The sequence below is a fragment of the Halomicrobium mukohataei DSM 12286 genome (genome assembly GCF_000023965.1).
Classification (GTDB): domain Archaea; phylum Halobacteriota; class Halobacteria; order Halobacteriales; family Haloarculaceae; genus Halomicrobium; species Halomicrobium mukohataei.
On record NC_013202.1, the window covers coordinates 2,886,539 to 2,942,456 of the forward strand.

Below are 55,918 nucleotides of genomic sequence, written 5' to 3' on the forward strand. Positions count from 1 at the left end.
CTCGCGAAGCTCCTCGCGCTCGCTTTTGAGGTCCGCCAGCTCGGCCTCCAGCTCCGCGACCTCGTCTTCTTTGGCGGCTTTCTGGGAGCGTTTCTCCTCGATCTCGGCTTCGAGTTCGGCGATCCGTTCCTCGGCCTCGGCTTTGCGGTTCTGTGCGGCTTCGATGTCCTCGTGGAGCTCCTCGATGTTGTCTTCGGCGTACTGCTTCTCCAGTTGGAGCTCGTTGAGGTCGGCGTCGAGGTCGCTCTCACGGCTCTCCAGTTCGTCGATCGCCTGTTTGATCCGGTCGGCCTCGTCGGTGAGCGCCGGCAGCTGCGAGTCGGCGACCTCCGCCTCCAGCTCGTCGATGTCCGCCTCGATGATGGCGATGGCCTCGTTCTGGCGGGCGATTTTCCCCTCCAGTACGTCCATCTCGTCGGAGACGTCCTCGCGTTCGGCCTCGATCTCCGCCAGTTCCGCCTCCAGGCGCTCGACGCGGTCGTGGGCGTCCTCGATGGCCGCCCGCTTGCGCTCGATCTCGGATTCGATCTCGCGGACCTGATCGTTCGCGTCGGTCTGTCGGTCGCGGGCGTCGTCGAGGCGCGCTTCCACGTCGCGAAGCTCCTCGCGGCGCTCCTGGCGTTCGTCTTCCAGCTCGTTGATCTTCGCTGCGACGCGTTCGAGCTGGCCCTGGCCGCCCGAGAAGGAGTATCGCGTGCCCGACGAGGACCCACCGGTCATCGCGCCGGAGGTCTCGACGAGATCGCCTTCGAGCGTGACCATCCGGAACTCGCCCATGAACTCGCGGGCGGTGTCCATGTCAGCGACGACGACGGTGTCGCCCAGCACGTAGGAGAAGATGCCCGCGTACTCGGGATCGAAGTCGACGAGGTTGTACGCGAAGTCGACGACGCCGCCGTGCTGGGGGAGGCTGGGCAACGACCGCTGGTGCATCTCCGTGATCGGCAGGAAGGTCGCGCGGCCGGCGTTGCGGGACTTCAGGTACTCGATGCCCCGTTGACCGACCGTGTCGTCGTCGACGACGACGTGTGCGAGCCGGCCACCGGCGGCGGTCTCGCAGGCGGTCGCGTAGTCGGGGTCGACGCCGCCGAGCTGGCCGACGGTGCCGTGGACGCCGTCCATGCCGGCGTTCAGGATCGTCGTCACCGCCCGGCCGTACGAGGAGTCACCGTCCTGCCCGGCCTTCGCTTCGAGGTTCGCGTACTCCTGTTGGAGCCCGCTGATCTCGTCTTCCAGCTCGTCGACGTCGCTCTGGAGTTCCCGTTTCTCCGCTGTGAGGTCCTCGACGACCTCGGTGATCGTCGCCGAGTTCTTCTGTGCTTTCTCCAGTTCCGTTTCGAGGTCCTCGATGTCGGCTTCGATGTCGGGAATTTCGGCCTCCGCGTCCTCGATCGCGTCGCGTTTCTCTCGCTGCTGGTTCGACCGGCGACGTGCGTCGTCGAGCAGGCGGTCCTGCTCGCGCTGGTGGTCGTTCTTCGCCGATTTGGCCGCTTCCAGCGCGGTCCGCTTTGCCTCTAGCTCCGACTTGACCTCCTCGAACTCCTCGCCGACCGCGTCGATCTTCGCCTGTACGTCCGCGAGTTCGGCCTCTCGCTCGTTGATCTCGGCTTTGACGTTCGACTTCTCGACTTTCGTCTGTCGGATCTCGCTCTCCAGATCGTCGATGGTCTCTTGCTTGCGGTCGATCTGGACGAACGCCTGCCGGCGCTCGTTCTCGGCGTCTTCGACCTTCTCCTCGGCGGTCGCGGCGCTGTCTTCGAGCCGCGAGATGTCGCCTTTGATCTCCTCTATCTCGCGTTTGATCGCCAGCTGTTCGTCCTCGCCCTTGCGCTCGATCTCGGTGTTGAGCGACTGGAGTTCGTCTTCGAGGCGGACGACCGCGCCCTGGCGTTCGTCGAGTTCGCGCTGGAGGTCCGCGAGTTCGTCTTCCAGCGCCCCGATCTCCTCGCGGATCTCCGCGCGCTCCTCGCGCTTGTCTTCGAGTTCCGCAGCCTTGCGATACCCCTCGTACTCCGCTTTCTCCTCGCGGAGTTCCTGGTACTGCAGGGCCGTCTCGCGTTCGTCGGCCAGCTGGTCGAGGCGCTCTCGTTTCTCCTCGATGCGGAGCTCGGCCTCGTCGATTCGCTCCTGGACGACCTCCAGTTCCTCGAAGGCGTCGGCTTTCTGCTCGTCGAACTGAGCGACGCCGGCGATCTCGTCGATGATCTCCCGGCGCGAGCCGGCCGTCATGTTGATGATCTCGGTCACGTCGCCCTGCATGACGACGTTGTACCCCTCCGGCGCGACGCCGGCCTGGGCCAGCAGGTCCTGGATGTCGCCGAGGTTGACCGAGCGGCCGTTGATGTAGTAGTACGAGTAGTAGTTGTCCTCGGTCTCCTTGACGCGGCGCTTGATCGAGATTTCGTCGACGTCGCCCACGTCTTCGGTGCCGGCCGCGTTGATCACCTGCGAGCGGTCGAGTGTCCGGTCCTCGTTCGCGAGGATGACCTCGACGCTGGCCTCGCGCTCCCCGCTGCCGTCGGTCTCCTCGTCGGCGTGGCCCGGATTGTAGATCAGATCCGTCAGTTTCTCGGCGCGGATGCCGGAGGTGCGGGCGAGTCCGAGCGCGAACAGAATCGAGTCGATGATGTTGGACTTGCCCGAGCCGTTGGGGCCGGTAACGACGGTAAAGTCCTCGTAGAAGGGGATCCGTGTCTTCCGGCCGAAACTCTTGAAGTTGTCAAGGACGAGCTCTTTGATGTGCATGGGGTCGCTCGTGGCCCAGCCTTACGCGACGATGATGTCGGAGTCAGACTCGGCCTCGCTTTCCTCTCGGTTGTGTTCGTCCTTACCGTCCGCTTGCTTAGTACTGTCGGCTACGGTCGTCTCACTCGTCGCTTCGGTGTCAGGTTCCGGCGCGGCGTCGTCTGGCTGCTCGTCGGCGTCGGTCGCCTTCGGCGCGAGGCCGATGTCCTCGTCGACCGCGCTCTCCAGTTCCCGCAGTCGGACCTTGCACTCGACGAGTTCGTCGGTGAGTCCTTCGACGGAGGCTTCCAGTTCTTTGACGCGCGCTTCGAGTTCCTCGACACGGTTGCCGCACATACCCAGCACCTGCCGGTCTGTCCACTTATACCTACGTCAGACATTGACAACGAGCGTGACAGGTCGCCGAACATACTACGGGCTGTAAATCTGTGAACGATTTCGCCACCCCGGGGTGGCGAAGATCTTCACGAAGTTACAGCCGGCAGTATCACGAAGTTACAGCCGGCAGTATCAGTCTGGCCGCCGCGGGACCTCGACAGAGAGCGTCATGACCCCGGAGAGGTCGATCTCGTCGCCGGGACCGATCCGGGTTCGCTCGCCGGGTCGAAGCCGCTCGCCGTTGCATCGGGTCAGCCCGTCCCCGCCGACGATCAGCGTGAAGCCGTGTTCGTCCCGGACGAAGCGTAGCTGGCCGTCGTCGATCCACTTCGCGTGCTCGGCCTCGTCGGCCCCGCGCAGCATCGCCCGGAGCTTCTCGTCGACGGTGTCTCCGTCGCCGACGACGACGCGCTGATTCCCGTACCCCAGCGCGAGCCGGCCCGGAACGGGACCGTTCCCGCGGGTGGCGGTGGTGGTCGTCGACGCTGTCGCCCCGGACGACTGCTGGGTGCCGCCGCTCGGCGACGACCCGCTCCCGGTCGAGGGAGTGGCGTCGCCGTCTGCGGGCTGGTCGGTGTCGTCGCTCGATCCGGCCCGGTGGTGGGCGGTCGCCTCGTCGTCGCTCGCTGTCGAACCGGAGACGGCGTCGCGGACGCGCCAGTTGGGCTGTGGGACCAGCGCGCTCGCCCGCCCTCGAAGCGCGGCCCCGTCGAGCCACCACGGCACGTCCGAGTCGGCGAGCACGTAGCGACGGACGCCGACGGCGAGCAACAGCAAGAGCGCCTGTGGAACGAAGGTGAAGTACTCCAGCAACGCGGGGGAGTCGTTTCCCTGCTGGACCGCCAGGGCCGGATCGACGCCACCCGCGACGCCGGTCGCCGCGGCCGTCAGCGCGACGACAGACAGCCCGATTCTCGTCCGTGGACGACGTGGATGGCTGGCGGTCGCCGTCGGAGCCAAGCGCCGGCCCCGGCGCTGGCTGTCCGCCCGCGGCCCGTCGTCCCGAGACGTGCTGTCCATGGTTCTCACCGACTACGGCAGTGCTGTTCGTCGGCGATGGACTGGCGTGACCGCCGACGAACGACCACTAATCGTCCGGTCGGGAAGCCTCATAGCGTTTGGGGCCGCCGAGCGAGGTGGCGTCCCGGAGGTCGTTAGCCTTTAGCCGCCCGCCACCGAACCGCGGGTAATGACTGCGCAAGCTGCCGAATCGCGCGAGCTCGCGACCGTCATCGGGCTCGAGGTGCACGTCCAACTCGAGACCGACACGAAGATCTTCTGTGGCTGTTCGACCGACAGCGGCGAGGAGCCAAACACCAACACCTGCCCCGTCTGTCTCGGGCTCCCCGGCGCGCTCCCGGTGCTCAACGAGGCGGCCGTCGAATCTGCCGTCAAGATCGGCAAGGCCATCGACGCTTCGATCCCCGAAGAGACGACGTTCCACCGGAAGAACTACTACTACCCCGACCTGCCGAAGAACTTCCAGATCACCCAGTACGACTCGCCGATCTGTCAGGACGGCGAGCTGGAGTTCTCTCACGAGGGGGACAGTCGCACCGTCGGCATCCGGCGTGCCCACCTCGAAGAGGACCCCGGCTCGATCAAGCACGTCCGCGAGGGCACCGGTCCGCTCGACTCGCGGACGACCGGGATCGACCGCGCGGACTACACGCTCGTCGACTACAACCGCGCTGGGACGCCGCTCATGGAGATCGTCACCCGGCCGGACTTCCGGGACCCCGTCGAGGTGCGGGCCTTCCTCGAAAAGCTGGAGGAGGTCCTCGAATACCTGGGCGTGTTCGACGCCACCCGCGACGGCAGCCTACGCATCGACGCGAACCTCTCGCTGATCGACGCCGAGGACGTGAACGACGACGGGAGCATCGACGAGGCCGTGCTCGAAGCGGCGAACCGCACCGAAGTCAAGAACATCTCCAGTCACAAGGGCGCGGAGACGGCGCTGGCCTTCGAGGCCTCCCGCCAGAAGAAGCTCGTCCAGTCGGGCCGCGAGGTCGCCCAGGAGACCCGGCACTTCAACGAGACCCACGGCAACACCGTCGGGATGCGCTCGAAGGAAGAGGAGAAAGACTACCGCTACTTCCGCGAGGCCGATCTCCCGCCGCTCCGGGTCAGCCACTGGAAAGAAGAGATCGACATTCCGGAGCTGCCCGACGCCCGCCGGGACCGCTTCGTCTCGGAGTACGACCTCAGCGAAGAGGCCGCCTCGAAGCTCACATCGACGAAGCAGGTCGCCGACTTCTTCGAGGCCGTCGCCGAGCGCTTCGACGCCGATCTGGCGGCGACGTGGGTCGCTGACGAGCTGCTGGGCGAACTGAACTACCGCGACATGCTGATCACGGACGTCGAGGACCGCTTCGACGAGATCGAACGCCTCGTCGAACTCGTCGCCGACGACGAGATCACCGCCAAGAACGCAAAGGAGACGGTCCTCCGAGAGATGCTCGACGAGGGCGACGATCCCGACGCGATCGTCGACAGCGAGGGGCTGGGCAAGACCAGCGGCGACGCGGTCCAGCAGGCCGTCGAGGCCGCCATCGAGGAGAACCCCGACGCCGTCGCCGACTACGAGGACGGCGACGACGGCGCGATCAACTTCCTCGTCGGCCAGGTCATGGGCAAGACCGGCGGCAGCGCCGACCCGGGCGACGTGAACCAGCTGTTGCGGGCGGAGTTAGATGGCTAGGCGGCTTCGGAAGCCGTGTCCTCGGCCCGACACCGATGACATCCGAACGACTGTGTCGCCAGAGTAACTAAGCGCCAGCCCCACAGGAACACAACAACCACATGCAACAGTATCTCGATCTCGTCGATTCGACGCTTCGCGGTGGGACCTACAAGCCCAATCGAACGGGCGTCGACACGGTCGCGTCGTTCAGCCAGCACTACGAAGTCGATCTCGCCGAGGGGTTCCCCCTGCTGACGACCAAGGACCTCTCTGGCTTTCGGTGGAACTCGCTGATCCACGAGCTGCTGTGGTACCTCTCGGGCGAGGAGCACATCCGAGAGCTACGAGAGGAGACCGGGATCTGGGACGCCTGGGCCGACGAAGAGGGCCACCTCGACACCGCCTACGGTCGGTTCTGGCGGCGCTACCCGATCCCAGACGACGACGCCCGACTCCCCGGCGAGAGCTGGCCCGACGACGCCCACCGCTGGGTCAACGACGACGGGACGTTCGACCAGCTCGCCTACGTGATAGACCAGCTCGAAGAGAACCCCCGCTCTCGCCGGCTCGTCGTCAACGCCTGGCACCCGGCGAACGCGACGGTCTCGACGCTGCCGCCCTGTCACTACACGTTCGTGTTCAACGTCCAGGGCGGTCGCCTGAACGTCCACCTGACCCAGCGCTCGGGCGACATCGCGCTGGGAGTCCCCTTCAACGTCGCCGCGTACTCGTTGCTGGCCCAGGCCGTCGCTCAGCGCACCGACTTCGAACTGGGCTCTTTCGCCCACACCATCGTCGACGCCCACGTCTACTGCGGGGCGGGCGCTCGGGGCGAGTGGTACGCCGACAACCTCGACGGGCTACAGGAACGACTCCAGCACGTCGACGCGAAGGAGGACTACCGCGCGGTCCGGGAGTGGCTCGAATCGACCGCACCGGCCGAGGACGACGGACACGAGGGGTACGACCACGTGCCAGGCCTGCTCGAACAGTGCGCTCGCGAACCCCGTAAACGCCCGACCATGGAGATCGCCGACACGCCCCTCGACGACCTGACCTACGACGACTTCGAACTGCACGGCTACGATCCCGCGCCGGGGATCTCCTTCTCGGTGGCCGAGTGATGGCGGCCGAGGGAACCGACGCCGAGACCGACATCGAGATCGTGCTCGTGGCCGCCGTCGCCGAGAACGGCGTCATCGGAACGGACGGCGAGCTGCCCTGGCACTACTCAGAGGACCTCGCACACTTCAAGGAGACGACGATGGGCCACCCGGTCGTGATGGGGCGACGGACCTTCGAGGGGATCGTCGCGGACCTCGGCGAGCCGCTGCCCGGCCGAACGAACGTCGTCCTGACGAGCCAGCGGCGTGACTTTCCGGACGGTGCCGTCGGCGCGGGGTCGCTCACGGCGGCGGTCGGCGCGGCCCGCGAGACCGGTAGCGAGACCGCCTACGTCGTCGGCGGCGCGACCGTCTACGAGCAGTTCCTGCCCGACGCCGACCGCCTCGTCCTGACGGAGGTCCACGACCAGTACGAGGGCGACACGTACTTCCCCGAAGTGGCGTGGGACGACTGGCGAGAGGCGTCTCGGGACGACCGTGGGGAACTCTCCTTCGTCGAGTACGTTCGTCGGGAGTAGCGGGCGCTCATACGGATGATTGTAGTTGCGTACCGGTGACCGTCGCCAGGGGGGAGACGATCACCGGTCTATCGCGACAATAATCCGTATCACTCTCGGGTCGCGCGGTCGCCGCCGACCGGCACTTCGCCGTCGTCCGTCGACGCGCTCGCTGCGGGATCGCGCCGGAGGAGCCAGGCGAACAGGCCGGCAGCGAGCAGTTCGACGCTCTTGATGACGCCCTCGATCGGCGTCGTGACGTAGTGATCGTAGATCGTGTAGAGGACGCCGCCGTGGGTGTGGCCGCCGGTCTCGGGTGCCGGCAAGCCGGTGAGGAAGGCACCGTGGCCCGTCTGGTGCCAGGCGACCCAGGCGAGGAAGGAAAGCACCATCAGTCCGGCTCCGGCGAGATAGCCCCGGCGGACGGTGAGGTAGTCCCGCGTCACGAGGTAGGGGCCGGCCAGCAACACGAGCGCGAAGGCGACGAAGAGAAACGGGCGTGGATCGGGGATCAGGCCGCGGCTCGCGAGCGAGCCGAGTCCCTGGAGGTAGACGAGCATTCGCGGGAACCCCCACCAGAGGTGGTAGGCGGCAGTGACGAACACGAGCCCGGCGGCGACGGCGCGGGCGATCCTGACCGATCGGTCCATGGTCGACGTTGCCACTCGTCCGAAATGAGTCCGTCGAAGCGAACTCCGGGCGAGACCGAAGCCTACACCACCCCCGCCGCTAAATCGGAGACCAATGAGTGAGATGACAGTCTACGAGGATCGGCTCGCCCGCCAGATGGACCGCGGGGAGTTCGTCCTCGCGGTCGTCACGGCGACGAAGCCAGACTTCTACAAGCAAGCGCCGGTCGTCGACGCCGCCCGCGAGCGGGGCCTGCCCTGTTTCGTCCTCCACACCGGCCAGCACTACGACGACGTGCTCGGCCACGGGCTGGCGGAGTACGACCTCGAAGACCGGATCGCGGTCGACCTGGGCATCCGCGGCGGGCTCTCGGAGAAGACCGCGCAGGTCCACGAGCGCATCAGCGAGCTGGCCGACCGACTCGAACAGTGGGAGGACACGACCGTGTTGCCGCTGGTCCACGGCGACACCCACGCCGCTGGCATCGTCCCCCAGGCCTGGCAGTTCGCCACCAACCAGGCGGTCGCCCACAACGAGGCCGGACTGCGCGGCATGTCGCCGGACTTCGACTTCGACGCCGACCCCGCTGCGACCGTCGAGGCCCAGTGGGAGGGCGAGTGGTCGCTCAACCGCGCCGAACCCTTCCCCGAGCAGTACGACACCTTCGTCGGTTCGGCGGCCTCACACTATCACTTCGCACCGGTCGATCTGAACCGCGAGCACCTCGAAAGCGAGGGGTACCCCACCGCGGTCGACGGCCGCGAGCGGATCCCCGTCGTCGGCAACTCCGTCGTCGACGCCATCGCCCAGAAGACCGACGCCGACCTCGAAGAGAGCATCTTCGACATCTACCCGGTCCTGGCGGAACGCGACGACTGGATTCGGGTGGACATCCACCGCCGGGCGAACCTCCTGCCCGAGCGGTTCAGCGCCATCGTCGAGGCCGTGATCGGCCTCGTCGAAGCTGGCTACAACGTCAACTTCCTCGAACTCACCGCGACCAGGAAGGCCCTCGAAGAGTACGGCTACCGCGAGCGCCTGCTCGCGCTGGAAGCCGAGCGCGAGAACTTCCTCTTTACCGGGCTCTGGAAGAAGCACGCCCACGTCTACGAGTTCCTCCAGTCCGGTCAGTGCCTCGCGGAACTGACCGACTCGGGGAGTATGCAAGAAGAGCTCAACGTCATCGACGAGACGATCTGTCTCACCGCGCGCTTCAACACGGACCGGCCCGAGACGGTCTTCGACGCGGAGACGAACCTCCTCGTACCGCCGGTTTCGGGCGAGTACATGACCGAGATGGTCGAGTACGTCGTCGAGACCGACGACGTGCGCGAACGGCTCCAGTCCGGCGAGACCATCTACGGCGAGAACCCCGCCGAGCAGATCGTCGCGTTCCTCGACGACCGCCGCGACGACGTGCCCTTCGACTGGGCTCACGATCGCGTGGGCTTCGAGACCGGAGCCGCCGACTTCGAGTATCTGTAGCACCGGCCTGCGAGCGGCGAGGGCGTTCGTCGGATCGGCTTCGTTCGAGGGCAGACTCGCGTCCGGGCGCGCGCTCGACGCACGGGGCCGCCCACGCGTCCGCAACCGCACTCACACACGCGCTATCGCCCAGATTCTGGCGAAAGCCTTTAGAACACAGTCGGCCGTACCCGGAGATATGATCGAACGGTCTGGTGATGGCGCGTGGAACTGATCATCACCGAAAAGGAGAACGCCGCCCGCCGCATCGCGGAGATTCTCAGCGACGGCGCTGCGACCGCCGAGCGCGAGAACGGCGTCAACGTCTACCGCTGGGGGACCAAACGCTGCATGGGGCTGTCGGGACACGTCGTCGGCGTGGACTTCCCGCCGGAGTACTCCGACTGGCGCGACGTCGAGCCGGCGGAGCTGGTCGCGGCAGACGTGGTCAAGTCCGCGACCCAGGAGAACATCGTCGCGACCCTGCGCAAGCTGGCCCGCAGGGCCGACGAGGCGACGATCGCGACGGACTACGACCGCGAGGGGGAGCTGATCGGCAAGGAGGCGTACGAACTGATCCGCGAAGAGACCGACGTGCCCGTCGATCGCGTGCGGTTCTCCTCGATCACCGACCGCGAGGTCCGGGAGGCCTTCGCCAACCCCGACGAGATCGACTTCGACCTCGCCGCCGCCGGTGAGGCCCGACAGGTGATCGACCTCGTGTGGGGCGCGGCGCTGACTCGGTTCCTCTCGCTGTCGGCCCGACAGCTCGGCGACGACTTCATCTCGGTCGGCCGCGTCCAGTCCCCGACGCTGAAGCTGATCGTCGACCGCGAGCGCGAGATCCAGGCGTTCGATCCCGAGGACTACTGGGAGATATTCGGCGACCTCCAGGGCGACGACGCCGCCTTCGAGGCTCAGTACTTCTACGACGACGACGGCAGCGAGGCCGAGCGCGTCTGGGACGAGGCGACCGCCGAATCCGTCTACGAGGACCTGGCCGCGCTCGACGCCGCGACGGTCACGTCCGTCCGCGAGCGGACCCGCACCGACGCGCCACCGGAGCCGTTCAACACCACCGCCTTCATCTCCGCCGCGGGCTCGCTTGGCTACTCGGCCCAGCGGGCGATGAGCCTCGCAGAGGAGCTGTACACCGCCGGCTACATGACCTACCCCCGGACGGACAACACGGTCTATCCCGAGGACCTGGAGCCCGACGAACTGCTGGACGAGTTCGTCGGCAGCTCGACCTTCGGCGAGGACGCCGAGTCGCTGCTCGAACAGGACGAGATCGTCCCCACCGAGGGCGACGAGGAGACGACCGACCACCCGCCGATCCACCCGACCGGGGAACTCCCCCCGCGGGGCGAGCTGGACGACGACGAGTGGGAGATCTACGAGCTCGTCGTCCGGCGCTTCTTCGCGACGGTCGCCGAGCCCGCGAAGTGGGCCCACCTCCGGGTGGTCGCCGAGGCTGCTGGCCACTCGCTGAAGGCCAACGGCAAGCGCCTGCTCGAACCGGGCTACCACGCCGTCTACCCCTACTCCTCGGCCAGCGAGAACGTCGTCCCGGCCGTCTCCGAGGGCGACGCGCTGACGATGAGCGACGTGAGCCTCGACGCCAAACAGACCCAGCCACCGCGTCGCTACGGGCAGTCCCGCCTCATCAAGAAGATGGAAGACTTCGGGCTGGGCACGAAGAGCACGCGACACAACACCATCGAGAAGCTGTACGACCGGGGGTACATCGAGGGCGACCCGCCGCGGCCGACGACCCTGGCCGAGGCCGTCGTCGAGGCCGCAGAGGAGTTCGCCGACCGGATCGTCAGCGAGGAGATGACCGCCCAGATGGAGGCCGACATGTCCGCGATCGCGAGCGGCGAGGCCACGCTGGACGAGGTCACCGCGGAGTCCCGCGAGATGCTCGATCGGGTGTTCGAGGAGCTGGCCGACTCCCGCGAGGAGGTCGGCGACTACCTCCAGGAGTCGCTGAAAGCCGACAAGACGCTCGGTCCCTGTCCGGAGTGTGGCGAGGACCTGCTCGTGCGTCGCTCGCGACAGGGGTCGTACTTCGTCGGCTGTGACGGCTTCCCCGAGTGTCGCTTTACCCTCCCGCTGCCGTCGACCGGCGAGCCGCAGGTCCTCGACGACAGCTGCGAGGACCACGGCCTCAACCACGTGAAGATGCTGGCCGGTCGCGACACCTTCGTCCACGGCTGTCCCCGCTGCGAGGCCGAGAAGGCCGACGAGACCGACGACGAGGTGATCGGAGCCTGTCCCGAGTGTGGGGAGGGCGCTGCTCCGGAGGAGCAACGAGGCGAAGGCGGTGATAGCGAGGCGCAAAGCGCCTCGGACCATTCGAGCGGGCAAAGCCCGCGAGAAGAAACCGCCGAAGCGCACGGCGGGAAGCTGGCGATCAAGCGCCTGCGCTCCGGCTCGCGACTCGTGGGCTGTACTCGCTATCCCGACTGCGAGTACTCGCTGCCGCTGCCGCGAAACGGCGACATCGTGGTCGGCGAGGACCGCTGTGCGGAACACGATCTGCCCGAGATCTCGATCGTCGACGACGAGGACGACGACGATCCCTGGGAGCTTGGCTGTCCGATCTGCAACTACGCCGAGTACCAGGCCCGCAACGCGATCGACGACCTCGAAGATCTGAACGGCATCGGCGGCGCGACCGCCGAGAAGCTCGCCGCCGTCGGCATCGACGAGCCCGCCGACCTCCGGGCGGTCGAACCCGACGAGATCGCCGCCAACGTCCAGGGCGTGTCGGCCAGCCAGATCGAGGACTGGCAGGCCGAACTGGCGGACTGAGGAGCGCACGGCGACGGGGACGCAGTCACGAAGGGTCTCGTTTTCGCACAGCTACCAGATCCGGCGGAGCCGCAATTCGTCACGCGTTCCGCTAGATCCACTCATACGGAAAGTTGTAGGTCTTTACCAGATCGACCGCACGCCGTCGTGCGGTCGACTGGGTAAACGCCTACAACCGTCCGTATCACAGAACGATTCGAAGTCGTTGGCACCGGCACCACCGGCGATATCCCGGAGCGTCCCGATCGGAACCTCATCGTGTAACGGGACCGTCACCTGTCGGCGATCGTCCTCGCAGGGGACGACGATCACCTCGTCGCACTCGCCGTAGCTGTCGCGGACGGTGCAGGTGTAGGACCCGTCGTCGTGGACTGCCTCGACGGTGGTGAGTTCGCGCTCCGAGCATCTACGAGTCGTGTTTGTCGGCGGACGTGAAATGTCTGCGAGACGTATCCGGCGACGGTGACGGGTCATACGGAACGTTGTCGTTGCGTACCGGCGAGCGTCGCCACGGGGGAGACGCCCACCGGAACATTCCGACAACCGTCCGTATCACTCTCCGACGGGGGCGTCAGCCTCCCCGGTCGCCGCCTCGTCGGGCGGGTCCCCGTCGGGCTGTGGCATCGAGCCGAGTCCGTGCGCGGTCGTCACCATTGCGGTGACGCGGTCGCCGTGGGCGAGCTCCGAGAGGCCCACGCGGACGAGATGGATGGCCGCGATCAGCAACAGCGGACCGAAGAAGACGCCGTACCAGCTGAACAGCAGCCCGCCGAAGATGTAGGAAAACATCATCGCCCCTCTGTGGGTACTCTGCCCGGCGAAGACCGGCCGAACGATCATGATGGGGAACAGATCGAGAACGAGCAGCGCCACGACGGCCACGGCGACGGGGAACCAGATCGTCGCCGGGTCCGACTCGATCGCGGCCAGCCCGAGGTACACCGTCACCGGGACGTACACGATCTTCCCCACGACGATGGGGACGAGCGTCGCCGCGCCCGTCAGGAGCGCGAGGACGTTGGGGATGGGGATCTTCAGCCCCGGCGGGGCGATCACGTTGAGGCCGTTGTAGACGCCCAGGGCGAGCAGCGCGACGACGACCACGGTGCGGACGTTCCCGAAGTACACCACCTGGAAGTCGCGATCGACCAGCGTCGCGTAGAGCCACAGGGCCGACTCCTCGCCGACCTCCTCGCGGAGCCACGTCGCAATGTGCTCCCCGTCCCGGAGCAGATAGAACGCGATGGCGATCCCCAGCGCGAGATGCAGGAAGAACGTCGACACCGGCCCCAGAACGTCCCCGCCGGTACTGACGATCTCGTTGATCGACGCCGCGTCGAACGACGACACGTACGTCGCGGGATCGGCGACCGCCCGCTCCAGTTCCGCGGCGGGGATCGGCAGGAACCAGGCGACGACCTCCGCACCTGCTCCGGCGGACCGCTCGAGTTCCTTGATGCCGAGAAACAGGAGGTAGCCGGTCACCGCGAGAAACGGGATCTCGAACGCGAACAGCGCGCCCGCCGCAGCGAATCCGGGACGGTCGACGACGCGTCGCAGTCGACGATAGACAGGCCGGGCCGCGTAGTAGATGAATATCCCGAAGACGAACGTCCCGATATACGAGTACACCACCAGCCCGAGCGTGCCGACGAGAGCGGCAGTGAGGGTCCACCAGAGCACCCGCGATCGGTCGAACTCCGTCTTCTCGATCATCCCGACGGACTCCCGGCGTGTCGGGTGGCCCTCGTCGGCGCACGACCCGCGTCTCCTCCCGGTCCGCTTCCCTCGCCAGCCGACCGGGGGCGGACGAACTGACGGCCCTCGGGGTCCCGGTCCCAGCGCTGACGGGCCACCGTGGTGCTACTCATTCGTCCCCCCGGAGCGATCGATGCGTGATTCTTCCACGGCAGACCGTGTGGTACGCACCCAGATAAGAGATGGGGCCGATTTCTCGGCGGTGTTCAGAGAAGCGACTGCGCTGGCTGAGTTGCAGACACCGAACGCCCTCGCGTCGCTCGGCTGCGGTGAACCGCTCGCTTCGCTTGCGGGCTACTCGCCGACCGCTTCCTCGATGATCTCGATTTCCTCGTCGGTGAGCCCGTACAGTTCGTAGACGATCTCGTCGATCAGATCGTCCGTCTTCTCGATCTTCGCCTCCAGTTCTGCGGCGCGCTCGTCGTAGTTGTCGCGGACGGTGCAGGTGTAGGGCCCGCCGTCGTGGACCCTGTCGACCGTGGTGAGTTTGCGCTCCGAGCATCTCGGGGCTTCGTTCATCGGTGTTGGGCAAGTGTCTATTGCCCACGGATGCCACCGGAGAGCGTCGACTGGCAGCAAGCCAACGCCGCCAGGGCCGACTCAGTCGAGGATTTCTCTGAGGATATATTCGATTTTCTGGTCGACCTCGGAGGCCTGAAGAATCTTGATCGACCGCTGCTCGTCGATGGGTGCCGTCTCGTCGTCTGGTAGGTCCTGAACCACGAGTACGCCGTTCGATCCGTTTCCGAACATACTCTCGTCGTCGTGGACGAGCGTTCCGTTCTGGCGAAGAAAGGCGAGATACTCCAGTGTCTCTGAGATCCCTCGTTGGATCGTCTCAGGGCGTTTCGAGTGTTTGACTTCCGTGATGAGATACTCGTTCGAGTTCTCCGACTGAACTTCCAGTACGATAACGTCTGGACGGCCAGTTGCACTTCGGAACGTTCTGTTTCGGAAGTAGCTGTCGGCGACCGCTCGTGCCTCCCGCTCGATCCGCTCTGTCCGTGAGAGCGCCTTTGATGGCTTCTCTGATACGTCCGATTCGAACGACACACCGCGGTCACGAGCGGAGTTGTCGTGGTACAGGACGATATCATCGCCGTTCGTCGACAGGCGAGCGACCTCTTGTGAACCAGACGTGATTGTCTGTAGCTCGAAATTCTCGTCTGTCATACGCTCCACGGCTGCGATGTAACGGAAGAGAACGAATAGTTCGAACAGCGTCTCGTCGTCGTCAGGCGTGATCGCTGTGTCGGCTAGAAGGTTCGTAATTGCCTCTGGCTCACCAGCGAGTGTCCGCTGGTATTCTTCGATCAGTGCTGCAGCCTCACGGTAGATTTCGCTGCGGGACTGGGCTGCCGTCTGGAGCATTCGATCCGTCGGCTCGTACACTTCTGGCCGGCGGATTCGACGGACGTGTACGTTTCTCTCGACGACTTCACGCATCGTTTCGACCAGATCTGTACTCTCTTTCCATCGTTCTGTTACCCAGTCGTACTCTCGTTCGAAGTACGGTTGGCAGTCCTGTAGCGTCTCGTGGACGAGCGCGAGTAGTCGTTTGAGAACGACGTTCTCGTCGATGTCGTAGTTCTCGGTCCGGTTTTCACAGACGAACAACGAGCGATCACGAGGATTTCGAGCGTATCGCTCTCGCACAGTGCCCGCCCAGTCGATCCGACCTTCCACGGCACCGCGAGTAGTCGTCGAGACGTTTTCGGTCTGTGTTTTGATGCTTCGCAATCGTTTTGGTAGCCGTTCCACGAAGTCGACGACTGCCGGCTTCAACACGAAGTGAAGTCGGACGAGCGTTTCGTAGTCGTCGAACCGGTCTGCGAACCCATCTGGTGCAATCTCTTGGACGAGATGGCGCTCGGGAAACGACCCGTGCATCACGTACGCGAGGATGTCTTCGGACAGTTGCTCAAGCAGGGCGTCCCTATCCATCAGGTCTCACCTGCAACACGTCACTCGCGACAGATCGAAGTCGAGACGAGTCGATTGCATCGATCTCGGCGAGCCGAGCGATGACAGCCTCACGCTTTCTGACACCCTCTAACTGCGGGAAGACGTAGCTGAGAACGGCCTGAGTAACGACACGATCACGCTGAGCGGGTGGTGTCCCTCGTACGTGAGAGAGCATGTCTCGGACGATTGCCGGCCCGATCTTCCGTTCGTCCGCCGCGTTGTTCATGACGAACCAGACATCTCCGATTGCAGCGACGAGATCGTCCGCGACATCGAGGTCCCAAACGTCGGCATACGTTCGAACAAGTTGGCGACGCGCGTCGTCGTCCTCGGGAACGGTCGGGGCGTCGACGTAGACGAACGCGAACCGGCGCATGAACGCGTACGACATCTCGTACAACGACGTTTTGTCGTAGCTGTTCATCGTCGCAAAGATCCGCCAAGACGACGGCATCAGGTACTGGTGCGGAGGAAGATCGCTCTTCTCGGTTTCAGATCCGGGCCGGATATCGATCTGTGAACCTTCCCTCGTGAACGGAAGAGAGATACCCTGTCCCGATAGCAGCGTGAATAGTTGGCCGAACGACTTGTCGATGTCCGAGCGGTTGATCTCGTCGATAACGAGCAGGTCGTTGCGCTGTTGCTCATCACGTTTGAAACAGTGCAACACCTGTCCTGGTTCAAACGAGAGATCGTCACCACCCTCTTCGCTCGGCATGTATCCGCCGACGGTCTCGAACGTCGACCAGTCTGCTGTGGCCGTAGTCGTCTGGTAGCCAGTGTAAAAATCGGTCTCTGCTTCAGCAAGGTATCCAGCGACACGGCGAGCAATTTCTGTTTTACCGGTGCCGGGTGGACCAGTGAGAATAATGTGTTTTCCGGCGTTCAACGCATCTTCCAGTTCTCCGAGAAGTTCGGTAACTCGGTCCTCGTGGTCCTCGCCTGATGGGAAGTGCAGTCCATCGAGAATCGAATCTGGCAGTTCGAATTCCGGCTGGCTATCTACGTCGATCCGAGCGGTGGTTGTATCGGAGCGCGTTTGCTCTACCGCACTATCGTCTTCCGTTCGGTCACCGTAGACGAAGGACTCGATCGATCCGTACTTCCCTCTGAGACCGCCGATTCCCATCTCGTTTAGCGGGGAGAATCCCATCGGGTAGTCGATGTCGTAGCCAGCTAACCCGTGTACTTCCGACGAATCGACGCCGAGTTCGACGGGTTCGTCGAGATAGATAACACAGAGCCAGGGGCTCCCCTCCTCGTAGTTCGGCCAGACATCTTTTGCCAACGGTTCGTTTCGTTCCGTGCCAAGAACTTTGGCAGCGTATTCGTACGTGCCGTCACGGTAGAACAAGAGAAAGTCGCCCGCTTCGATGTTGTTCCAGGTGCCCTCGATAGATTGTTTGGTCCCCCACAGGCGTACTGGATCGTTATCGAGCGTTCGATCGGTGAACCGCTCAATGCGTTCTGCGGCGATACCGTCACGAACAGTCCGCTGGAAGTTCTCCTGTGCAGCGCTGTTTGCAATCGGGGCCCTAAACACACCCGGCCCGTCGTACGTCATGCTGTCTCCCAGTCAGTGAGTGCCAATATAAGTAGGGGGAACCGGCAGGGCGATAGTTCATCAGTCGGGAGGAATCGAACCCGTGGTATGGAACTCCAACGACACTCCACAGCGGACTGTCGCCACTGCGGAGAGCGCATCTGGTACGGGGTGAAAGCAGAAAGTACGTGTTGGAAAGTCTTCTGTCAGTGTCTCACAGGCTGTGGCCGTGAGTGGCGGGCAGATCGAATCAGTCGGTCGACAGTGGACTCCCTCGACGACGTGTATCGACAGGCCGAACGGCAGTGCGAGCGCGTTTTCGCAACAGACTGACGCTATTCGACCCACAACGGCAGTCTCCGAGAGACGATCGGCAACAGTAATCAGGCGTGCCCACTTCCGAAGCGGTTATACGCCCGCGGTTGACTCTGTGCACGTATGAGCACGTGGGCGGACTGGGACCACATCGTCAAGATCGACCCAGACAAGAGCCTGGTCGCGGGCGAGACCTTCGAGGACGTGGCCGCGACCGGAACGGACGCGATCGAGATCGGCGGCACGACCGGCATGACCGAAGAGAAGATGGCCCGCGTCGTCGAGGCGTGTGGCGCACACGACATCCCCGTCTACATCGAGCCGTCGAATCCCGCGTCGGTCGTCCACAGCAACCGTCACGACGGCTACCTCATCCCGGTCGTGATGAACGCCGGTGACGTGACCTGGATCACCGGCGCGCACAAGGAGTGGATCCGCATCGACGACGACATCGACTGGTCGCGGACGTTCACGGAGGCCTACATCGTGATGAACCCCGAGGCCTCCGTCGCCAGCTACACGCAGGCCAACTGCGATCTCGACGCCGACGAGGTCGCGGCCTACGCGGAGGCTGCAGAACACCTCCTGGGACAGGAGATCGTCTACGTCGAGTACTCGGGGATGCTGGGCGATCCCGAGAAGGTGGCCGCCGCGGACGAGATCCTCGACGACGCGACGCTGTTCTACGGCGGCGGCATCCACGACTACGACTCGGCCCGGCAGATGGCGACCCACGCCGACACGATCGTCGTCGGCGATCTGGTCCACGACGAGGGCGTCGACGCCGTCAGAGAGACCGTCGAGGGCGCGCGCGACGCGACGGCTGCCACGCCGCCGAGCGAGTAGCGCCGGGCCAAGACGCCGCCGGGGTGCGGTCGTCGCCGTTCCGTGTCGGGAGCCCGAAACCCAGAACGCTCAAGCCGCCGCGCTCGCGAGGACCGGTATGGAACCGACGGCCGACGAACTCGCGGGGGTCGTCGACCTGTTCGGCGCGCTCACTCGCGACGAACTGGTCGAGGCGCTCTCCGAGCTGGCGTTCAAGCGGGGCGAAGACGTGGACGATCCAGCGGGGGCGATCGACGACGCCGTCGCCGCCTATCACCTCGCGGTCGTCGAACGCGACGGCGAGAAACTGCTCGCGGCCGGTCCGGCGGCGTTTCCGGAACTGCCCGACGGCGCGACGGACCTGCCCCACATCATGGACGTGCCCGAGCGATCGATCGACAGGGAGCGACTCGCGGCGGCCGTCGAAGAGCGGTTCCGCGAGGAGAGCCTCGTCGCCGTCCGCTCGGACAACGAGGCGTTCGTAGAGCGCCTGCTCGACGTGAGCTACGAACTCGAAGTCTGGGGACCGATCGACGTGAGCGCGGCCCGCGAGCGTCTCGCCGACGCGGCCGGCGAGTGAGTCGCCCGCGCGTTTCCACCCAAATTAAGAGCGTCCCGGCCCCACACTGACGCATGGAGTTCGATCGGGTGGCCAGCCACGAGGCGATCGAGGTCGCGGCAGAGCCACGCGAGGCGGCCGTGATCGTCCCCGTCGTCACCGACGCGGGCGACGGCGACGACCACGCCGTGTTGTTCACCAAGCGGGCCGACCACCTCTCGGACCACCCCGGCCAGATGAGTTTCCCCGGCGGCGGCCGCGAGCCGGCGGACGACTCGCTGTTGCGGACCGCCCTCAGAGAGGCACAGGAGGAGGTCGGTCTCGACCCCCGTGCCGCCAACGTGATCGGGCGACTGGACGACATCCGCACCGTCTCGGAGTACTCCGTCCGACCGTTCGTCGCCAGGATTCCCGACCGTGAGTACCAGCCGAGCGATGAGGAAGTGGCCGAGGTCGTCGTCCTCGCCGTCGACGATCTCGTCGATCTGGACAACTACGAGTCCGAGCGCCGGGACCACCCACACTACGGCGACATCCGGCTACACTTCTTCCACGTCGACGGCTACACCGTCTGGGGAGCGACCGCCCGGATGCTCGTCCAGTTGCTCGAACTCGCGACCGACTGGACGATGCCGACCGAGCCGGACCGCGTGGCCGGCCCCGACGACGACTATCCGCCCAGCGTCCGCGATCAGGTGTAGTCGGGCGGTTTCTGCCCGGCCACCGGGATGACTCCCCGTCGATTCGAGACCGGTCCCAAGCGACAGGCATTTGCCAGCGGATCGGGTACGGGTGAGCAATCGAACGGGCACGACGCCCACCCAAATCATGCTCACAGGAGTGACGCTCGACGATGTCGGAATCGACGCGGCAGCGCTCAAGCCCGCCGAGGTCGACGTGACGGCGGCCAGCGACCTCGACGTGTCGACGGTGACGATCGACTACGAGGGGGCGGGCCACCTGCCGGACCGGTCGACGCTGGCCGCGCTGGCCGACCAGAAGCGCGTCAGGCTGACGACGCCGGTCCGGGCCGACGGCTTCGACCCGCTGGGCGACGACAGCGCGCTCGCGACGCTACCCGACGGTGTCGGGCGAGTGCTGGTCGCGGGCCACGATGCCTATCTCACGAACGACGAGGCCGAACGGGCGGTCGTCCCTCGGCTCGAAGCCGCCGCGGCGACGGCCACCGATCCCTGGGTCGGCACCGAGGGCATCGAGCGCGTCGCGCTGGCGATCGGCGGCACCCAGTTCGAGTTGCTCTCTCGATCGACGGGACGGGACCTCCGGGCGCTTCGAACGGCCGGCTTCGAGGGGGAGATCGCCGTCTACGCGCCGACGGTGTTGACCGACGACGAGAGCGAAATCCTCGACGCCGTCGGGGACTACGCCGCCCGGCGCGGCCCGGTCCGTGCGGCCCTGCCCGACGGCGCGGCGACCGACGCGACCGCGAGCGGACGAGCCCGCGACGTGCTCACCCAGGCCGTGGGCGACTACGCGCTCGTGGGCGATCCCGAGACGGTCGCGGAACGCATCGAGCAGCTTCGAGCGGCCGGCGCGGACGCGATCGTCGGCTACCCGGCCAGGGGCATCGAGCCGGTGCGGTGACGATGCGGGTCGCCGTCGTCGGTGCCGGGGCCGTCGGCCTGACCGCCGCACGGACGCTGGCCGACCGCGGCACCGACGTGGTGCTGTACGACCGCGGGGAGATCGCCAGCGGTGCGACCGGCCGCGCGGCGGGGCTGTGCTACGACGCGTTCGCCGAGGACCGGGACGCCGCGGTGGCCGCCGACTCGCTCCGGCGGTTCCGCGAACTGGGCGTGCTCACCGAGTGTCCGTACGTGTGGTACGCCCGCGACGGCGACGAGGCAAACGCCGACGCCATCGCCCAGCAGGTCCCGCGAATGCAGGCCCACGGGCGCGATGTGGCGCTGGTCGAGCCCGAGCGACTGGGCGAGCGGTACCCACAGCTTCGGACCGACGAGATCGCCGTCGCCGCGATCGCGCACCGGGCGGGCTTCGTCGATCCGACCGAGTACGCGAGTGCGCTGACGGAGACCGTGCTGGAACGCGGGGTCGGCGTGCGGACGGAGACGCCCGTCTCGCTGGCCGGGCCGACGACGGTCGCCGAGCCCGACGGGACGGTCGGGTTCGACGCCGTGCTCGTGGCCGCCGGACCCGCGACGAAGCCGATCGTCGCCGACGCTGGCGTCGCGCTCCCGCTACAGGCCTATCGCGCCCAGGCGCTCGTGACGGAGCCGCTACGGGCGACGCTCCCGATGGCCTACGACGCGACCCAGCAGTGCTACTGGCGGCCCTGTGAGGGTGGACTGCTCGTCGGCGACGGTGCCCACGAGGTCGATCCCGACGACTGGGATCCCGACGCCGACGCGAGCTTCGAGCGGAGCGCGCTCGATCGGCTGGCGGCTGCGACGACCGTCGACGCGACGCGAGCGCAGTCCTGGGCGGGGCTCTGTACCGCGACGCCGGATCGGGAGCCGCTGCTGGGTGGCGTCGGGGACGGGCTCTACGTGGCGACGGGGTGGCACGGCCACGGCCTCATGCGCTCGCCGGCCCTGGGCGAGCGGATCGGCGAGCAGATCCTCGGCGGGCCGGGCGTCGACGCCTACGATCCCGACCGCTTTACCGGCGACGAGACGATCGACGTGGTCGACGGCATGACGATCGACGAGGACGAGGAGACACCGAGCTGAGACGAGCGGTCAGTCGGCCGCTTCGTCGGCTTTCGGGACGTAAACGTGCAGCGTGCCGTCGTCTTTCAGGGTCGCCGACGCGGCCTCGGCCTCGACCACGGCGTCGGCGGGCAGGGTGACGCTGCCGTCGAGGGAGAGTCCGCGGCCGGGATAGCGCATCTCGAAGCCCTCGTGGAACGGCCGGAATCGGTCGACGCGGACCTCGACACGGTCGTCGACGTACTGGACCTGCAGGTCAGCGGCCTCGACGCCGGGCGCGTCGAACACCACGAGGTACGCGTCGTCGCTCTCCAGCAGATCGGCCGGCAGCGGCGTCCGTTCCTGGACGCGGCCGGCTGCGCGGCCGACGTTCTCGACGATCGCGTCGCCGAGCGAGCGGGCGAAGTCGAACATCACAGCTCGACCTCCGACAGGCAGTCGACACCCCCGCAGTAGGGACACTGGAAGTCGGTCACGCCCACGCTGTCGGGCATGTCGTAGGTGTAGTGGAGTTCGAACATGTCGAGTTCGCAGCCGTCGTCGGTACAGACGAGTTCGAGCGTCGCTGGCATACGATTCTGTTGGACCGCGCGGGACAAACAGCTTTCGGAGCCCGGAGTACGCACCCCGCCGGACACACGGCGACAACGAGAACTTTCATGTCGGCCCGGCGAGTGGGCTGGGGCATGAGTTCGCGTGTCTTGGGCGTCGACTTCAGCGGTGCGAGCGACGCGGGGCGCTCGCTGTGGCTGACGGAGGCGCGGGAGACGGGGGACGGACTGCGGGTCGAGGACTGCTATCGCGCGGCCGACGAGTGGGGACCGGACCGCGAGGACGCACACGCCGGCCTGCGCTCGCGGCTCACGGCCTTCGACGTCGTCGGGCTCGACTTCCCGTTCAGCCTCCCGCAGGCGCTACTGGACGAGCACTGCGACGGCGAGTGGGCCGGGCTGGTCGAGTGGCTCACGCTCGACGGCCCGACCGATCCCGACGAGTTCGCCTCGACGTGTCGCTCGACCGCTCGCGAGCACACGGGCGACGGCACCGCGTCGCTGCGTCGCGAGACGGACCTGCGTCGCGCCGCGCTGTGTCCCTACGACCGGATGGTCCAGTACCAGACGTTCTACGGGATCCGGAACGTGCTTGCCGGCCTCGCCGACGATCCCGATGTCGCCGTCGCGCCGATGCAGGACGGCGACCCCGCGACCCGCGTCGTCGAGGTGTACCCCGCCGCGACCTTCGGCTGGCTCGGGCTCTACCGCGAGGGGTACAAGAGCGACCGACGAGACCGCCGCGCGACCAACGTCGACGGGATCGAGGCCTGCAGCGTCGACCTCGGGGGGTTCCGCGAGGCGTACGAACGACACCACGACGCGCTCGACAGCCTCGCGGCGGTGGTCTCGGCCGGCCGGGTCGCCGAGAACGGGAGACGGCCGCTCCACGGCCCGCGCGAGGAAGGCCACATCTACGTGTGAGCGCCACGACCGCACAGCAGTACCCGGATCGGCGTTCGACGGGGGTGGTTTCTTTGTCGATGCGGTCGTCGGTGATCGCACGATGTCCTCGCCCGATTCCGCCCCTCCGGACGCCCCCCGTTCACTCGGCCCGGTTCAGATACTCGAACGGTCGCTCACACGCCAGTTACTCGGCCTCGGACTCGCGTTGGTGGGCATCTCGATCGTCAGCTGGGTGATCGAGAGCTCGCCGCCACTGTGGTCCGTGATTGCGCACACAGCTGTCGGTTCGTTTGCCGTCTTCAACGGGCTCTACCTCGGAGGCGTTCGGTTCCGATAGCCCCACAGACCGACCGCGTGCGGGACTTTTTACTCTCCCATCACCTATAGAGGGCAATGAAAACCCAGGAGCGACCGCAGACGAGCGCCGACGCGGCCGCGACCGACGACCCGCCCGACGACGCCGCCCTCGTCGTCGAGGGGCTCTCCAAGCGGTTCGCCAGCGGCGACGCCGCGGTCACCGCCGTCGACGACGTGTCCTTCAGCGTCGGCCGTGGCTCCGTCGTCGGGCTGCTCGGTCCCAACGGCGCGGGCAAGACGACGACGATCAAAGCGATCCTCGGCATGGTGTTGCCCGACGCCGGCTCGGTTCGGATCGACGGGATCGACGTGTACGAACAGCCGAGTGCCGCCTACGCCAACGTCGACGCGATGCTGGAGGGCGCGCGCAACGACTACTGGCGGCTGACCGTCCGGGAGAACCTCCGGTACTTCGCGACGATCGGCGGCGTCGATCCCGACTCCGTAGCGGATCGCCACGAGCGCCTGCTCGACCAGCTCGATCTCGCCGAGAAGGCCGACGAGGCGGTTCGAGACCTCTCGCGGGGGATGAAACAGAAGGTGTCCCTCGCCAGCGTGCTGGCGACCGACGCCGACGTGGTCTTTCTCGACGAGCCGACGCTCGGACTGGACGTGGAGAGTTCGCTGACGCTGCGACGCGAACTGCGCCGGATCGTCGACGAGCGGGCGCTGACCGTCGTGCTCTGTAGCCACGACATGGACGTGATCGAAGCGGTCTGTGACCGCGTCGTGATCATGAACGACGGGCGCGTGATCGCGGACGACACCGTCGAGCGCCTCCTGTCGGGCGACGGCACTCAGCGGTTCGCCGTCGCCAGTTCGGACATCGACGAGGCGCTGCTCGCGCGCATCCGCGACGGCTTCGAGGTGACCGAGGTGACGACCGACGGCGAGCGAACGCGCGTCGAGGTGGCGACCGACAGCGAGGGGTTCTACGACCTGGCGGACCAGCTACGGGCCGCCGACGTGGCGCTGGACAGCGTCAACACGGCCCGGCCCGACCTCGAAGACGTGTTCCTCGGGCTGACCGACGAGGGCGAGGGCCGTCGATGACGGGACAGCCAGCCAGTGAGACGCCGAGCGGCGGGGAGACGCCCCGTCGGGCTTCCTACTACCACCTCGCGAGGGCCGTCCTCGTCCGTGAGTTCCTGCTGTTCGTGCGCTACCCGGCCAACGCCCTCGGCGGGATCGTCGTCTCGCTTTTCTTCTTCGGGCTGCTGTTCTACGGCGGGCGGATGATCGCCGGACAGGCGCTGACCGACTCGCTGGAGGGGATCGTCGTCGGCTACTTCCTGTGGACGCTCGCGGTCGGTGCCTACTCCTCGATCTCGAACGACATCGGCAGCGAGGTCCAGTGGGGGACCCTGGAGCGCCACATCATGACGCCCTTCGGTTTCGCGCCGGTCGCGCTGTTGAAAGGCGTCGCGAAGGTCGTCCGGACCTTCCTCACGTCGGCGGTGATCCTCGCGGTCATGCTCCTGCTCACCGATACCACCCTCCAGTTGCCGGTCGTCACGATCACGGTCGTCGCCGCGCTAGCGGTCGCCTCCGTGCTGGGACTTGGCTTCGCGGCCGGCGGCGTCGCCGTCCTCTACAAGCGCATCGGCAACTGGCTGAACCTCCTTCAGTTCGGATTCATTCTGCTGATCTCGGCCCCGGCGTTCGACCTCGGGTGGACGAAGTTCCTCCCGCTGGCACAGGGCAGCGCGCTCCTCCAGCGGGCGATGATCGACGGGACGCGGCTGTGGGAGTTTCCCGCCGTCGACCTGCTGGTCCTCGTCGGCGTCGCCGTGGGCTACGTCGTGCTCGGCTACGCCGCCTTCGAGGCCGCGACGCGGCGAGCCCGACGGCTCGGGGTGCTTGGCGACTACTGAGACTGTCGGCTGTCCCTTCGCGACGAGACGTGCCACCTCGGGATGGCGAAATCGTTCCCAGACGGACAGCCGACAGTGTGACACGGCGACGACGGTCCTACCAGACGGACAGCCGACAGTGTGACACGGCGACGACGGTCCTACCAGACGGTCGCTGTCGCCGTCGTGCGGTCGACCGGGCAAACGGCGAGGATCCGTCTCAGGTCCGGCAGATGTCGTGGAGGTCCGACAGCGAGTCGATGTCCCACGTCGGCCAGACGTTGAGCTCCCAGTCCGTGCGGTGTGGGCGGCGGATGAACGCCGAGTCGATGCCCGCGTTCTCAGCGGCGCGGATGTCTGACTCGTTGTCGCCGACGAACAGCGCGGAGTCGGCGTCGAGGTCGGCCAGCGCGCGGTCGAGGTAGTGGCTGTTTGGCTTGCGCCGGTCGAGGCTCTGGATCGTCGGCTCGCGGCCGTAGGCGGTGCCGAAGTGATCGCGCACCGAGAAGTGATCCAGGAGGAAGTCGACCGTCGCCTGCTGGTTCGAGCTGACGATACCTTTCGCGGCGTCTAAGCCGTCGAGCGTGTCGATGTCGTCGTACGGGCGCTTGCGCCCGGCGCGGGCCTCTTCCTGCTGGGCCTCGACCATCTTCTCTTCGCGAGCGCGCCAGAACTCCTCTCGTGGGAGGTCGTACTGGCCACAGATCGTCGCTACCTGGTGTGGGGTCGCTCCCACTGTCATGTTTTCGACGTGGTTGGGGTCCGGATCGGTCACACCGAACGCTTCGAACGTCTCCTGGGTCGCGTCCTGAAGAACGTCGAAGGCGGTCCGACCGACGAGGACACCGTCGTTGTCGAACACGACGGTATCGTAGGTCATACGCCAGGTACGTCGGAGGGCGGTATAAGTGTTTCACCACCGCGGCTGGCGGCTACGCTTCGTCCAGTCGGCAGGATCACGAACGCAGAGGTCGAGAAACGAGTGACGGCGACGGATGAATGCGAACGCGAGGCGGCACGTTCGACCGGCGGTTTTTCCCGCCGATCTAGTCGCCCCCAGCGCGGCGTCGAGCCACGCCGCGAGCGACGAGGTTATCGCGGGAGTCTAACCCCCGTTCCGACTTCTAACCACGAATGTGCCGCCTCACGGCGGCTCTGTACAGGGCAGTACAGCCCACAGAGTCCACGGTTTAAAATACCCCTGCTCGCAAATAAAGCTTGAGACGATGGGGATCTACGAGGGGACGATCACCGAGACGACACAGGCGTTCTATCTGGAGCGACTGTTCGACCGGTCCGAGCTACGGCCGGCCGTCCGGAACAGGTCGGAGAGTCTCGTCACCGACGGCGATCACGACGCGAAGACGGTCGCAGTCGACGCCGTCGGCACCTTCGACGGTGGGTGGGCGTTCTGGGATCACCTCCAGTACCCGGAGCGACGCAACAACTTCGAGTTCCGGCCGCTGTTTTGCGTCCCCAGCTACGAGTTCACGCTTCCCGGCTGGACGTTCGGTCGGTACGATCTGGTGAACCTCGACGTGACGGCCCGAGTCCTCTACTACCCGTTCGGTCTGGCCGTCGCCCGGTTTCGAGTGTACTTCGAGAGTTCGCGGCCCCTCGATCTCACTGATTTCATCGCGTTCCAGCGGACCGTTCGCCAGGAGCTCCGCGTCGACGGAGCCCCTCCCTCGTGGGCCGACGACAGTGGCCCGCTCGTCCAGGAGATATTCCGACCGATCGATCGGTGGCTCTTCGGAGCGAACGTGCCCGACACGTACGTCGGCCGGATCGGCGAACGGCCAGTTGCCACGATCTCGTTTCTCTACGACGCCGACGCGCTCAGCGAGCGAGAACGGGGACAGCTGATCCGCCGCGACGACCGGCCGCTGGACGAAGAGACGCTCAACAGCCACGCGAAGCCGTACATCGGCCGCTTCGACACGGACGCGATCTCGGTTGCCCGACCGGGAGCGGTGATCCAGACCGGCGCGTTCGACGAACACCGTCACTGGAGTCGCCGCTGGAAGCGACTACAGCTGCTCAACAACCTCTACCTGGCGTACGATTTCGCGCTGCTGGAAGACCAGCACCTGACGCGGATCCGGGACCGTCTCGGTGCGACCCTTGACGACCTCGACAGCGTTTCCGCCGCTCGGAAACCACTGACCCCACGGGCGCTCCAGATCACGGACGATCTGTTGCGTTTCGGTGGCCAGCTCCGGGGCACCCGCGGGCAGGTCTACGAACAGCTCGAACCCACAGACGTGAAAGAGTCCGCGAATCCGGTCGTCGACGACTACATAGACCGGCTGTTGAGCCACGAGACGGTTTTGCAACAGACCGCCGGTGGGCTCCCGGCCACGCTCCTGAAGTACATCCCGTTCGCGGGCTGAGCGGTCGACTCCGATCCCGACCAGACACCGTTTTAGGCGTCGAGCCGGTAACGACGGACATGACTACAGACCCCGCCGACCTCTCGGTGACGATCGTCGACGGCTACGTCGACGAGCCGGCCCACTTCGGGGTCCCGCCGTACATCTCGACGTATCCGCGCTACACCGCCGGAGCGCTCGTCGACGCCGGTGTCCCTCGGCGACAGATCACGTACCACACGATCGACGCGCTGCGCGAGGACAGCGCCCGCTGGCAGGACGTAGAGCAGGCCGACCTGCTGGTCTACGTCGGCGGGATGACCGTCCCCGGCAAGTACGTCGGCGGGACGCCGGCAGAGCCCGACGAGGTCCGCAAGCTGGCCTGGACTGCAGGAGGCACGTCGATGATGGGCGGGCCCGTCCGCTTCGGCGTCGGCGAGGCCAACGAAGGGGCCAGCGAGACCGCACGCGACGATCTGGACTTCGACTTCCTCGCGATGGCCGACGTGGAAGCGGCGGCCTACGATCTCGTCGACAACGGGCTCGAAGGGTTCGAAGACCGCTACCGCGGCGTCCCCGAAGAGACCCGCTGGGCGCGCCAGGGTGCCTTCGTCGTCGAGCAACACCCCAACCATCCGGACTACCTCATCGCCGAGTTAGAGACCTCGCGTGGGTGTCCCTACCGCTGTTCGTTCTGTACGGAACCGATGTACGGCGACCCCGACTTCCGGCCGCCCGAGAGCGTCGTCGACGAGGTCGACGCGCTCTCCGATCGCGGCGTGGCGAACTTCCGACTGGGTCGTCAGGCGGACATCCTCGCCTACGGCGGCGACGGCAAGTCACCGAACCCCGACGCGCTCCGCGATCTCTACGGCGGCATCAGGTCGGTCGCGCCGGACCTGGAGACGCTGCACCTCGACAACATGAACCCCATCACGGTCGTCGAGTGGCCCGAGAAGGCCCGCGAGGGGATCCGCGTCATCGCCGAGCACAACACGCCCGGCGACACGGCGGCGTTCGGGCTGGAGTCGGCCGATCCGCTCGTCCAGGAGGAGAACAACCTCAACGTCTCCGCCGAAGAGTGTTTCCAGGCCGTCCGGATCGTCAACGAGGTCGCGGGCGTCCGGCCGGGCGAGGAGCCCGGCAGCGGCCCCAGTACGGGCAGTGACGCTCCCAACCGGCTCCCGAAACTCCTGCCGGGGATCAACCTCGTCCACGGACTGAAGGGCGAACGCCGGGAGAGCTTCGAACACAACAAGCGGTTCCTCCAGCGCGTCTACGACGAGGGGTACATGCTGCGCCGGATCAACATTCGGCAGGTCATGGCCTTCGAGGGGACCGACATGGCCGACACCGGCGCGGAGATCGCCAAGGACCACAAGCAGCTGTTCAAGCAGTACAAGCAGGAGGTCCGCGAGACGATCGACAATCCGATGCTCAAGCGGGTCGCGCCGGTCGGGACCGTGCTCCCGAACGTGACCCTGGAGTACCACCAGGACGGGAAGACCTTCGGCCGCCAGCTGGGGACCTATCCGCTGTTGGTTGGGATTCCCGGCGAACGCGAGCTCGGCCGGACCATCGACGTGGCGATCACCGACCACGGCTATCGATCGGTGACCGGCGTCCCCTACCCGCTCGACCCCAACGCCGCCTCGATGGACGAGCTGCGGGCGATTCCGGGTATCGGGCGCTCGACGGCCGGCGACATCGTCGTCGACAGGCCCTACGACTCCGTCGAAGAGATCGACGACGCGCTGACCCAGTTCGTCGCCGCCGAACGTCGACAGGGAGCGGACTGACGGCCGGCGTCGAGGGTGTCGCGACGGATGGAGTGTCGACGGTCGTCCCGAGGTGACGACCGGCTGGGCTCGTCGGCCGAACAGAAGGTACTTTTCGGTCGCTCGCGCACGGTGACACAATGAGCGACGTGGAAGTCAGCGTCGTCCTGCCGGCCTACAACGAGGCCGCGACCATCGAGGAGACGGTCGAGACGACGCTGTCGACGCTTGCAGCCTTCCTGCCAGCGGGGAGCTTCGAAGTGATCGTCGCGGAGGACGGCTGTGAGGACCGCACACCGGAGATCGCGACCCGGATGGCCGACGCCGACGAGCGCGTACGCCACGTCCACTCCGACGAGCGACTCGGACGAGGCGGGGCGCTGTCCTACGCTTTCCGGCAGGCGGAGGGCGAGACGCTGGTGTACTTCGATACGGATCTGGCGACGGACATGCGCCACCTCGAAGAGCTGGTCGAGTCGGTCCGTTCGGGCGAGTACGACGTGGCCACGGGATCGCGCTGGCTCCCCGAGAACCGGGCCGATCGCCCCGCGAAACGAGGGGTGCCGAGTCTCGGCTACAACACCCTCGTGCGGCTGTTCCTGCGATCGGATCTGCAGGACCACCAGTGTGGCTTCAAAGCGTTCGATCGGGCGGCGGCGCTCGATCTCCTCGACGAAGTCGAAGACGAACACTGGTTCTGGGACACGGAGCTGCTGGTCCGCGCCCAGCGCGAGGGCTACCGCGTCAAGGAGTTCCCGGTCGACTGGACGCCGAAGGGCGACTCGAAGGTCGATCTCGTGCGGGACGTGTTCGGGATGGGGAGCCAGATCGTCCGAACATGGTGGCAGCTGTCGGTGAGCCCACGGATCACGCGGAAGGTGAGCATGACTGCCGGGTCGCTGCTGGTGATCGCCGCGCTCGTGCTCGCGGTGACGGTCGTCTTCGATCCGGCGGCCGTCCTGGACGCGATTAGCGGGGCGGACGGCGTCGTCGTCGCGTTCTCTGGCGTGGTGTACCTGCTGTCGTGGCCGCTGCGCGGACAGCGCTATCGGGACATCCTCGCTCGGCTGGGCCACGACAGCGACACGTGGTTCCTCACGGGCGCGATCTTCATCAGTCAGACGGGGAACCTCGTCTTTCCCGCCAGACTCGGCGACGGCGTCCGGGCGTACGTCGTCAAGGCCCGCCGGCAGATCCCGTATCCGACCGGGTTCGCCTCGCTGGCCGTCGAACGCGTCTTCGACCTGCTCGCGATCACGGTCCTGGCCGGGAGCGTCCTCGTCGGTCTCGTCGTCACCGGCGGGACCGATCAGGTCGCCCAGGCGATCGCGGCCGACGTACCCCCGGTGACGATCGGAGACGACACGCTCGATCCCGCCGCGGCGGCGCGGACGGCGCTCCGGGTCGCCGCCGTCGTCGGAGCAGCAGCGATTGCCGGCGTCGCCGTGATCGTCGTCAGCGCCCGCCGGGACAGCGACCTCGTCCACCGTGCGGTCACCGCGCTCAGCAACGACTCCTACGCCCAGTACGTCTCCGGGATCGTCGAGCAGTTCGTCGGCGACGTCGAGACCGTCGTCGCCGACCGGGGGGCCTTCCTCCGGGTCGGTGTCGGCAGCCTCGTCATCTGGATCGTCGACGTGTTGACGGCGGTCGTCGTCTTCGCTGCCTTCCCCAGCATCGAGCTCTCGCCGTCGCTGGTGGCAGCCGCGTTCTTCGCGGTCAGCGTCGGTAACCTCGCGAAGATCCTCCCGCTGTCGCCGGGCGGGATCGGCCTCTACGAGGGTGCCTTTACCCTCATCGTCGTCGGGCTGACGACCGTTACGGGGCCGGTCGCACTCGCGATCTCGATCGTCGATCACGCCGTCAAAAACGCCGTCACGATCGTCGGCGGCCTGGGATCGATGGCCTGGCTCAACGTCTCGCTGACGACCGCGGTCGAAGAGTCCCAGCAGTCCGGCGAAATCGAGCCGGAGGCCGACTAGTACGTACCAACTGTTGGCCAGACCCTATTTGAACGGGTGCGTCAAACTCTCTCAAACACCACGCTCGCACCGTTCACACCGGTTTCGACTTCCGAGATTCGATAGATTTAAATGAGTTTCGAAGGCACTGTGTTGGTACCAATCGAGCGTCCGGGATCGTCGATGACGGACCGGAATCGTCGCCGTTCGTCGCCTGGCATGGGACGACACCAGTCGTTCTCGGCACCGATACCCCGGATAGCGCCCGCATTCGTACAATGAGCGATTCGAACACCAGAACGCGAGCGAGAACGCGCACGACGACCGACGAGGAACAGACAGAAGAAGAGAGCGAGACGACATCGACCGCGTGCCCGGAGTGTTCGGGCACGCTGGTCGTCGACGACGAGCACGGCGAGACGGTCTGTGAGGACTGCGGGCTCGTCGTCGAGACCGACGAGATCGACCGCGGACCGGAGTGGCGAGCGTTCGACTCCAGCGAGAAAGACGAGAAGTCCCGCGTCGGCGCACCGACGACCAACATGATGCACGACAAGGGGCTGTCGACCAACATCGACTGGCGCGACAAGGACGCCTACGGCAACTCCCTGTCGGGCAAGCAACGCCAGAAGATGCAGCGCCTGCGCAAGTGGAACGAGCGGTTCCGCACCCGTGACTCCAAGGAGCGCAACCTCAAGCAGGCACTGGGCGAGATCGACCGGATGGCCTCCGCCGTCGGCCTCCCGGAGAACGTCCGCGAGACCGCGAGCGTCATCTACCGCCGTGCGCTGGACGAGAACCTCCTGCCCGGTCGCTCCATCGAGGGCGTCTCGACGGCCTCCGTCTACGCCGCCGCTCGTCAGGCCGGCGTCCCCCGGAGCTTGGACGAGATCGACGAGGTCTCCCGCGTCGAGAAGAGCGAGATCGCACGCACGTACCGCTACGTCGTCCGCGAACTCGGCCTCGAAGTCGCGCCGGCCGACCCCGAGAGCTACGTCCCCCGCTTTGCCTCCTCGCTGGAACTGTCGGACGAGGCCGAGCATCGCGCCCGCCAGCTGCTCCAGAACGCCAAAGAGCAGGGCGTCCACTCCGGCAAGTCCCCGGTCGGACTGGCCGCAGCGGCCGTGTACGCCGCCGCACTGCTGACCAACGAGAAGACGACCCAGGCCGCCGTCAGCGAGGTCGCCGACATCTCCGAGGTGACGATCCGCAACCGCTACCACGAGCTGCTGGAGGCCGAGCAGGGCCTCCCGATGGCCTGACCGGTCCCTCGTTTCCGTCCCCGGAGCGCGGGCCACCGATCCGTCGCCGGCGCTGGCGTAATCAACCCTGATAACTGAGAGGTCACGTTTAATTCGGTCCCAGCCGCTGGTACCGCTATGGATCAGGAACCAACGACCGATGGAGGCGTCGAGGCCTCGTCTGGTGGGTCTCTCGCTGGTGGCGAACTCGGGAGCGCGATCGACGAGTTGCTCCGGGCCTCCGAGGGCGTCTCGGAGAGTTCACAGCAGATCAGCGACCTCGCCAACGAGCAGTCCGAGAACATGCGAGAGGTCGCCAGCGAGGTGTCGAATCTCTCGGCGACCGTCGAGGAGGTCGCCTCCAGTGCCAGCCAGGTCAAACAGGTCAGCGACGACGCCCGCGATCTCGCCGCCGACGGCCGCGAGGCAGCCGACGACGCGATCGGAGCGATGGAGGCCGTCGACGAGGCAAACACCGACGTGTCGGCCGACGTCAAGCAACTGCGCGACCGCATCGACGAGATCGACGAGATCGTCGAGGTGATCAACGACATCGCAGACCAGACGAACATGCTGGCCCTGAACGCCTCCATCGAGGCCGCGCGAGCGGGCGAGGCCGGCGAGGGATTCGCCGTCGTCGCCAACGAGGTCAAGAGCCTCGCCGAGGAGTCCCAGCAGAACGCGGCCGAGATCGAAGAGCTGGTCTCGAACATCAAGTCCGACACCGAAGAGACCGTCCAGAGCATCGACCACGCCAACGAGCAGGTCGAGGAGGGACTCACGCAGGTCGAGACGGCCGTCGACATCCTCCGGAAGATCGACGAGGCCGTCGAGGAGGCCGCGATGGGTGCCGAAGAGGTCGCCTCCGCGACGGACGAACAGGCCGCATCGACCGAGGAGGTCGCGAGCATGGTCGACACGACCGCCGAGAGCGCCGAGGAGGTCGCCACGGAGATCGAGCAGATCGCCGCGGCCAACGAGCAACAGGCCGCGAAGGTCAACGAGCTGCAGGACATGATCGAGCGCCGGTAGGGCGCGAACCAGAAGACACGAGGGGATTCGTTTCGACTGCCGTTCTATGGAGACGACTCACCGTGTAGTGACGGGTGACGCCCGCGAGTTGGCGCTGCCCGACGACAGCGTCGACCTGGTCGTGACCTCGCCACCGTACCCGATGATCGAGATGTGGGACGACATCTTCGCAGCACTCGACCCCGCCGTCGAGGACGCGCTGGCGGACGAAGACGGCGAGCGCGCCTTCCAGTTGATGCACGACGTGCTCGATACCGTCTGGGCCGAAGTGGTCAGGGTGCTCCGGCCGGGCGGGATCGCCTGCATCAACGTCGGCGACGCCACCCGCTCGATCGGCGACGGCTTTCGGTCGTTCTCGAACCACGCGGAGATCACGACCCGCCTGACCGACCGAGGTCTCCGGGCGCTGCCCGACATCCTCTGGCGCAAGCCCTCGAACCGCGCGACGAAGTTCATGGGTTCGGGGATGCTCCCGCCCAACGCCTACCCGACGCTGGAACACGAACACGTCCTCGTCTTTCGCAACGGGCAACGGCGCACCTTCCCGCCCGGCGACGACGACCGCTACGAGAGCGCGTACTTCTGGGAGGAGCGAAACGTCTGGTTCTCGGACCTGTGGGAGCTGACGGGCGAGCGCCAGGCCGTCGAGGACGGTCTGCGCGAGCGGTCCGGTGCCTTCCCGCTGGAGCTACCCTACCGACTCGTCTCGATGTTCTCGACGTACGGCGACACCGTCCTCGATCCCTTCCTCGGTACCGGGACGACGACGATGGCCGCGCTCGTCGCCGGCCGCGACTCCGTGGGGTACGATCGGGACGACGACCTCCTCGCTGCGCTCGACGACCGCGTCGAGGACGCCCCCGAGCGCTCACGGGAGATCGCCGAGCGGCGACTCGCCGACCACCGCGAGTGGGTCCAGCAGCGACGAGCCGAAGGGAACGAGCCGGGCTACGAAGCCGAGCACTACGACACCGCCGTCAACACCAAACAGGAACGCCGGATTCGCTTCTACGGCGTCGACGGCGTCGAACGGACAGACGAGGGGTATCGCGCGACCCACTCGCCGATCGAAGGGTGCCCCGACGGCGAGAGCGAACAGGCTTAGTGCCCGTCGGAGCAAGCGACGGCATGGACTTCGATTCGTTTACGCTGCTGGCAGCGGGCGCGGACCTCTCGGACGAGCCGGCCGCTCGCGAGGACGCCGACGGGATCGAGTTGCGGATGGACTTCGCGGACGACGCTCTGTCGATGCTCGACGACTACGAGGGTGACCTGCCCGTCCTGGTGACCAACCGCGTCGAGTGGGAGGGCGGCGAGGCCCCGGACGACGCCGCCCGACTCGATGCCCTCGAAACGGCCGTCGAGCACGACGCCGTCACGGCCGTCGACGTGGAGCTTGCTGCCCTCGAAGGCGAGGGAGCCTGCGACGCCGCTCGCGTCGTCTCGCACGCTCGCGACCACGGTGCAAGCGTCGTCGTCTCGACCCACGACTTCGAGGCGACGCCCGACGAAGCCGCCCTCGTCGACCGACTGGAGCGGGCCTGCGAGTACGGCGACGTGGGCAAGATCGCGACGACGGCACGGGACCGCGGTGACGTACTGGCGCTGCTCGAAGCGACCCACCGGCTGACCGAGACCGGTGAGACCGTTGCGACGATGGCGATGGGCGAGGCCGGCCGTCACTCGCGTCCCGTCGCGCCGCTGTACGGCTCTCGGATCGGCTACGCGCCCGTCGATCCCGCCGACGCCACGGCACCCGGACAGTACGATCTGGCGACGCTACGACGGCTGGTCGACCAGCTGTCCTGACCTCGGAGAGCGACCGGCAACCACGTGAAGACAAGTCGGTGCGCAAGATTAACAACGATTGGCCCGGGAGTGGGGGGTATCATGGTCGATGCAGACCAGAAACGGCCCCTGCTCGCCGCCGCCCTGGCGTTTCTCTCGCCCGGTCTCGGTCACCTCTACCTCCGTGAGTGGATCCGTGCGCTGCTGTGGTTCACCCTCGCGATGCTCGGCGTCAGTATCCTCGCGCCGGAGGCCACGCTTCCGGCGGCGACGACGCCGGAGGCGATCTGGACGGCGTCGGTCGAGATGACCCGCGCCCTCTCCTGGCAGGCCCGCGGCGCGTTGCTGGCCGTCTCGCTGTTGAGCGTGCTCGACGCCTACCGGATCGCGACCGAGATCAACGCCGCGGCCGCCATCGAGGAGGGCCAACAGTGCCCCTACTGCGGGCGGGAACGCGACGAGGACCTCGACTTCTGTCACTGGTGTACGGCCGAACTGGAGTGACGAGTGCCCACGGGGCGCTACTTCTCGATGATCGACTCTTCGACGGCCTCGCCGAAGTGACGGGCCTTGTCGTCGGTGTACAACAGGAGTTCGTCGCCGGGCTCGATGTCGGTGATCGCGGTCCGGCCCTCGGCGGTGTGCATCTTGATCGTCTCGGCGTTCTGGATCAGCGTCTCGATGCGGTCGCCGTCCTCAGTCTCTGCCTGGACGCGGAACATCGGCCGCTTCTCGATCTTGGCGCGGCCGACGATGGCCTCGCGGGTGTTGCCGTCGGTGTCGACGACCTGGACCTCGTCGCCGCTCTGGAGTTCCGAGAGGTACTTGGTCCCGCCGTCGGGCGTGCGGACGTAGGCGTGGACCGCACCGGCGTTGACCCGGAAGGGACGCGAGGCCACGTAGGGCGACTCGGCGGTCTCGGCGTGGACGAAAAAGAGCCCGCGAGCCATCGAGCCGATCAGCATTCCCTCGTCCTCGGCCATCAGCGAGCCCGTATCGATGCAGACGCGGTCCGCCGACCCGGTCTGTTCGATGTCGGTGACCTCGGCCCAGGACAGCGAGAGCTGTTCGCGGCCGGCCTCGTCGCGGACTTCGACGGTGCGGCGGATCTCGTCGGGATCGTCCGTGTCGAGCAGGACGCCGTCGGCACCCAGTTCGAGCGTCTCGTAGGCGGTCTTTGCGTCCTCGGCAGTCTGGACGCCGGTGATCAGCTCCGTCTCGTCGCCGACGCGGGCGATGAGGTTCTCCAGGGGAATGATCTGCCAGTCGTCGCCGATGACGATGGTGAAGGCCGCCTCCTCGGCGACGGCCTCGGCGAAGCCCTCGTACTCCTTGGACCGGATGCGGACGTAGCCACCCTGTGGGGCCTCGCCGTCCTGGCGGAGCGCAGAGAGGTCGGCAGAGCCAGAGAAGTCAGAGGGCAGGTCAACGGTGCCGTCGCCCTCGCCGTCCTTGCCCACGACGTGGGCGTCGGGTTCGGCTTCCTCGCCCTCGGCGTCCATGACGGTGACGTCGCCACCGGCGAAGGCGGCGACGTTGACTTCACCGAGGTCCCGGACGCGGGCCACGTCGTGTTCGTCGACGAGCACCCAGTCGACGCCGGCTTCGAGGCCGGCGGTGATTCGGCGCTTTCGGGTCTCCCAGTCGCCGACCTCGCTGTCGGCCTTGAGCCACACGCTTCGTGTCATTGTCCCACCTCTCGAATCGGTCCCGCTTGAACGTGGCGAATGCGGGCAATCGGCCCGGATAGAAGGATCACCGTCGCGCGTGACTGTCTCGTCGGTCAGACGTCGCCAGCGGTGGCCGCGTTCGGCGTTCGCTACGCCTCGACGGCGAGACCGGCCGCACGGAGCGCGTCGGCCGCCTCGCTGTCCTCGTGGACGACGCTGGCGACGGCGCGAGCGATCTTCTCGGGTTCCTCGTGCTGGAAGATCGAGCGCCCCATCGAGACGCCGGCCGCCCCGGCGTCCATCGCCCCGCGGACGATGTCGAGCGTCTCCTCGTCGGTGCCCTTCGAGCCGCCCGCGATCAGGACGGGCAGTGCGGTCGACTCGACGACGCGTTCGAACGTCTCTGGCGTGCCGCTGTAGGCGGTCTTGACGAGATCGGCGTCGAGTTCCTCGGCCAGCCGGACCGCGTGGCCGAGGTCCTCGGCGAACAGCTCGGGGTCCTCGTCGCGAACGTCGTGGCCGCGAGCGTAGGCCATCGCCAGCACCGGCAGCCCGTACTCGCGGGCCGCGCTGGTGACCTCGGAGAGCTGTGAGATCTGCTCCGGTTCGTGCTCGCTGCCGACGTTGATGTGAAAGGAGACGGCGTCGGCCCCGGCCCGGATGGCGTCCTCGACGGTGCCGGTCGGTCGTTTGTCGCTCTCGTCTGGCCCGATCGAAGTCGAGCCGTTGAGGTGGACGACGTAGCCCGCGTCGTTCGTGTTCTCGTGGACGCGGTCGGCGATCCCGCGCTGGGTGAGGACGGCGTCCGCGCCGCCCGTCGTGACCGCGTCGATCGTCGATTCGATGTCGACGAGGCCGTCGACGGCCCCGAGTGTGATACCGTGGTCCATGGGGACGATGACATGTCGCCCCCCTGTCCCGATCCGTGCCAGTCGTGCTGCTTTCCCTGCGCTCATGTTGTGCGAACGTGTGGCAAGTACGATTATGTTCCTTCCGGTTGCGGCCGATTCTGTGCGCCCCGCAGCGCCCCCTCCTTCAGTTCGCGGGCCTTCTGTTCGAGGCGGGCCGCGACCTCGTCGGCGGGGTCGCCATTCTCGTGGCCCTCAGCGACGATGTCGACGAGCGCGGAGCCGACGATGATGCCGTCGGCACCGGCAGAGACGATCCGCTCGGCGTGGTCGCCGTTCTTGATGCCGAAGCCGACGGCCTTTGGCACGTCCCACTCCGCAATCCGGGCGAGGCTCTCCTCGGTCGCGTCGTCCACGTCGTCTTTCGCGCCGGTGACGCCCAGCCGCGCCTGCACGTAGACGTAGCCCGAGGTCTGATCCATCATCGACGCGAGCCGGTCGCCCTTCGTGGTCGGCGCGACGATGAAGATCAGATCGAGGCCGTACTCGTCACAGGCCGCCCGGAGCGGCCCGGCCTCTTCGGCGGGCAGGTCCGGCACGACGAACCCCTCGATACCGACCTCGGCGGCCTTCTCGACGAAGGGTTCTGGCCCTTGTCCGGAGCCATACTGGTAGATGAGGTTGTAGTAGGTCATACAGACCAGCGGCACGTCCACGTCCAACTCTTCGACGAACTCGAAGAACCGATCCGGACTCATTCCGGCGTCCAGCGAGCGGACGACGGCCTCCTGGATCGTCGACCCCTCGGCGATGGGTTCGGAGAACGGAAGCCCGAGTTCGATCACGTCCGCACCCCCGCGAGCGAGCGCTTCGACGTACTCGATCGAGGCGTCGTAGTCCGGATCGCCCGCGGCGAGATACGGGACGAAGGCGGGTTCGTCGGCGAAGGCCCGTTCCAGTCCCATCTAGATCCCGCCCCCGATCTCGTTGAAGATCGACATGTCCGGCGCGATGTCCAGATCGCGCTTCTGGGTCTCTTCGATGACGGTTTCGAGGTCCTTGTCCCCCCGGCCAGAGACGTTGACGATCACGGTGTCGCCCAGTTCGTCGTGGTGCTCATCTCGCGGCTCCGCCGCTCGATCGTCCGTGGCGGGTCCCGCCACGCGCTCCAGATAGCCGAACGCGTGGGCCGTCTCCAGCGCCGGGATGATCCCCTCGTCCTGGGAGAGCCGGTGGAACGCTTCAAGTGCGGTGTCGTCGTCGACGTTGACCGGCGTCACGCGCCCCTCGTCGACGAGGTGGGCCAGTTCCGGACCGACGCCCGCGTAGTCGAGCCCCGCGGAGACGGAGTGTGACTCCATGATCTGGCCGTCAGAGTCCTGAAGGAGCTTCGTGCGCGCTCCGTGGAGTACCCCCTCGTCGCCGGTCGACAGCGACGCCGAGTTGGGCGCGACGCCTTCCTCCTCGTCGACCGACAGCGAGGAGCCGCCGGCCTCGACGGCGTAGAGGTCCACGTCGTCGTCCGGAACGAAGTGATGGAACGCGCCCATCGTGTTCGAGCCGCCACCCGCACAGGCCAGGACGGCGTCCGGGAGGCCGCCGGTCTGCTCCTGGATCTGCTCGCGGGCCTCCTCGCTGATGACCGACTGGAAGTCCCGGACCATCGCCGGGAACGGAGCCGGGCCGACGATCGACCCGATGACGTAGTGGGTCGTCTCGACGGTGGTCGCCCAGTCCCGCATCGTCTCGCTGATCGCCTCTTTGAGCGTCCCGCGGCCGGTCGTCACCGGATTCACCTCGGCGTCGTTGATCCGCATCCGGAAGACGTTGGGCCGCTGGCGGGCGATGTCGGTCTCGCCCATGTAGATCTCGCAGGGCATGTCGAGGTGGGCCGCGGCCATCGCCGTCGCCGTGCCGTGTTGCCCGGCACCGGTCTCCGCGATGATACGCTCCTTGCCCATGTACTTCGCCAGGAGGACCTGCCCGAGCGCGTTGTTGAGCTTGTGAGCCCCGCCGTGGAGCAGGTCCTCTCGCTTGAGGTACACCTCGGTGTCGTAGCGCGCCGAGAGCTGGTCGGCCCGCTGTAAGGGCAGGGGTCGGCCGCCGAAGTCCGCCAGCCGCCGACGGAACTCGTCCATGAAGCCGTCCTCGTTGTCGATCACGTACCGCTCGTAGGCGTCGGTCAGCTCCTCGATGGCCGGCATCAACGCCTCGGGTACGAACTGTCCGCCGTAGTCGCCGAATTTGGATTCGCTACTCATGTGTTGTCGTCGCTGTCGTCAGTCGTCGCGTGTTCGCTGTCACGTCCGTCTCCTCGGCCGGTGCGCCGTGGTCCATGATCGCAGAGCCGACGAGCAGGGCGTCGGCCCCGGCTCGGCGCATCCGGGCCACGTCGGCCGGGCTCTGGATTCCGCTCTCGGCGACGAGGGTCACGCCCTCGGGGGCGTCCGGTGCGACCCGCTCGAAGGTGTCCAGATCCACCGCCAGTTTCGCCAGATCGCGGTTGTTGACGCCGACGATCTCCGCGCCGGCCTCGACCGCTCGCGCGAGCTCGTCGGCCGTGTGCGTCTCGACGAGGACCTGGAACCCCCGCTCGCGGGCGGCCGAGAGCAGGTCCGCCAGATCGCCCGTGCCGGGCTCGTCGAGAAAGCGCACGATCAACAGGATCACGTCCGCCTCGACCACGTCTAACTGCTCCTCGTGGAGGACGAAATCCTTGCGAAGGACCGGCACGTCGACGGCCTCGCGGATCCGAGCCAGCGTCGCTGCGGACCCGCCGAAGTGCTCGGGCTCGGTCAGCACGGACAGCGCCGCCGCCCCGCCCTCGACCATCTGCTCGGCCAGCGCGACCGGATCCTCCGTGCGTTCGCCCACCGCAGTCGGACTCGTCGGCTTTACCTCGGCGATCACCGGGACGCGACCGTCCGCCTCGGCGTCCGCGAACGCGTCGGTCAACGACCGGGGCTCGACGTCGACGCGGCCGTCGGCACCGCCACGCTCGCGGGCCGTCGCCAGGATCGACTCGACCGCCGGTGCGATCTCCTCACTATCGCCCATTACTGTACACTAACGGACAGAGTTGCACATAAGACTTGCCCTTGGCGACGACGCCCTCGGCCCGGTTCGTTCGGTGGCCCTCGGCGGAGCGGCTTCGTCGGCGGAGACCCGTCGGCGTCCGGTCGTCGGTCGGGAGCCGAATCTTCAAGACGCGACCGGGCGAGTGATCGGACATGGCCAGCCCAGACGCGGGAATCTACGCGCGCGAGTTCGAGTTTCTCGACCGGTACGTCCAGCTCGGGGCGGCGGGCGAGAAGATCATCCAGCTGTCGTTCCCCGAGCAGCCGGCAGCGGAGAGTCGAACCGACCACGACCTCCTCGACCGGATCGAGGCGTATCTGAGCAACGAGACGGACGATTTCCGTGACGTCGATGTCGGCCTGACCGTCTCGACCGAGCGCCGGAGCGTGCTCGAAGCGGTCCGGGAGATCCCCTACGGCGAGGAGGCCGGCGTCGACCAGCTCGTACGGATGACACCGGTGCTCGATCCGAACGACGACGAGAGCGCGCGGATCGTCAGGGAGGCCCTCGCGGACAACCCGGTCCCGCTGGTGATCCCCGACCATCGCGTCCGGGACGGCCCCAGCGGCGCGCCGCCGGCAGTCGAGCAGAAGCTCCGGAGCATCGAGGGGCTGTGAGACGCGTTCGGGCCGACGACCGCCCCCGGTCGGGCGCGAACCCGAGAGCCACACGCTTATGTAATACGGCGTAGTTGAGCGCAAACATGCCGACGATCAGTGCGCGCCTCTCCGACGAGGAGCAGACAGAGCTGGACGCCGTCGCAGAACTGCTCGCAGAGGACCGTTCGACGACGATCAGGAAGGCCCTCGACGAGGGGCTGGAGACCCTCCGGATCCGGGTCGCGGTCGAGCGCTACCAGTCCGGCGACGTGTCGGCCGCCGAGGCCGCACAGCTGGCCGATCTCTCGATCGCCGAGTGGCTCGACGTGGCTCGGGAACGCAACCTCACGACACAGCTCGCGCTGTCGGATCTGGAGCTCGACGCCGACACCGCGGCGGAGCTATGAGTCGGATCTACGTCGGTCCGACGGCGGTGTACAGCCTCGGGCAGGTCGGCGAACTCTCTTTGCTGACCTCGTTCGACGGCGACGTGGTCGTACCCAAGCCCGTCCGCGAGGCCTCGGCCGTCGAGCCGACGGTGACGAACCTCGACGAGTTGCTCGACGGCGACGACGTGCGAGCGGTCACCGAAGCCGACGCCGACATCGAGCGCGCGCAGCGACTCCTCGGCGAGAAGGACGTGGGGACGGCGGCGGCGGTGATCGCGGGGGTCCTGGCGCGTCGGGACTCCGACGACCGATCGGCCGTCGCGGTCGTCTCGGAGGATCGGACCGTCCGCCAGATGTGTCGCGGACTCGGTGCCCAGGTCACCAGCAGCTTCGGCGTCGTCGTCCGGGCGACGCTGGAAGACAAGTACCTGAGCCCGCGACAGGCAAAGCGGATCGTCCGCCGGATCGACCAGCACGGGATGCATCTGACCGGCGAACTCCGCGAGCGCGCCGTCGGCGAGATCGGCGACTAGGGTTGTACCGCCTGTGAGGTCGACGGGTCCTCGCGGACGAGGATGTAGATCAGCAGTCCGATGACGCCGCCGACGAACGTGACGACGGCCCACAGCGTCGCGCTGTCCATGCCGCGGTCGGTCGCGTCGTTGTACACCCAGTACGACACCCACACCCACAGCGCGGTGATTGCGAGGCCGAACAACAGAAAGACTAGGACGAATCCAGCCTGGAGGGGGACCATTTGGAACACGCGTGGCTGGTGTCGTGGCACCGATAAAAATCGTGTGGTAGCCGTCGAGAGCGTCGGCCAGAGCCGGTCGCTTTCGAGGACCGCTCACTTCGTTCGCGCCCCTCGCTCCCTACGGACTCAATCTCTGACGATCTCGCGGGAAGAGAGGAAGACGGTCCTGCGAGACTCACCCTGTTCGTCTCGCTGGCTCCCAGGTTTGTCGCTGCTCGCGTGTCGCTTCGCTCCCGCTCGCTTTCGAGGACCGCTCACTTCGTTCGCGCCCCTCGCCCCCTACGGACTCAATCTCTGACGATCTCGCGGGAAGAGAGGAAGACAGTCCTGCGAGACTCACTCTGTTCGTCTCGCTGGCTCTCAGGTTTGTCGCTGCTCGCGTGTCGCTTCGCTCCCGCTCGCTTTCGAGGACCGCTCACTTCGTTCGCGCCCCTCGCCCCCTACGGACTCAATCTCTGACGATCTCGTGGGAAGAGAACGGCTTCGCGGATGTTGCCGAGACCGAGCATCGTCATGATGAGGCGTTCGCCGCCCAGGCCCCAGCCGGCGTGTGGGGGCATCCCGTACTTGAACATCTTCGTGTAGTAGTCGAAGGCTTCTGGATCGAGGCCCTGCTGTTCGAACCCGTCGACGAGGTGGTCGTAGCGGTGTTCACGCTGGCCGCCAGAGACCAGCTCCATCTCGGGGTGCATCATGTCGAAGCCGGTTGAGACCTCGTCGTCCTTGTCCATGATGTAGAACGGTTTGATCTCGCTGGGCCAGTCGGTGATGAAGTAGTGCTCGCCCACGTCCTGGCCGAGCGCGTGTTCGCCCTCGGTCGGCAGGTCGTCGCCCCAGACGAGCGGCTCGTCGAGCTCGCCCGTGGCGTTGATGCGCTCGATGGCCTCCTCGTAGGTCAGGCGCGGGAAGTCGCCTTCGGGTGCCTCGAACTCGTCGGCCAGGTCCAGCGCAACGAGTTCGTCCTGACAGTTCTCTTCGACGGCCTCGTAAGCGGCCTTGACGACGGCCTCGCAGGCGTCCATCGCTTCGGTGTGATCGGCGAACGCCGACTCGAAGTCGATCGAGGTCGCCTCGTTGAGGTGTCGGGGCGTGTTGTGTTCCTCGGCGCGGAAGATCGGCCCGATCTCGAAGACCCGCTCCAGTCCGGAGCCGACCATCAGCTGCTTGAACAGCTGGGGGCTCTGGTTCATGAACGCTTCCTGGCCGAAGTATGTGATCGGGAACAGCTCGGTGCCGCCCTCGGTGCCGGTGGCGACGATCTTGGGCGTGTTGATCTCCGTGCAGCCGAGTTCGCGGAACTGCTCGCGCACCGCGCGCAGCACTTCCGCGCGGATCTCGAAGATCGCCTTGACCTCGTCCTTGCGGAGGTCCAGCGTGCGGTTGTCCAGTCGGGTCGACAGCTCGGCGTCGACCTTGCCGGAGGGGTCGAGTGGCAGTTCGGGGTCGGCCTCGCTGATCACGTCGACCGACGCGGGCGTGACCTCGACGCCGGTCGGGGCGCGGGGCTCTTCTTCCACGTCGCCCGTCACGGAGATGACGGACTCGCGGTGGACGTTCAGACCCGTCTCCACGAGATCGTCGTCCATCTCCTCGACCTCGAACTTGACCTGAATCTTGCCGGTCGTGTCTCGGAGGATGAGGAATGCGATGCCACCGAGGTCGCGCACCTCGTGGACCCAGCCGGCGACGGTGACCGTGTCACCGGGCTCGGCGTCTGCCGTGTACGTTCGATCGTCCATGGGCGTTCGTTTGACGGGCGGGACTTAAACTCCGTTTATTCTCTCTCGTCGATGGCGTCCCGTGACAGCCCGCGGATCGTCTCGGGAGCCACGCCACAGCGATCCCAGGCCGGCAGTCGACGGTCCTCGCCGGGGTCGGCCACCCCACGGACGTACTCCCGAACCTGCTCGCGTTCGCTGGCGGCGTCGTAGGTCAGTCCGTTGAACCGCGCGTCGGCGGCGTACTGGTCGACGAGCGCGTCGGCAGCGGTCGTGTACGCGTCCCGGAGGCGGTCGTACTCGACGGCGACGCCCTGGTCGTCGAGCACCCGGAAGAGCGCGCCACCGACCGCCTCGCACATATCGCCCAGTCCCGACGGGCCGCCGACCGAGCGGTGGTCGTGCTCGTGGGTCCCCAGGTCGACCTGTGCGCTGCCGGCGAAGCCCGCCGCGTCGTAGGCGTCCCCGAGCGTGCCGATCTCCAGCCCCCAGCCGGGCTGGGCACGGAGCGATCTGGCGACCGCGCTCGTCGCGGCGAACTCGCCGGCCAGCGCGTAGCGAAACGACAGGAGGTAGTCGATCACCGGATGATCGACCGTCTCGTCGAGGGCGCGCAAGAGCGGGCGGACGAACAGGCGAAACAGCCGCCCGTAGAGCCGCCCGTCCTCGACGCGGGCGTAGTAGCCCTTGGCGAAGCTGTGGTCTCCGGCCAGGGGTGCGAGCAGTTTCGGGACCTGCTCGGCCCCGTAGCTCGTGGCGTCGGCGTCGTGTACCACCACGTAGTCGTGGCGCGCGGCCACGCCCAGCGCGAGCCACACGTCTCGGCCCTTGCCGGCCTCGGCGACGAGGTCACGCTCGCGCAGGTGCTCCTCGACGCGGGGCGCGTTGCACCACAGCACCTCGGCGTCGAAGTCGAAGCCGTCGATCCACTCGGTCACCGCGGCCACCTCGCCCGGGCCGGCCCGCAACGGGACGTACACCTGCTCGGGGTCGACCGACGCCAGCGTCGAGAAGACGTGCTCGGCGGCGAGGCTGGCGTGCTCGCGCTCGGTCATGGGGACGACGACCGCGGCCCGATCGGTCGGCGCGGCGGGGTTCGTGCCGTCGTAATCGTGTAGCGTAGCGATCCGTTCCTGGACGTACTCCATCACTCCCCACTTCGGTTCCGGCCTCAAAAACAGCGTGCCTACGCCCGTGCGCCGGTCGGAAGCTGGCCGTCGACGTACAGTCCCGTGAGCCCGAGCAACACCGCCGCGAGCACCGCCACCAGCCAGGTGAAGATCGTCTCGAAGGAGTAGCCGGCCGACGAGAGGCTGCCGACGATCGTACTTCCCGAGGCCTGGATGATCATCATCGTCCCGCTGTAGACGGCGTAGGCGCTCCCGCGGTGGTGGTCCGGGAGCGAGCCCAGCAGGTACGTGTCGACCGCGGGAAAGAGGCTGTGGATCACGTAGCCGAGAACGGCGCTGAGGACCGCCAGCCCGAGATAGCCGGACAGCAGCGTCGTCGCGTAGACCGAGAGCAGGAACCCGCCGATGATCGAGAGGATGTAGGGCAACACCGGCAGTCGGTCGGCCAGCCGCCCGGAGACGAAGAAAGCCGGCACGCCAGCGCCGAACGCGATCGTCAGCAACTGGTTCGCCTGGGCACCGGTCAGCCCCTTCGCGAGGAAGTACTTCACGTAGAAGTTGAACAGGCCGTTCCAGACCAGCCCCGTGACGCCGATGACGGCCACGCCCGCGAGCACGATCCGCCACTGGTGGCGCGCGGCCGCCAGGAAGGCGGTGTCTTCCGCACCGGCGTCGGGCATCTCCGTCCGACGAGCGGTGAGGGCGAAGGCGATCCCGGAGACGACGGCGGCGACGGCCATCGCTCGGAACACGGTGCGCCAGTCGCCGACGCCCAGAGCGGCAACGACGATCGCCGGTGCACTGACGGCGGCGAGCTGGCTGGCGGTGCCGTGGATACCCAGGGTCGAGCCGACCCGGTCGGGGAACAGTTCGCTCGCCAGGGGATTGCCCGCGATGAAGTACGAGCCGCTGGCCAGTCCCATCAGGAAGGCCCCCACCATCACGGCCGGGACGCTGTTGGCGAGCGACGTGGCGACGGCCGCGACCGCCAGGATTCCCGAGGACGCGAGGATGACGACGCTGCGAGAGATGTGCGTCAGGAGGTAGCCAGTCGGGATGCGAGGCAGTGCGCTCCCGAGCCACGCGAGCGTCGCGATGGTCCCCAGCGCGGCGTCGTTGGCGTCGAGCGCGGTACCGAGTGGCTCCAGCAGGGGCGCGAACACGACCCGTGCGAGGTTGACCAGGAAGACGAGCCCCAGCAACGACCCGAAGACCGTTCGACGAGACACGCTAACTGGTCAGTCAGTCAACGGCACAAACCTTCCGGTCCGTCGCGAGCCTTTTTACGCTCGGCCGTTCCACCACCAGCTATGGACTCAGTACGGTCCGGACTTCGGGCGGGGGATCTGGAGAAGGACAACTACGGGCGGCTCTCCTGTACCAGCTGTGGCAAGCAGCTGGGAACGGAGAACGACCCCGACGAGATCGGAAAGATCCGCGTCTGTCCCGGCTGTGAGAGCAAGTGGCAGGAGATGTAGCTACTCGAAGACGGCGTCGAACGCGCTCGCACCGAGTGGTTCGTACCGACCGGCCGCGACGTTCTCGACGACGTGTTCGGGCGATCCCATCCCGACCAGTGCGGACGTGACGCCCGGCGGAGACCGGGCGAAGTTGATCGACCGCTGGACGCTGGTGTCGCCGTCTAGTCTGGCCGCGATATCGTCGGGCAGCCCCGTCGACAGCTCCCCTTGCATGATCGACGCGCTGGTAAACACCGACAGCTCGGCCTCGTGGGCGAACCACAGCGCGGACTGGGTGCCCTCCGCGCCCTCGTGGGCCTCGACGGTGAAGGCGTCGGCCATCTGAACGTTGAACGGGAGCTGGACCCCGCGAAAGCCGGTCGTCTCGTTTTCCACCGTGGCGGCCGCCGACTGTGCACGACGCACGATCTCGGGCAGCGAGAGGTAGCTGTCGTGGTCCGCTGGCACCCGGAACGCGTCCCACGTCGCCACGCCGTAGTGTCTGATGTCTCCCGCCGCGCGGCGTCGCTCCAGGCGCTCGAAGGTCGCTTCGAGCTGGTCGTACACCGCCGCTCGCGAGTTCGCTTCGAGCTGTGTCTCCGGGTTGTGGACGTAGTAGAGGTCGATCGTGTCCACACCGAGGTTGTCCAGCGAGCGGTCGAGCTGGTCCTCGATGAACGCCGGTGCGATGCAGTGGTGCCCGCGGACGAGGTCGTCGCTGTCGACGATGCCGGTGTCGAGATACTCCGACCCGACGTACGCGCCGGGATCGTCCGGGCGGTCCTCGTCGAAGGGGACGAATCCGCCTTTCGTCGCCACGAGGACCGACTCTCTGTCGACCGGCCCCGTCCGGACGACGTCGCCGACGACGCGCTCCGAGCGCTGGTGTCGGTAGTTGATCGCCGTGTCGACGACGTTGATTCCGGAGCGGAGCGCATCGGCGATCGCTTCCCGGTAGCGCTCGTCTTGCTCGTCGGTCGGATCGCCCAGGTAGGTGCCGACGCCGATGCTCGAGACGACACAGTCGCCGAACCGCCTGAAGTAAGTGCGGGCGAAGTCGTCGTGGTCGTCACGGTAGGCCCAGGTCGCCGACTGAGTTGCCATAGTCGTCGTTGGCTCTCGACGGTCAAAAGCGGTCAGATGTCGCCGGCCATCGCGTCGAACAGGTGCCCCTTGAAGTCGGTCATCGCGACGCCGCTTCCCGGTCCGATCCCGTTCATGTGATCGATCGAGAGCTGGCCCCCGCCCATCCGGGCGTGGCCGCCCGCCGACCCCATCGGAATGTCGTCGACGACCGTCTGGAGGACGTTACCCATGTGGACGCGGTCGTCGCGCGAGCGCCCGGAGAGGTGCAGCGTGTCCTCTTTGCGCCCCATCACGACGACCGCCGTCACGCCCTCCAGTCGGAGCAGTTCGTCGGCAGCCTGTGGAATCGCGTCCACGTTCGAGACCGCGCCCACGTCGCTGATCGCGAAGGCGTTCTTGATCTGGCGGTCGGTGATCGCACGGGCTTTCACGTCCAGGACCTCGGCGTCGACCTGTGGGTTCGCGATTCTGTCGAGCAGGTCTTCGTCGATCCCGTCGTAGAGGTACTCGGCCGCAGAGAACTCCGCGGACGAACACCCCTTCGTGAGCTGTTTCGTGTCTGACTGGATGCCGTATAGCAGCCCGGTCGCGACCTGTTGGTCGATCTGGTTGTCGTCGGCCGTCGCGTCGCCGTCGGCCAGTTCCCAGTCGAGAGTCTCGAAGTACTCGGCGAAGATCGTCGCACAGGCACCGTAGCCGGTGCGAACGTCGGACAGCTCCGACCCCTCGCCGCCGCCGGGATGGTGGTCGATCACGGCGATCGGATCGATGCTCTCCGCGCCGGGGAACCCACGCGCCTCGTTGTGATCGACCAGGACGACCTCGCTCTCTTGTAGCTGTCCGGCCTTCTCGATGCGATCGAAGTCCAGATCCAGAACGGTCTGAAACGCGCGGTTTTCCTGATGGCGAATCTGTCCGGGGTAGTACAGCGTCGGCGACGAACCGGCCTGCGTCGCCAGCCTGTCGACGGCCAGCGCACTCGACATCGCGTCCGGATCGGGATTCGGATGCATCAACACGGCGACCTCGTCGGTCGACGCCAGCAGTCGCTGGAAGCGTTCGGCCGGCGACCGGCGGAGTCTGTCGATCGCGAGGCGAACCCCGACGAGAAAGACGAGGATCCCGACGACCACGAGCGCGGCCACCAGCGGCGATTCACGCGCGAACACGGTGACGCTATCGACGACTCGCTGGAGGCCACCCACTTGCCAGATCGGCATACGGACGCAGTTTTCAGCGTCACCGGATAAGAAGGTTCCCCTGACCTGATACGTGTGACGGTCAGTTCGCGGCCCGGTAGCGCTCGATCGCGTCGCGGTACCCCGACCGGAAGGTCGGATGGGCGAACTCGTAGCCCAGCGAGTGCAGTCGGTCGTTCGAGCAGCGCTTGCTCGTCTGGATCCGGCGACGCGCGGTCTCCGAGAGGTCGTCGTCCGCGAGGCGCTCGGCCGTGGTTCGTTTGGGTGGCTCCGCGACGCCACACTCGTCGGCCAGCCAGTCGGCGAAGGCCCACTTCGAGACCGGTTCGTCGTCGACGACCAGCACGGTCTCGTCCCGAGCCACTCCCTCGCGGAGGAGGAACGCGACCGCGCCCGCCGCGTCCGCGCGGTGAACCATGTTCAGGTACCCCTCGGTGACGGGGCCGTCGAGGTACCGCTCCAGGCGGTACCGGTCGGGGCCGTACAGTCCGGCAAAGCGGGCGACGGTCCCGTCGATGCCGCGGTCCAGTGCCCGCTCTCTGGCGATGCGCTCGGCCTCGGCGAGGACCCGCGTCTTGTCGGTCTGGGGGTCGAGCGGCGTCGTTTCGTCGACCCAGTCGCCGTCGTGGTCGCCGTACACGCCCGTACTGGACGTGTACACGAGCCGCGCTGGCGGATCGTCGCGCGCTCCGAAGTGGTCGATCACCGTCTGGAGGCCCTCGACGTACACCCGGCGCGCCGCGTCGGCTCCCCGCCCGCCGGAACTGGCAGCGAAGACGACCGCGTCTACGTCGGGGACGGCAGCGAGGTCGTCGGCGTCGGTCACGTCGGCCCGGACCGCCGTGCCACCGGCGTCCTCGATCGCCGCCGCGGCGTCTGGAGAGCGGCGCACACCGACCACGTCGTGGCCCGCGTCGGTCAGCTGGCGACAGAGAGCCAGCCCGACGTAGCCACAGCCGAGGATGGCGACCCGCATCGGTCACCCCTCGCGCTGGGCGATGAACTGGTGGAGCAGGGCGTACTCCGCGACGGTCATCGGAAACCGGCCCTCGACCTTCTGCTGAATCTCCTTCGGTTCGAGCTGGCCGTCGATACCCGACGCGAGCGTTTCCACGTCGAGGACCGCCGTCGTCATCCCCATCAGGAGGATGTCCCGCGCGTCCGCGGCGATCGTGTCGGCGTGAGGACGGTCCTCGTCGAGCGCCAGGATCGCCGCGGCCTCGGTGAGTTCGATATCCGGGGAGGCACCGTCGAGCAACGCCGTGATCCGGTCTCGGTTCAGCGGCGTCTCGTCGACGGCCCGGTCGACGCCGACGGATTCGACGGTCTCGGACAGCCGCGTCTCGTAGGCCCGCCGGAGAGTCTCTGGTGACTGCTCGCCCGCGTCCTCGAATTCGCCTCTGATCATACACACCCTACAGGACGGGCCTACAAGTCAGTGTCACTCCGGCCCCGGATCGGGCCACCCCTCCGACTCCTCGATCGCGACGCCGTTGGTGTCGCCGACGCCGGTCTTGCCCGGCGGCACGACGACGAGGACCGTCGCCGTGGCCTCGAAGTCGACGCGGGTTGACCGGCCGATCCGCTCGGGAGACCCGTCGTCGTCGACGTCGAGGCTGACGTTCTCGCCGTCCCTGGCGTAGACGAACTCGCCGCCGGGCGTCGTCGGCCGCCCCTGGGAGACGCGCACGCCGAAGCGGGCGTACTCGCCACGGACCGTGACGTGCCAGACGTTCGTCGTGGCGTACCACGAGCCGGGCACGGGTGCCAGCGGGAGTCCGGACGGCATCGCCTCGAACGTGTCGTTCACCACCGCGCCGTAGCCGCGCTTCGTGGCCCGTTCCGCACCGGCGGCAGCGGCCTCCCGAGCCAGCTCCCGCGCGACCGTCTGCGTGCGCGATCGGCTCGCGTCGACGGCGTCGGTGTCCGGTCGCCCGCCCGGCTCCCGTAACGCCGCGCGACGCGTGGCGTTCAGTCGAATGGCGAGCCGGTCGCGTGCAGCCACCGAGAGGTCGGTCCGCCGGCCGGCGAGAGCGACGAGTCGACGGCTGACCGAGCCGTTCGCCAGCGCCAGGGCCCGATCGTGGGTCGTCTGCCACGGCGCGAGCGCGTCTCGAAGCATCGCCTCGCGCTCGCTGGCACTGCCGGCGACGGCCCGTCGGGACAGCACCGACCGCTGGCCGTCGATCACGTGCTCGTTCGCCGACGCGACTTCTCGGCGGAGGGCGTCGCGTTCGCGGGTCAGCGCCGAGACGTTCTCGGCGTGGCGTTCGGGTCGGCGCGCGTCCGCCCGTCGAACCGCCTCGCCGTCCACAGCAGCGGCGTTCGCCTCGGCGAGGGTCGCGTTGGTCGCGTTCAACGTCCGGGCCGCCGTGTCGAGTCTGACCCCCGATCGATCGCCGAACAGACCGTCGACCAGCGAGTCCGAGACGGTCTGGTGGGGTACGGTAAAGACGTTGACGTTGCGCGCGACCAGCGGACGAGAGCTGTTCTCGATCGCCGGGTCGTCGTCGTGGCTGAGCGAGGCCTGCGTGAGGTAGGCCGGTGCGCCGTCGGCCGTCAGCGCGACCGGCCCGCCGACACCGTCCAGCCGCGGCTGGCGGTCCGACGGTGGTCGCCCGCGAGCGTCGAGCCCCTCGCGCAGCGTCTCGATCGACGTACCGGCCTCGTCGAGCCGATCGCCGAACGCGTCGGCCCTGCCACGCCGGTCGTCTGCCCGCGCACGGAGGCGGGCCTGTACGCGATCGAGGTACGCGACCCGGACGGCGATCCGCGCCTTGGTCGCCGCGCCGTCGTAGCTGGACGGTGCGTCGATCAGCCGCGTCCGCTCTCGCTCGACGGCCCGTGCGAGCGCTGCCGGCGGGTTCGATTCGTACGACCCGACTCGTCCCTGCCGCACCTCGACGGCGACGGACCGGACCCGTTCTCGGACCCCCATCAGATCGCGATACGCCCACTCGGACGCGTTCGCGGGTACCTCTAGCTCGATCGTGTGAACGTCGGAGTTCGGCCCGCTGTGGACCGCGTATTCGAGGGCCGCGGACCGGCCGCCCTGGCTGTCGATCAGGCGCTCTCTGGCGCGTTCGCGAGCGTCGGCGAGGTTCGGTCCCTCCAGGGGGCCGGCACCGCGCTGGTGGGCCCGTCGGATCGGTCGAACGGGAGCCGGCGAGGTGCGGTCGTGACGACCGACGACCGCGAGGGTGACGGTCTGTCGACTCGTGCCCGTCCTGTCGGTGGTCCTCCGCTGGACCTCGACGCTCCCGTTTGGCCCCGCGACCTGGCGCTCCCAGACCCCCACCGCTCGCTCCGTGACGACCGTCTCTCGCCCGTAGGTCTCGAACTCGTGCCAGCCGTCGGGGATCGGCGGCGGCGCGACGGACACGTTTCGGTGGCGGATCGATCGCTCACGGCGCTTGTCGACGCGCGTCCAGTTCGAGCCGGCGGGGCGCGGTGCCGACACGCCGACGTGGCGATCGCCCTCGACGCGGCCGACAGTCCGGACCTCGACGCTGTAGGCGTCCCGTATCGTGCTGTCGATGGCACCGTCGTCGAGCACGTCGACGAACGCTCTGTCTGCCGTCTCGTTGACCGCGACCTCGCGCCGCTCGTCGGGGCTCGACCGGCGCGGTGGCTCCAGTCCCTCGATGTCGCTCGCCGCTGGCTTCGTCGGTCCGCTCAGAACGGCGTCGGTCACGCGCGAGTCGGTCCCTGTGGCGACGGTGAGATCCCGTGCCGCCGTCCGTGCCGCCGCGACCGCGAGCGTGCGACGGCCCCGTGGATCGGCGTGGCCGATCGTCTCGCGCTGGAGGTCCAGCAGTGCCTCGTTGGTGACGACGCCCACGTGCTGGTTCGAGACGACGTTGCTGATCGGCACCTCGCCGTACTGGAGGTAGCCTCGCGACCACGCCAGCGCGTACAGCTGAGTCGTCAGTCGCTGGCTCAATCCTCGCTCCGTCACGCCGGCGTCGAGTCGCCGCTGGTAGGTGCTGACTCGATCGTGGGCCGCGAGCACCGGCGTCACGACGGTGACAGTCGGAGAGATCGTCGTCCGGGAGCGCACCTGCCCGCCACGGTGGGTACGGACCGTCACGTTCTCGACGGTCACCCGGATCGCGGTGCCGTCGTCGTCTGCCCGCTGGATTGTCACGCGGTCGATGGCGGCGCGGCGCTTGGCCCGCGTCTCCGTCGAGGGCAGCGAGACCGAGCCGGTGACCTCGCCACGACGGACCGCGACCCGAGAGAGGCGGTCGCGGGCCCGCAGGTAGATCCGGAGCCGGAGCGCGTCGCGAAACGCCGTCTCTTCGTCGAGAAGGCGACCGGCGGCGGTGTCTGCCGGATCGACGACGGGGTCCGCTGCGGCCGCCCGGCTGGCGGTCGTCACGGCCTCGCGCAGTTCCGTCTGTGCGGTCGCAGTCGTCCGTTCAGTGACCACCTCGGTCTCGCTGTCGGACGGAAGCGATCCCGGATCGATCGTCGTCGCCAGCGTCGCGCTGCTGACGAGCAGGAGGACGCCGATCAGTGCGAACGGCACGCGGCCGCGATCGTCCATCACGGCGACCACGTCCTGACGACGATTCGTACCTCGCCCGTCGAGACGGCGCGGGCCGTGGCCGCCGGTGTCTCGAACCGGTCGCGCATGTCGGCGGCGAACCGGTCGGCCAGCGCAGCCGTGAGCCGGGCGTTCGTCGCTTCAACGGAGCCGTTCTCCAGGTCCAGAGCCGGTGCGTCGGTGAGCCTGGCGACGCGGCGGTAGCGGTGGGCCGCCAGCGTGTCGGCCGGCGCGTCCCCACGGAGCGCGACGCGGCTCTCGGCGGGCGAGAAGAACCCCTCGACGACCGCCGCCGCGACCACGCGCGCAACGCCGTCCGTGCCGTCGGTCCGGGCAGCCTCGCGTGCGCGTTCGTTCGCTGGCTCGATGCCGCTGTCGACGGTGAGTCGAGCCGCACGCACGTCGGCCCTCGCGGGCGGCGTCGGTCCGGCGTGGATGCGACCGCCCAGGGGCGCACCGTCGTAGGGTTCCCAGACGGCCGTGACGCCGACGGCGGTCGCGCGACGGTGGACGGCAGCGCGGGTCTCGTTGCGAACCGCTCGCTCGAATCCGCCGCCGGCAGGGGCGATTCGCTCGCCGTCGAGCGTCGCGGCGGTCCGCGTGGCTGCCGCGAGGAGCCCGGCGACCGTCCCGTGTGCCGTCCGGTCGAAGTCGGCGCTGTGGCCGTAGCTGACTCCGTCGCTGTGGTTGTTTCGCGGCGTCAGTGCGTAGTCGACGCCGACGGTGGTGGTCGCCAGCGAGGTCGCCGTCTCGTCGGCGTGGTCGTCCCCCGAGGGCGGCGCGTCGAGACCACCTGTCCCGGCGACGAGCGTCCCGACGGCACCCCCGAGCAGGAGGAGGAACAGCGTCGTATCGACGACGGTACTGATCGCTCTCATCGCCACACCGCCACCCGGAGACGGGCCGCGTCGACGTGGGCCGGCCTCGTCCGGACGCTCACCCGCTCGCTCGCGGTCCCAGCGTCGTCTGGGGCGACCGGTCCCGCCTGCCACTGCCGGCCGTCGGCGGTCACGCTCACGTTCGTGTGATAGCCCGACGGACCCGCGTCGACGGCGTCGGAGACTCGTCGGGGCTCGACGACGCCAGCGGGCGCGAGGTGATCGTCGACCGCGGCAAGTGTCGTCTCGGGCAGTTCTCGCTCGCGTTCGCTCGGCAGTGCGTCGTCGAGGACGCCAGCGTAGAGCGACAGGGCGAGCGAGACCGCGGCGACCGCGACGAGGGCCACGAGGGGCTCGACCTGTCCCCTATCCGACGAGCGTGACACTGGTCTCACCCCACTGGACGCGTCGCACGTCGATCTCCGCCGGTGCCTGTCGCCACTCTCCTCGGACCTGGGCGTCCGCGACCGCCTGCTCGAAGGCCGCGCTCGTCTCGAAGACGCTCGCTGGCGGCTGCCCGTAGAGGACGAGCGCGAGTTGATCGTCCGCCAGTGTGGGCGTCACGGGGCCGTACGCGAACGTCGCGCTCGCGGTCCCGCCGTCGTTGCGCAGCGAGAGCTGGCTGGGACCGAGCCGGATCGCCGCCGCGTCGATCTGGACCGTCGCTCTGGCGTCTGGCGGTCCGACGGCGACGCGATCGACGGCGTCGGCTGCTGTGGTCG

Annotated in this window: 52 protein-coding genes and 2 pseudogenes (2 of these 54 cut by a window edge); 25 read left to right on the top strand and 29 right to left on the bottom strand. The window is 67.4% G+C overall.

Going from position 1 to position 55,918, the window contains the following annotated elements; translation table 11 throughout:
• From smc to HMUK_RS14560, 3 genes are all read right to left on the bottom strand, one after another.
• Positions 1 to 2,745, bottom strand: the 5' portion of a protein-coding gene (gene smc / locus HMUK_RS14550; protein WP_015763949.1) for a chromosome segregation protein SMC. The gene continues 834 nt to the left of window position 1, outside the view; 2,745 of the gene's 3,579 nt are visible here — the first part of the coding sequence; it begins with the start codon at positions 2,743 to 2,745; the stop codon falls past the left edge of the window.
• A gap of 21 nt (positions 2,746 to 2,766) precedes the next feature.
• Positions 2,767 to 3,081: a DUF7518 family protein gene (locus tag HMUK_RS14555; protein WP_015763950.1), complete on the bottom strand. Its 315-nt coding sequence runs from the start codon at positions 3,079 to 3,081 to the stop codon at positions 2,767 to 2,769.
• Positions 3,082 to 3,255: 174 nt separating this feature from the next.
• Entirely contained in the window at positions 3,256 to 4,143 is an 888-nt protein-coding gene (locus HMUK_RS14560; RefSeq protein WP_015763951.1) for a hypothetical protein, read from the bottom strand.
• 169 nt (positions 4,144 to 4,312) lie between these two features.
• On the opposite strand from HMUK_RS14560, the gene gatB reads away from it, so the two are divergent.
• The 3 genes from gatB to HMUK_RS14575 all read left to right on the top strand — a co-directional run bounded on the left by gatB (position 4,313) and on the right by HMUK_RS14575 (position 7,451).
• On the top strand, positions 4,313 to 5,827 hold the full coding sequence (gene gatB / locus HMUK_RS14565; RefSeq protein WP_015763952.1) for an Asp-tRNA(Asn)/Glu-tRNA(Gln) amidotransferase subunit GatB: 1,515 nt from the start codon (positions 4,313 to 4,315) through the stop codon (positions 5,825 to 5,827).
• 101 nt (positions 5,828 to 5,928) lie between these two features.
• Positions 5,929 to 6,933, top strand: coding sequence for a thymidylate synthase (thyA, locus tag HMUK_RS14570; protein WP_015763953.1), 1,005 nt, complete (start codon positions 5,929 to 5,931; stop codon positions 6,931 to 6,933).
• Complete coding sequence (locus tag HMUK_RS14575) at positions 6,933 to 7,451, top strand: dihydrofolate reductase (protein ID WP_015763954.1); 519 nt, start codon at positions 6,933 to 6,935, stop codon at positions 7,449 to 7,451. The genes thyA and HMUK_RS14575 overlap by 1 nt, the downstream gene beginning before the upstream one ends.
• An 89-nt stretch (positions 7,452 to 7,540) precedes the next feature.
• On the opposite strand, the gene HMUK_RS14580 is transcribed toward HMUK_RS14575, so the two are convergent.
• Positions 7,541 to 8,080, bottom strand: coding sequence for a hypothetical protein (locus HMUK_RS14580; protein WP_015763955.1), 540 nt, complete (start codon positions 8,078 to 8,080; stop codon positions 7,541 to 7,543).
• Positions 8,081 to 8,174: 94 nt separating this feature from the next.
• On the opposite strand from HMUK_RS14580, the gene HMUK_RS14585 reads away from it, so the two are divergent.
• The gene (locus HMUK_RS14585; protein WP_015763956.1) at positions 8,175 to 9,545 is read left to right on the top strand and encodes a UDP-N-acetyl glucosamine 2-epimerase; all 1,371 of its coding nucleotides are present in this window, start codon (positions 8,175 to 8,177) and stop codon (positions 9,543 to 9,545) included.
• Positions 9,546 to 9,749: 204 nt separating this feature from the next.
• Positions 9,750 to 12,341: a DNA topoisomerase I gene (locus HMUK_RS14590; RefSeq protein ID WP_015763957.1), complete on the top strand. Its 2,592-nt coding sequence runs from the start codon at positions 9,750 to 9,752 to the stop codon at positions 12,339 to 12,341.
• Positions 12,342 to 12,464: 123 nt separating this feature from the next.
• On the opposite strand, the gene HMUK_RS17930 is transcribed toward HMUK_RS14590, so the two are convergent.
• The 5 genes and pseudogenes from HMUK_RS17930 to HMUK_RS14615 form a co-directional block, all read right to left on the bottom strand.
• On the bottom strand, positions 12,465 to 12,815 hold the full coding sequence (locus HMUK_RS17930) for a type II toxin-antitoxin system HicA family toxin (protein WP_015763958.1): 351 nt from the start codon (positions 12,813 to 12,815) through the stop codon (positions 12,465 to 12,467).
• Positions 12,816 to 12,893: 78 nt separating this feature from the next.
• Complete coding sequence (locus tag HMUK_RS14600; protein WP_015763959.1) at positions 12,894 to 14,057, bottom strand: AI-2E family transporter; 1,164 nt, start codon at positions 14,055 to 14,057, stop codon at positions 12,894 to 12,896.
• A 336-nt stretch (positions 14,058 to 14,393) separates the two neighbouring features.
• Positions 14,394 to 14,591: pseudogene (locus HMUK_RS17935) on the bottom strand (restriction endonuclease); the annotation flags it as partial.
• Positions 14,592 to 14,699: 108 nt separating this feature from the next.
• Positions 14,700 to 15,545 (bottom strand): hypothetical protein, encoded by an 846-nt coding sequence (locus tag HMUK_RS17810; RefSeq protein WP_206501511.1) that lies wholly within the window; start codon positions 15,543 to 15,545, stop codon positions 14,700 to 14,702.
• 490 nt (positions 15,546 to 16,035) lie between these two features.
• Entirely contained in the window at positions 16,036 to 17,628 is a 1,593-nt protein-coding gene (locus tag HMUK_RS14615; RefSeq protein WP_015763962.1) for an AAA family ATPase, read from the bottom strand.
• Between the two features lie 417 nt (positions 17,629 to 18,045).
• On the opposite strand from HMUK_RS14615, the gene HMUK_RS14620 reads away from it, so the two are divergent.
• The 5 genes from HMUK_RS14620 (at position 18,046) to HMUK_RS14640 (ending at position 22,017) form a co-directional block, all read left to right on the top strand.
• Entirely contained in the window at positions 18,046 to 18,768 is a 723-nt protein-coding gene (locus HMUK_RS14620; protein WP_015763963.1) for a phosphoglycerol geranylgeranyltransferase, read from the top strand.
• Between the two features lie 97 nt (positions 18,769 to 18,865).
• Entirely contained in the window at positions 18,866 to 19,327 is a 462-nt protein-coding gene (locus tag HMUK_RS14625; protein ID WP_015763964.1) for a DUF7109 family protein, read from the top strand.
• Between the two features lie 53 nt (positions 19,328 to 19,380).
• Positions 19,381 to 20,007, top strand: a complete 627-nt coding sequence (locus HMUK_RS14630) for an NUDIX hydrolase (protein WP_015763965.1) — start codon at positions 19,381 to 19,383, stop codon at positions 20,005 to 20,007.
• A 127-nt stretch (positions 20,008 to 20,134) separates the two neighbouring features.
• Complete coding sequence (locus tag HMUK_RS14635; RefSeq protein WP_015763966.1) at positions 20,135 to 20,911, top strand: DUF7388 family protein; 777 nt, start codon at positions 20,135 to 20,137, stop codon at positions 20,909 to 20,911.
• A gap of 2 nt (positions 20,912 to 20,913) precedes the next feature.
• On the top strand, positions 20,914 to 22,017 hold the full coding sequence (locus HMUK_RS14640; RefSeq protein WP_015763967.1) for an NAD(P)/FAD-dependent oxidoreductase: 1,104 nt from the start codon (positions 20,914 to 20,916) through the stop codon (positions 22,015 to 22,017).
• A 12-nt stretch (positions 22,018 to 22,029) separates the two neighbouring features.
• Here the strand turns inward: HMUK_RS14640 and HMUK_RS14645 are convergent.
• Positions 22,030 to 22,410 (bottom strand): annotated as a pseudogene (locus HMUK_RS14645) (Hsp20/alpha crystallin family protein); the annotation flags it as partial.
• Positions 22,410 to 22,568, bottom strand: a complete 159-nt coding sequence (locus tag HMUK_RS17685; RefSeq protein WP_015763969.1) for a DUF7559 family protein — start codon at positions 22,566 to 22,568, stop codon at positions 22,410 to 22,412. The gene HMUK_RS17685 and the pseudogene HMUK_RS14645, both read right to left, overlap by 1 nt.
• Before the next feature lie 114 nt (positions 22,569 to 22,682).
• On the opposite strand from HMUK_RS17685, the gene HMUK_RS14650 reads away from it, so the two are divergent.
• The 3 genes from HMUK_RS14650 to HMUK_RS14665 all read left to right on the top strand — a co-directional run bounded on the left by HMUK_RS14650 (position 22,683) and on the right by HMUK_RS14665 (position 25,684).
• On the top strand, positions 22,683 to 23,471 hold the full coding sequence (locus HMUK_RS14650; RefSeq protein ID WP_049940849.1) for a DUF429 domain-containing protein: 789 nt from the start codon (positions 22,683 to 22,685) through the stop codon (positions 23,469 to 23,471).
• Positions 23,472 to 23,846: 375 nt separating this feature from the next.
• Complete coding sequence (locus HMUK_RS14660; RefSeq protein ID WP_015763971.1) at positions 23,847 to 24,863, top strand: ABC transporter ATP-binding protein; 1,017 nt, start codon at positions 23,847 to 23,849, stop codon at positions 24,861 to 24,863.
• Positions 24,860 to 25,684: a hypothetical protein gene (locus HMUK_RS14665; protein WP_015763972.1), complete on the top strand. Its 825-nt coding sequence runs from the start codon at positions 24,860 to 24,862 to the stop codon at positions 25,682 to 25,684. The genes HMUK_RS14660 and HMUK_RS14665 overlap by 4 nt, the downstream gene beginning before the upstream one ends.
• A gap of 199 nt (positions 25,685 to 25,883) precedes the next feature.
• Here the strand turns inward: HMUK_RS14665 and HMUK_RS14670 are convergent, their stop codons facing one another.
• Entirely contained in the window at positions 25,884 to 26,543 is a 660-nt protein-coding gene (locus tag HMUK_RS14670; protein ID WP_015763973.1) for an HAD family hydrolase, read from the bottom strand.
• A 346-nt stretch (positions 26,544 to 26,889) separates the two neighbouring features.
• Between HMUK_RS14670 and HMUK_RS14675 the strand changes: the two genes are divergently transcribed.
• The 8 genes from HMUK_RS14675 (at position 26,890) to HMUK_RS14710 (ending at position 36,339) form a co-directional block, all read left to right on the top strand.
• On the top strand, positions 26,890 to 28,056 hold the full coding sequence (locus tag HMUK_RS14675) for a hypothetical protein (protein ID WP_015763974.1): 1,167 nt from the start codon (positions 26,890 to 26,892) through the stop codon (positions 28,054 to 28,056).
• A 59-nt stretch (positions 28,057 to 28,115) separates the two neighbouring features.
• Complete coding sequence (locus tag HMUK_RS14680; RefSeq protein ID WP_015763975.1) at positions 28,116 to 29,834, top strand: radical SAM protein; 1,719 nt, start codon at positions 28,116 to 28,118, stop codon at positions 29,832 to 29,834.
• A 119-nt stretch (positions 29,835 to 29,953) separates the two neighbouring features.
• Positions 29,954 to 31,795 (top strand): lysylphosphatidylglycerol synthase domain-containing protein, encoded by a 1,842-nt coding sequence (locus tag HMUK_RS14685; RefSeq protein WP_015763976.1) that lies wholly within the window; start codon positions 29,954 to 29,956, stop codon positions 31,793 to 31,795.
• A gap of 257 nt (positions 31,796 to 32,052) precedes the next feature.
• On the top strand, positions 32,053 to 33,036 hold the full coding sequence (locus tag HMUK_RS14690; protein ID WP_015763977.1) for a transcription initiation factor IIB: 984 nt from the start codon (positions 32,053 to 32,055) through the stop codon (positions 33,034 to 33,036).
• Between the two features lie 117 nt (positions 33,037 to 33,153).
• Positions 33,154 to 34,047 (top strand): methyl-accepting chemotaxis protein, encoded by an 894-nt coding sequence (locus HMUK_RS14695; protein WP_015763978.1) that lies wholly within the window; start codon positions 33,154 to 33,156, stop codon positions 34,045 to 34,047.
• Positions 34,048 to 34,093: 46 nt separating this feature from the next.
• The gene (locus HMUK_RS14700) at positions 34,094 to 35,152 is read left to right on the top strand and encodes a DNA-methyltransferase (protein ID WP_015763979.1); all 1,059 of its coding nucleotides are present in this window, start codon (positions 34,094 to 34,096) and stop codon (positions 35,150 to 35,152) included.
• A 23-nt stretch (positions 35,153 to 35,175) separates the two neighbouring features.
• Positions 35,176 to 35,856 (top strand): type I 3-dehydroquinate dehydratase, encoded by a 681-nt coding sequence (locus HMUK_RS14705; protein ID WP_015763980.1) that lies wholly within the window; start codon positions 35,176 to 35,178, stop codon positions 35,854 to 35,856.
• Positions 35,857 to 35,937: 81 nt separating this feature from the next.
• Positions 35,938 to 36,339 carry a DUF6677 family protein gene (locus HMUK_RS14710; RefSeq protein ID WP_015763981.1) on the top strand — a complete coding sequence of 134 codons (402 nt, stop codon included), beginning with the start codon at positions 35,938 to 35,940 and terminating at the stop codon, positions 36,337 to 36,339.
• Positions 36,340 to 36,356: 17 nt separating this feature from the next.
• Here HMUK_RS14710 and HMUK_RS14715 read toward each other — a convergent pair whose 3' ends face one another.
• The 5 genes from HMUK_RS14715 to trpC all read right to left on the bottom strand — a co-directional run bounded on the left by HMUK_RS14715 (position 36,357) and on the right by trpC (position 41,410).
• Positions 36,357 to 37,523: a 3-dehydroquinate synthase II gene (locus HMUK_RS14715; RefSeq protein ID WP_015763982.1), complete on the bottom strand. Its 1,167-nt coding sequence runs from the start codon at positions 37,521 to 37,523 to the stop codon at positions 36,357 to 36,359.
• A gap of 131 nt (positions 37,524 to 37,654) precedes the next feature.
• The gene (locus HMUK_RS14720) at positions 37,655 to 38,461 is read right to left on the bottom strand and encodes a 2-amino-3,7-dideoxy-D-threo-hept-6-ulosonate synthase (RefSeq protein ID WP_015763983.1); all 807 of its coding nucleotides are present in this window, start codon (positions 38,459 to 38,461) and stop codon (positions 37,655 to 37,657) included.
• A gap of 26 nt (positions 38,462 to 38,487) precedes the next feature.
• On the bottom strand, positions 38,488 to 39,318 hold the full coding sequence (trpA, locus tag HMUK_RS14725) for a tryptophan synthase subunit alpha (protein WP_015763984.1): 831 nt from the start codon (positions 39,316 to 39,318) through the stop codon (positions 38,488 to 38,490).
• The gene (gene trpB, locus HMUK_RS14730; protein WP_015763985.1) at positions 39,319 to 40,614 is read right to left on the bottom strand and encodes a tryptophan synthase subunit beta; all 1,296 of its coding nucleotides are present in this window, start codon (positions 40,612 to 40,614) and stop codon (positions 39,319 to 39,321) included.
• The gene (gene trpC / locus HMUK_RS14735) at positions 40,607 to 41,410 is read right to left on the bottom strand and encodes an indole-3-glycerol phosphate synthase (RefSeq protein ID WP_015763986.1); all 804 of its coding nucleotides are present in this window, start codon (positions 41,408 to 41,410) and stop codon (positions 40,607 to 40,609) included. Before trpC ends, trpB begins: the two co-directional genes overlap by 8 nt.
• 173 nt (positions 41,411 to 41,583) lie before the next feature.
• Here trpC and HMUK_RS14740 point away from each other — a divergent pair, with 173 nt between their 5' ends.
• The 3 genes from HMUK_RS14740 (at position 41,584) to HMUK_RS14750 (ending at position 42,952) form a co-directional block, all read left to right on the top strand.
• Positions 41,584 to 42,048: an MGMT family protein gene (locus HMUK_RS14740; RefSeq protein WP_015763987.1), complete on the top strand. Its 465-nt coding sequence runs from the start codon at positions 41,584 to 41,586 to the stop codon at positions 42,046 to 42,048.
• A gap of 86 nt (positions 42,049 to 42,134) precedes the next feature.
• Positions 42,135 to 42,437 (top strand): UPF0175 family protein, encoded by a 303-nt coding sequence (locus tag HMUK_RS14745; protein WP_015763988.1) that lies wholly within the window; start codon positions 42,135 to 42,137, stop codon positions 42,435 to 42,437.
• Positions 42,434 to 42,952: a hypothetical protein gene (locus HMUK_RS14750; RefSeq protein WP_015763989.1), complete on the top strand. Its 519-nt coding sequence runs from the start codon at positions 42,434 to 42,436 to the stop codon at positions 42,950 to 42,952. The genes HMUK_RS14745 and HMUK_RS14750 overlap by 4 nt, the downstream gene beginning before the upstream one ends.
• Here HMUK_RS14750 and HMUK_RS14755 read toward each other — a convergent pair.
• From HMUK_RS14755 to HMUK_RS14770, 4 genes are all read right to left on the bottom strand, one after another.
• Positions 42,949 to 43,176, bottom strand: coding sequence for a PLDc N-terminal domain-containing protein (locus HMUK_RS14755; protein ID WP_015763990.1), 228 nt, complete (start codon positions 43,174 to 43,176; stop codon positions 42,949 to 42,951). The two genes, HMUK_RS14750 and HMUK_RS14755, sit on opposite strands and share 4 nt — an antisense overlap.
• Before the next feature lie 440 nt (positions 43,177 to 43,616).
• Positions 43,617 to 44,915, bottom strand: a complete 1,299-nt coding sequence (aspS, locus tag HMUK_RS14760; RefSeq protein WP_015763991.1) for an aspartate--tRNA(Asn) ligase — start codon at positions 44,913 to 44,915, stop codon at positions 43,617 to 43,619.
• Between the two features lie 35 nt (positions 44,916 to 44,950).
• The gene (locus tag HMUK_RS14765; RefSeq protein WP_015763992.1) at positions 44,951 to 46,042 is read right to left on the bottom strand and encodes a glycosyltransferase family protein; all 1,092 of its coding nucleotides are present in this window, start codon (positions 46,040 to 46,042) and stop codon (positions 44,951 to 44,953) included.
• Between the two features lie 38 nt (positions 46,043 to 46,080).
• On the bottom strand, positions 46,081 to 47,253 hold the full coding sequence (locus tag HMUK_RS14770; RefSeq protein WP_015763993.1) for an MFS transporter: 1,173 nt from the start codon (positions 47,251 to 47,253) through the stop codon (positions 46,081 to 46,083).
• 81 nt (positions 47,254 to 47,334) lie between these two features.
• Between HMUK_RS14770 and HMUK_RS17690 the strand changes: the two genes are divergently transcribed.
• Entirely contained in the window at positions 47,335 to 47,502 is a 168-nt protein-coding gene (locus HMUK_RS17690; RefSeq protein WP_015763994.1) for an HVO_0758 family zinc finger protein, read from the top strand.
• Here HMUK_RS17690 and HMUK_RS14775 read toward each other — a convergent pair whose 3' ends face one another.
• The 8 genes from HMUK_RS14775 to HMUK_RS14810 all read right to left on the bottom strand — a co-directional run.
• Entirely contained in the window at positions 47,503 to 48,588 is a 1,086-nt protein-coding gene (locus HMUK_RS14775) for an aldo/keto reductase (protein WP_015763995.1), read from the bottom strand. It abuts the gene before it with no gap.
• A 32-nt stretch (positions 48,589 to 48,620) separates the two neighbouring features.
• Positions 48,621 to 49,790 (bottom strand): DHH family phosphoesterase, encoded by a 1,170-nt coding sequence (locus HMUK_RS14780; protein ID WP_015763996.1) that lies wholly within the window; start codon positions 49,788 to 49,790, stop codon positions 48,621 to 48,623.
• A 61-nt stretch (positions 49,791 to 49,851) separates the two neighbouring features.
• Positions 49,852 to 50,745: an SDR family oxidoreductase gene (locus HMUK_RS14785; RefSeq protein WP_015763997.1), complete on the bottom strand. Its 894-nt coding sequence runs from the start codon at positions 50,743 to 50,745 to the stop codon at positions 49,852 to 49,854.
• A 3-nt stretch (positions 50,746 to 50,748) separates the two neighbouring features.
• On the bottom strand, positions 50,749 to 51,177 hold the full coding sequence (locus HMUK_RS14790; RefSeq protein ID WP_015763998.1) for a DUF5791 family protein: 429 nt from the start codon (positions 51,175 to 51,177) through the stop codon (positions 50,749 to 50,751).
• Between the two features lie 33 nt (positions 51,178 to 51,210).
• Positions 51,211 to 54,318 (bottom strand): DUF7286 family protein, encoded by a 3,108-nt coding sequence (locus HMUK_RS14795; RefSeq protein WP_015763999.1) that lies wholly within the window; start codon positions 54,316 to 54,318, stop codon positions 51,211 to 51,213.
• Entirely contained in the window at positions 54,318 to 55,196 is an 879-nt protein-coding gene (locus HMUK_RS14800) for a DUF7284 family protein (protein ID WP_015764000.1), read from the bottom strand. The genes HMUK_RS14795 and HMUK_RS14800 overlap by 1 nt, the downstream gene beginning before the upstream one ends.
• Positions 55,193 to 55,582, bottom strand: a complete 390-nt coding sequence (locus tag HMUK_RS14805) for a DUF7285 family protein (RefSeq protein WP_223270959.1) — start codon at positions 55,580 to 55,582, stop codon at positions 55,193 to 55,195. The genes HMUK_RS14800 and HMUK_RS14805 overlap by 4 nt, the downstream gene beginning before the upstream one ends.
• A protein-coding gene (locus tag HMUK_RS14810) for a DUF7283 family protein (RefSeq protein WP_015764002.1) crosses the window boundary here: on the bottom strand, positions 55,563 to 55,918 show its 3' portion. Its footprint extends 109 nt past the window's final position; the window shows 356 of its 465 coding nt (coding positions 110-465); its start codon lies off the right edge, out of view; it ends in the stop codon at positions 55,563 to 55,565. The genes HMUK_RS14805 and HMUK_RS14810 overlap by 20 nt, the downstream gene beginning before the upstream one ends.

Excerpts from the sequence above, each read along its gene's own strand:
- HMUK_RS14555 (WP_015763950.1), bottom strand. The coding sequence starts at position 3,081 with ATGTGCGGCAACCGTGTCGAGGAACTCGAAGCGCGCGTCAAAGAACTG.
- HMUK_RS14560 (WP_015763951.1), bottom strand. The coding sequence starts at position 4,143 with ATGGACAGCACGTCTCGGGACGACGGGCCGCGGGCGGACAGCCAGCGC.
- gatB (WP_015763952.1), top strand. The coding sequence starts at position 4,313 with ATGACTGCGCAAGCTGCCGAATCGCGCGAGCTCGCGACCGTCATCGGG.
- thyA (WP_015763953.1), top strand. The coding sequence starts at position 5,929 with ATGCAACAGTATCTCGATCTCGTCGATTCGACGCTTCGCGGTGGGACC.
- HMUK_RS14575 (WP_015763954.1), top strand. The coding sequence starts at position 6,933 with ATGGCGGCCGAGGGAACCGACGCCGAGACCGACATCGAGATCGTGCTC.
- HMUK_RS14580 (WP_015763955.1), bottom strand. The coding sequence starts at position 8,080 with ATGGACCGATCGGTCAGGATCGCCCGCGCCGTCGCCGCCGGGCTCGTG.
- HMUK_RS14585 (WP_015763956.1), top strand. The coding sequence starts at position 8,175 with ATGAGTGAGATGACAGTCTACGAGGATCGGCTCGCCCGCCAGATGGAC.
- HMUK_RS17930 (WP_015763958.1), bottom strand. The coding sequence starts at position 12,815 with ATGACCCGTCACCGTCGCCGGATACGTCTCGCAGACATTTCACGTCCG.
- HMUK_RS14600 (WP_015763959.1), bottom strand. The coding sequence starts at position 14,057 with ATGATCGAGAAGACGGAGTTCGACCGATCGCGGGTGCTCTGGTGGACC.
- HMUK_RS17810 (WP_206501511.1), bottom strand. The coding sequence starts at position 15,545 with ATGCGTGAAGTCGTCGAGAGAAACGTACACGTCCGTCGAATCCGCCGG.
- HMUK_RS14615 (WP_015763962.1), bottom strand. The coding sequence starts at position 17,628 with ATGACGTACGACGGGCCGGGTGTGTTTAGGGCCCCGATTGCAAACAGC.
- HMUK_RS14620 (WP_015763963.1), top strand. The coding sequence starts at position 18,046 with ATGAGCACGTGGGCGGACTGGGACCACATCGTCAAGATCGACCCAGAC.
- HMUK_RS14625 (WP_015763964.1), top strand. The coding sequence starts at position 18,866 with ATGGAACCGACGGCCGACGAACTCGCGGGGGTCGTCGACCTGTTCGGC.
- HMUK_RS14630 (WP_015763965.1), top strand. The coding sequence starts at position 19,381 with ATGGAGTTCGATCGGGTGGCCAGCCACGAGGCGATCGAGGTCGCGGCA.
- HMUK_RS14635 (WP_015763966.1), top strand. The coding sequence starts at position 20,135 with ATGCTCACAGGAGTGACGCTCGACGATGTCGGAATCGACGCGGCAGCG.
- HMUK_RS14640 (WP_015763967.1), top strand. The coding sequence starts at position 20,914 with ATGCGGGTCGCCGTCGTCGGTGCCGGGGCCGTCGGCCTGACCGCCGCA.
- HMUK_RS17685 (WP_015763969.1), bottom strand. The coding sequence starts at position 22,568 with ATGCCAGCGACGCTCGAACTCGTCTGTACCGACGACGGCTGCGAACTC.
- HMUK_RS14650 (WP_049940849.1), top strand. The coding sequence starts at position 22,683 with ATGAGTTCGCGTGTCTTGGGCGTCGACTTCAGCGGTGCGAGCGACGCG.
- HMUK_RS14660 (WP_015763971.1), top strand. The coding sequence starts at position 23,847 with ATGAAAACCCAGGAGCGACCGCAGACGAGCGCCGACGCGGCCGCGACC.
- HMUK_RS14665 (WP_015763972.1), top strand. The coding sequence starts at position 24,860 with ATGACGGGACAGCCAGCCAGTGAGACGCCGAGCGGCGGGGAGACGCCC.
- HMUK_RS14670 (WP_015763973.1), bottom strand. The coding sequence starts at position 26,543 with ATGACCTACGATACCGTCGTGTTCGACAACGACGGTGTCCTCGTCGGT.
- HMUK_RS14675 (WP_015763974.1), top strand. The coding sequence starts at position 26,890 with ATGGGGATCTACGAGGGGACGATCACCGAGACGACACAGGCGTTCTAT.
- HMUK_RS14680 (WP_015763975.1), top strand. The coding sequence starts at position 28,116 with ATGACTACAGACCCCGCCGACCTCTCGGTGACGATCGTCGACGGCTAC.
- HMUK_RS14685 (WP_015763976.1), top strand. The coding sequence starts at position 29,954 with ATGAGCGACGTGGAAGTCAGCGTCGTCCTGCCGGCCTACAACGAGGCC.
- HMUK_RS14690 (WP_015763977.1), top strand. The coding sequence starts at position 32,053 with ATGAGCGATTCGAACACCAGAACGCGAGCGAGAACGCGCACGACGACC.
- HMUK_RS14695 (WP_015763978.1), top strand. The coding sequence starts at position 33,154 with ATGGATCAGGAACCAACGACCGATGGAGGCGTCGAGGCCTCGTCTGGT.
- HMUK_RS14700 (WP_015763979.1), top strand. The coding sequence starts at position 34,094 with ATGGAGACGACTCACCGTGTAGTGACGGGTGACGCCCGCGAGTTGGCG.
- HMUK_RS14705 (WP_015763980.1), top strand. The coding sequence starts at position 35,176 with ATGGACTTCGATTCGTTTACGCTGCTGGCAGCGGGCGCGGACCTCTCG.
- HMUK_RS14710 (WP_015763981.1), top strand. The coding sequence starts at position 35,938 with ATGGTCGATGCAGACCAGAAACGGCCCCTGCTCGCCGCCGCCCTGGCG.
- HMUK_RS14715 (WP_015763982.1), bottom strand. The coding sequence starts at position 37,523 with ATGACACGAAGCGTGTGGCTCAAGGCCGACAGCGAGGTCGGCGACTGG.
- HMUK_RS14720 (WP_015763983.1), bottom strand. The coding sequence starts at position 38,461 with ATGAGCGCAGGGAAAGCAGCACGACTGGCACGGATCGGGACAGGGGGG.
- trpA (WP_015763984.1), bottom strand. The coding sequence starts at position 39,318 with ATGGGACTGGAACGGGCCTTCGCCGACGAACCCGCCTTCGTCCCGTAT.
- trpB (WP_015763985.1), bottom strand. The coding sequence starts at position 40,614 with ATGAGTAGCGAATCCAAATTCGGCGACTACGGCGGACAGTTCGTACCC.
- trpC (WP_015763986.1), bottom strand. The coding sequence starts at position 41,410 with ATGGGCGATAGTGAGGAGATCGCACCGGCGGTCGAGTCGATCCTGGCG.
- HMUK_RS14740 (WP_015763987.1), top strand. The coding sequence starts at position 41,584 with ATGGCCAGCCCAGACGCGGGAATCTACGCGCGCGAGTTCGAGTTTCTC.
- HMUK_RS14745 (WP_015763988.1), top strand. The coding sequence starts at position 42,135 with ATGCCGACGATCAGTGCGCGCCTCTCCGACGAGGAGCAGACAGAGCTG.
- HMUK_RS14750 (WP_015763989.1), top strand. The coding sequence starts at position 42,434 with ATGAGTCGGATCTACGTCGGTCCGACGGCGGTGTACAGCCTCGGGCAG.
- HMUK_RS14755 (WP_015763990.1), bottom strand. The coding sequence starts at position 43,176 with ATGGTCCCCCTCCAGGCTGGATTCGTCCTAGTCTTTCTGTTGTTCGGC.
- aspS (WP_015763991.1), bottom strand. The coding sequence starts at position 44,915 with ATGGACGATCGAACGTACACGGCAGACGCCGAGCCCGGTGACACGGTC.
- HMUK_RS14765 (WP_015763992.1), bottom strand. The coding sequence starts at position 46,042 with ATGGAGTACGTCCAGGAACGGATCGCTACGCTACACGATTACGACGGC.
- HMUK_RS17690 (WP_015763994.1), top strand. The coding sequence starts at position 47,335 with ATGGACTCAGTACGGTCCGGACTTCGGGCGGGGGATCTGGAGAAGGAC.
- HMUK_RS14775 (WP_015763995.1), bottom strand. The coding sequence starts at position 48,588 with ATGGCAACTCAGTCGGCGACCTGGGCCTACCGTGACGACCACGACGAC.
- HMUK_RS14780 (WP_015763996.1), bottom strand. The coding sequence starts at position 49,790 with ATGCCGATCTGGCAAGTGGGTGGCCTCCAGCGAGTCGTCGATAGCGTC.
- HMUK_RS14785 (WP_015763997.1), bottom strand. The coding sequence starts at position 50,745 with ATGCGGGTCGCCATCCTCGGCTGTGGCTACGTCGGGCTGGCTCTCTGT.
- HMUK_RS14790 (WP_015763998.1), bottom strand. The coding sequence starts at position 51,177 with ATGATCAGAGGCGAATTCGAGGACGCGGGCGAGCAGTCACCAGAGACT.
- HMUK_RS14795 (WP_015763999.1), bottom strand. The coding sequence starts at position 54,318 with ATGGACGATCGCGGCCGCGTGCCGTTCGCACTGATCGGCGTCCTCCTG.
- HMUK_RS14800 (WP_015764000.1), bottom strand. The coding sequence starts at position 55,196 with ATGAGAGCGATCAGTACCGTCGTCGATACGACGCTGTTCCTCCTCCTG.